Annotated in this window: 38 protein-coding genes and 3 tRNA genes (1 of these 41 running past the window's edge); 18 read left to right on the forward strand and 23 right to left on the reverse strand. The window is 57.7% G+C overall.

Translation table 11 applies throughout. The features are described from left to right. The coding region (locus HQL98_12640) for a hypothetical protein (GenBank protein MBF0272895.1) at positions 1–1,036 on the reverse strand (1,036 nt) is incomplete at its 3' end. Positions 1,037–1,221: 185 nt separating this feature from the next. Here HQL98_12640 and HQL98_12645 point away from each other — a divergent pair. The 3 genes from HQL98_12645 to HQL98_12655 are packed head-to-tail and all read left to right on the forward strand — an operon-like array spanning position 1,222 to position 6,866. Then, on the forward strand, positions 1,222–3,372 hold the full coding sequence (locus HQL98_12645; GenBank protein ID MBF0272896.1) for an ATP-binding cassette domain-containing protein: 2,151 nt from the start codon (positions 1,222–1,224) through the stop codon (positions 3,370–3,372). 23 nt (positions 3,373–3,395) lie between these two features. Further along, complete coding sequence (locus tag HQL98_12650) at positions 3,396–5,513, forward strand: peptidase domain-containing ABC transporter (protein MBF0272897.1); 2,118 nt, start codon at positions 3,396–3,398, stop codon at positions 5,511–5,513. A 12-nt stretch (positions 5,514–5,525) separates the two neighbouring features. After that, entirely contained in the window at positions 5,526–6,866 is a 1,341-nt protein-coding gene (locus HQL98_12655; protein ID MBF0272898.1) for an HlyD family type I secretion periplasmic adaptor subunit, read from the forward strand. Positions 6,867–6,923: 57 nt separating this feature from the next. Here HQL98_12655 and HQL98_12660 read toward each other — a convergent pair whose 3' ends face one another. From HQL98_12660 to zapE, 12 genes are all read right to left on the reverse strand, one after another. Beyond that, complete coding sequence (locus tag HQL98_12660) at positions 6,924–8,444, reverse strand: TolC family outer membrane protein (protein ID MBF0272899.1); 1,521 nt, start codon at positions 8,442–8,444, stop codon at positions 6,924–6,926. 96 nt (positions 8,445–8,540) lie between these two features. Beyond that, positions 8,541–11,279, reverse strand: a complete 2,739-nt coding sequence (locus HQL98_12665; protein MBF0272900.1) for a histidine kinase — start codon at positions 11,277–11,279, stop codon at positions 8,541–8,543. 7 nt (positions 11,280–11,286) lie between these two features. After that, positions 11,287–11,490, reverse strand: coding sequence for a hypothetical protein (locus HQL98_12670; GenBank protein ID MBF0272901.1), 204 nt, complete (start codon positions 11,488–11,490; stop codon positions 11,287–11,289). A gap of 7 nt (positions 11,491–11,497) precedes the next feature. Then, on the reverse strand, positions 11,498–13,624 hold the full coding sequence (locus HQL98_12675) for a histidine kinase (GenBank protein ID MBF0272902.1): 2,127 nt from the start codon (positions 13,622–13,624) through the stop codon (positions 11,498–11,500). Between the two features lie 8 nt (positions 13,625–13,632). Next, positions 13,633–14,010, reverse strand: a complete 378-nt coding sequence (locus tag HQL98_12680) for a response regulator (GenBank protein ID MBF0272903.1) — start codon at positions 14,008–14,010, stop codon at positions 13,633–13,635. Positions 14,011–14,029: 19 nt separating this feature from the next. Further along, positions 14,030–15,451 (reverse strand): CBS domain-containing protein, encoded by a 1,422-nt coding sequence (locus HQL98_12685; protein MBF0272904.1) that lies wholly within the window; start codon positions 15,449–15,451, stop codon positions 14,030–14,032. Positions 15,452–15,519: 68 nt separating this feature from the next. Then, positions 15,520–17,214, reverse strand: a complete 1,695-nt coding sequence (locus HQL98_12690) for a cation acetate symporter (GenBank protein MBF0272905.1) — start codon at positions 17,212–17,214, stop codon at positions 15,520–15,522. After that, positions 17,211–17,534, reverse strand: a complete 324-nt coding sequence (locus tag HQL98_12695; GenBank protein ID MBF0272906.1) for a DUF485 domain-containing protein — start codon at positions 17,532–17,534, stop codon at positions 17,211–17,213. Before HQL98_12695 ends, HQL98_12690 begins: the two co-directional genes overlap by 4 nt. Positions 17,535–17,733: 199 nt before the next feature. Beyond that, positions 17,734–19,674, reverse strand: a complete 1,941-nt coding sequence (acs, locus tag HQL98_12700; GenBank protein ID MBF0272907.1) for an acetate--CoA ligase — start codon at positions 19,672–19,674, stop codon at positions 17,734–17,736. A 720-nt stretch (positions 19,675–20,394) separates the two neighbouring features. Beyond that, complete coding sequence (locus HQL98_12705) at positions 20,395–21,027, reverse strand: DUF3592 domain-containing protein (GenBank protein ID MBF0272908.1); 633 nt, start codon at positions 21,025–21,027, stop codon at positions 20,395–20,397. Positions 21,028–21,092: 65 nt separating this feature from the next. Further along, on the reverse strand, positions 21,093–22,388 hold the full coding sequence (gene gltA, locus HQL98_12710; protein MBF0272909.1) for a citrate (Si)-synthase: 1,296 nt from the start codon (positions 22,386–22,388) through the stop codon (positions 21,093–21,095). A gap of 88 nt (positions 22,389–22,476) precedes the next feature. Next, entirely contained in the window at positions 22,477–23,613 is a 1,137-nt protein-coding gene (gene zapE, locus HQL98_12715) for a cell division protein ZapE (protein MBF0272910.1), read from the reverse strand. Between the two features lie 498 nt (positions 23,614–24,111). Between zapE and HQL98_12720 the strand changes: the two genes are divergently transcribed. The 15 genes from HQL98_12720 (at position 24,112) to HQL98_12790 (ending at position 51,288) form a co-directional block, all read left to right on the forward strand. Continuing rightward, a complete protein-coding gene (locus HQL98_12720; protein MBF0272911.1) occupies positions 24,112–25,923 on the forward strand; it encodes an FAD-dependent oxidoreductase in 1,812 nt (603 codons plus the stop codon). Positions 25,924–25,927: 4 nt separating this feature from the next. Beyond that, entirely contained in the window at positions 25,928–26,989 is a 1,062-nt protein-coding gene (locus HQL98_12725) for an FAD-dependent oxidoreductase (protein MBF0272912.1), read from the forward strand. A 49-nt stretch (positions 26,990–27,038) separates the two neighbouring features. Beyond that, positions 27,039–28,820 carry a 2-oxoacid:acceptor oxidoreductase subunit alpha gene (locus tag HQL98_12730; protein ID MBF0272913.1) on the forward strand — a complete coding sequence of 594 codons (1,782 nt, stop codon included), beginning with the start codon at positions 27,039–27,041 and terminating at the stop codon, positions 28,818–28,820. Between the two features lie 42 nt (positions 28,821–28,862). Beyond that, positions 28,863–29,729, forward strand: a complete 867-nt coding sequence (locus tag HQL98_12735) for a 2-oxoacid:ferredoxin oxidoreductase subunit beta (protein ID MBF0272914.1) — start codon at positions 28,863–28,865, stop codon at positions 29,727–29,729. Between the two features lie 87 nt (positions 29,730–29,816). Continuing rightward, complete coding sequence (locus HQL98_12740) at positions 29,817–31,508, forward strand: FAD-binding protein (protein MBF0272915.1); 1,692 nt, start codon at positions 29,817–29,819, stop codon at positions 31,506–31,508. A gap of 36 nt (positions 31,509–31,544) precedes the next feature. Next, complete coding sequence (locus HQL98_12745) at positions 31,545–32,528, forward strand: 4Fe-4S dicluster domain-containing protein (GenBank protein ID MBF0272916.1); 984 nt, start codon at positions 31,545–31,547, stop codon at positions 32,526–32,528. Positions 32,529–32,565: 37 nt separating this feature from the next. Next, positions 32,566–33,456, forward strand: coding sequence for a CoB--CoM heterodisulfide reductase iron-sulfur subunit B family protein (locus HQL98_12750; GenBank protein MBF0272917.1), 891 nt, complete (start codon positions 32,566–32,568; stop codon positions 33,454–33,456). Positions 33,457–33,536: 80 nt separating this feature from the next. Beyond that, on the forward strand, positions 33,537–35,660 hold the full coding sequence (locus HQL98_12755) for an acetate--CoA ligase family protein (GenBank protein ID MBF0272918.1): 2,124 nt from the start codon (positions 33,537–33,539) through the stop codon (positions 35,658–35,660). Continuing rightward, positions 35,657–37,534, forward strand: a complete 1,878-nt coding sequence (locus HQL98_12760) for a GNAT family N-acetyltransferase (protein MBF0272919.1) — start codon at positions 35,657–35,659, stop codon at positions 37,532–37,534. The genes HQL98_12755 and HQL98_12760 overlap by 4 nt, the downstream gene beginning before the upstream one ends. A 163-nt stretch (positions 37,535–37,697) precedes the next feature. Continuing rightward, positions 37,698–40,472, forward strand: coding sequence for a bacteriohemerythrin (locus tag HQL98_12765; protein ID MBF0272920.1), 2,775 nt, complete (start codon positions 37,698–37,700; stop codon positions 40,470–40,472). A 278-nt stretch (positions 40,473–40,750) separates the two neighbouring features. After that, entirely contained in the window at positions 40,751–43,285 is a 2,535-nt protein-coding gene (locus HQL98_12770) for a CHASE domain-containing protein (GenBank protein MBF0272921.1), read from the forward strand. Between the two features lie 20 nt (positions 43,286–43,305). Further along, positions 43,306–44,754 carry a sigma-54-dependent Fis family transcriptional regulator gene (locus HQL98_12775; GenBank protein MBF0272922.1) on the forward strand — a complete coding sequence of 483 codons (1,449 nt, stop codon included), beginning with the start codon at positions 43,306–43,308 and terminating at the stop codon, positions 44,752–44,754. Between the two features lie 793 nt (positions 44,755–45,547). Beyond that, complete coding sequence (locus HQL98_12780; protein ID MBF0272923.1) at positions 45,548–46,828, forward strand: DUF4010 domain-containing protein; 1,281 nt, start codon at positions 45,548–45,550, stop codon at positions 46,826–46,828. Between the two features lie 211 nt (positions 46,829–47,039). Next, positions 47,040–48,182, forward strand: coding sequence for an efflux RND transporter periplasmic adaptor subunit (locus HQL98_12785; GenBank protein MBF0272924.1), 1,143 nt, complete (start codon positions 47,040–47,042; stop codon positions 48,180–48,182). A gap of 7 nt (positions 48,183–48,189) precedes the next feature. Next, complete coding sequence (locus HQL98_12790; protein ID MBF0272925.1) at positions 48,190–51,288, forward strand: efflux RND transporter permease subunit; 3,099 nt, start codon at positions 48,190–48,192, stop codon at positions 51,286–51,288. Between the two features lie 129 nt (positions 51,289–51,417). Here the strand turns inward: HQL98_12790 and fabD are convergent, their stop codons facing one another. The 10 genes from fabD to HQL98_12840 form a co-directional block, all read right to left on the reverse strand. Further along, positions 51,418–52,353, reverse strand: coding sequence for an ACP S-malonyltransferase (fabD, locus tag HQL98_12795; GenBank protein ID MBF0272926.1), 936 nt, complete (start codon positions 52,351–52,353; stop codon positions 51,418–51,420). Positions 52,354–52,403: 50 nt separating this feature from the next. Next, positions 52,404–53,018 (reverse strand): NYN domain-containing protein, encoded by a 615-nt coding sequence (locus tag HQL98_12800; protein MBF0272927.1) that lies wholly within the window; start codon positions 53,016–53,018, stop codon positions 52,404–52,406. A gap of 91 nt (positions 53,019–53,109) precedes the next feature. Continuing rightward, positions 53,110–53,184, reverse strand: a tRNA-Gly gene (locus HQL98_12805). Between the two features lie 98 nt (positions 53,185–53,282). Continuing rightward, positions 53,283–53,359: transfer RNA gene (locus tag HQL98_12810), tRNA-Cys, on the reverse strand. Between the two features lie 23 nt (positions 53,360–53,382). Continuing rightward, a tRNA-Gly gene (locus tag HQL98_12815) sits at positions 53,383–53,457 on the reverse strand. Positions 53,458–53,522: 65 nt separating this feature from the next. Continuing rightward, a complete protein-coding gene (gene pgsA, locus HQL98_12820) occupies positions 53,523–54,071 on the reverse strand; it encodes a CDP-diacylglycerol--glycerol-3-phosphate 3-phosphatidyltransferase (GenBank protein MBF0272928.1) in 549 nt (182 codons plus the stop codon). A 10-nt stretch (positions 54,072–54,081) separates the two neighbouring features. After that, positions 54,082–55,956: an excinuclease ABC subunit UvrC gene (gene uvrC, locus HQL98_12825; protein ID MBF0272929.1), complete on the reverse strand. Its 1,875-nt coding sequence runs from the start codon at positions 55,954–55,956 to the stop codon at positions 54,082–54,084. Next, a complete protein-coding gene (locus HQL98_12830; protein MBF0272930.1) occupies positions 55,953–56,744 on the reverse strand; it encodes a prolipoprotein diacylglyceryl transferase in 792 nt (263 codons plus the stop codon). The genes uvrC and HQL98_12830 overlap by 4 nt, the downstream gene beginning before the upstream one ends. Beyond that, positions 56,741–57,586 (reverse strand): prephenate dehydratase, encoded by an 846-nt coding sequence (gene pheA / locus HQL98_12835; protein ID MBF0272931.1) that lies wholly within the window; start codon positions 57,584–57,586, stop codon positions 56,741–56,743. Before pheA ends, HQL98_12830 begins: the two co-directional genes overlap by 4 nt. Continuing rightward, positions 57,583–57,671: the 3' portion of a response regulator gene (locus HQL98_12840; GenBank protein MBF0272932.1), read on the reverse strand. Its footprint extends 1,630 nt past the window's final position; only the last 89 of its 1,719 coding nucleotides appear in the window; its start codon lies off the right edge, out of view — the gene reads right to left on this strand; it ends in the stop codon at positions 57,583–57,585. Before HQL98_12840 ends, pheA begins: the two co-directional genes overlap by 4 nt.

Consider the following 57,671-nt stretch of genomic DNA (forward strand, 5'->3'; position numbering starts at 1 on the left):
TGGCTTGATCTTCGGTGCCCGAGGCATCGCTCAACACCAAGGTCGGGGCATCCGCCACGGCTTGAACTTCCACGTTCAAGGTCTGGGTCGTGGTGGAAGTTTCCCCGGTGGACAGTTCCGTGGTGACCGTGCGCACAACCAGGGCGAAATCCACATCAGAGTCCGCCGCCGGGGTCAGAGTCAGGTCAACCAGATCCTCTCCCCGAAGTGACCACACGCCATCGCCCAGATCTTCCCCGGCCGACAGCGTGGCACCTGTTGGAACCCCCTCGATGTAAACGGTCAAAGACTCATCCGCATCGGCCTGAACCACTTCAATCTGCAATGCAATCGGAGTATCTTCCCGACCAACCGCATCGGACGACGCAATCGTGGCGCCATCGGCTTCTTCGGGCACCGTGACCTGAGGCGTTTGCACGACAGGATCCAGATCCGGTCCGGTCACCACATCATCCGGAATTGCTTCGGCGGGACTCTCCAGGGTCGGACTTTCAGGAGTGGGTTCGGCGGTCGATTCGGTGGTGACGACAACCACAGGGGCAACCACGGCTGCCGGAAGCGCCGACTCGACCACTGCGGGGGTTTCGGGTCCGGCGACTGACGCAACCAGGTCCGGAGAGTCCGTCCCATCGACGATCGCGGCACGCACATCCCCACCCGCAACCGCAACCTGCGCCGTTTCGATGGGAACCACGGCGCTGTCCGCCCCACTTGCGACCGCGGGTTCATTCCCCTGGAGGACATTTTCCGTTTTGGCGCTGGAATCGACCTTTTCGGTATCATCCGTCGTTTTTTCGGTCTCCAAATCGATGGAAGTGGCAATGGAGTGGTCCACCTCCATCCGACTGCCCATCTGGACACTGCCCATCACCACCAATTGGTCGGTGACCTGGTTGGATTCTGCATTGCGGTTTTCCTCGGCGGAAAGATCGACGCTCTTGACATCCTGAAGGACCGTCATGTCGTCCAAATTTTGACGATCTTCTTCGAATCCGCTCAAATCCGTCCCACCACCGGTTTCTTGATTCTCAGACATGGCTTCACCCGTCAGTTAACGCAACAAAGGAATTAAGAGAGTCTCCGCTCTGATGTAAATATACATTCATATTTCTTGAACTGGCTAGAAAAAAATGGTATCTAGACAGTAAGTGATACAAAAAAAGGCCCATCAGGAACATTCCAAATCGTGACATGGTTTTTTGTGCCCAATCATAAAAATCAATGAAAAGAAATCACATTTTTTCAGGTGTTGGCTGGCCTCAAGCACTGCTTCCGTCGCGTCTGATCGGTCGCAACATGGTGGATCTGGTACTGACTTCCACGGTACTCAATCTGCTCTCGTTGGCGCTTCCCCTGACCATGTTGCAAATCTATGACCGCATTATTCTTTTCCAGGCGGTCACCACACTGGGACTGCTGACCACCGGTGTCATTGTCGCCATGCTCCTCGAAGCCATCTTGAAAATGGTCCGCTCCTACATCGGCAGTTGGCTGGGAGCGCGCTTCGAGCATTTGGCCGGCTGCACCGCCATTTTCCGGCTGCTGTCTTCCAGTCTGACCAATACCGAACAACAAGGTTCCGGCATTCATCTGGAACGCATCAACGGCATCAACACCCTCAAGGACTTTTACGCCGGACAGGCGGTTCTCACCCTGTTGGATCTGCCTTTCGCCATTTTGTTTCTGGGATTGATTTATTATCTGGCCGGGTGGCTGGTACTGATTCCGTTGACTATTTTCGGATTGTTCATCGGAGGCTCGGTTCTCATCAGTCGATGGCTCTACGACGCGGTGCAAAAACGGACACTCTGGGAAGACCGACGCATCGACTTTCTCATCGAAGTACTCAACGGTGTGCATTCCATCAAGGCCATGGCCATGGAAGCGATGATGTTGCGCCGTTACGAACGACTCCAGGAGAGTTGTTCCAGCATCTCCCAACGGGTCGGACTGCTCGGGGTGACCTCGAACAATCTGGGGATGCTGTTTTCCCAACTCAACATGGTGGCGGTGGTGGGTATGGGATGCATGATGGTGATTGACCACAAGCTTACCATCGGCGGACTGGCCGCATGCAGCATGCTTTCCGGGCAGGCGATCCAACCTTTGCAACGGGCGTTTGGCATTTGGGCCCGATTCCAGTCCATTCGGGTGACCCGGGACCGGCTCTCCTTGCTGTTCTCCCTGCCCCCGGAAGCCGAAGAAAACGTTCCGGAGTTGGATGGCCTGAACGGCGCTTTGGAAATGCGGGATGTCTCCTATCGTTTCTCTCCGGACAAGCCCCCGATCCTGGAAAACATCAACCTTTCCGTGGCGCCGGGTGAAACCATCGCCATTTCCGGAGGCAACGGCAGTGGCAAAACCACGCTGCTGTGGTTGATGCAGGGATCGTTACGCGCCTCCTCGGGATTGGTATTGCTGGATGATCGGGACATTGCCACCTTCGATCCCGGCAGTGTCCGCTCGAAAATCGCCTATCTGCCCCAATCCGGCATTTTGTTCAAGGGCACCATCATGGACAATCTGACCATGTTTCGTCCCTGGAAGTCCCGGGAGGCCGAAGCCATCTCCCAACGGTTGGGATTGCGGGATTTCATCACCAAAATGCCCAACGGCTTCGAGACCCTGGTGGATGACGGTGCCGCGGAGATTCTGCCCCAGGGAATCAAACAACGCATCGCCATCGCCCGTGCCCTGCTGGACAATCCCAAGGTGGTGCTTTTCGACGAGGCCAACACCTCCATCGACAGCCGGGGCGACGAGGAACTCAAGCAGGAGTTGATGCGTTTTCACGGCAAGGTGACTCTGATTCTGGTCAGCCATCGTCCATCGCTGGTGGCTTTGGCCGACCGGGTTTACAAGTTGCAGGATCACACCTTGATTCAACAGGAAAAAAGCCCACACAAGCCCTTTCAACCCCCGGCGACGGCCCCTGTGACGACGGCACCGGTCCAGACCACTGTCTCCTCCACCCCCCCCAGGACCGTCACGCCAGCGGTCGCCATTTCCGCGCCTGCGCCAGTCCCCCCGATTCCAGCCCCGGATGCGACCCTCATGACCACCATGTCACCCAAACCGCTCCCCTTCACATTAACCAAACCAGACAGCACTGCACCCGTCAGCATCACCTCGGTCAGCATCACCGGGATCAAGCCACCGGTTGCCTCCACCACGCCAAAAGCCGAAACCAAAACCCGAACAATCCCGGCGACACCGGTGATCCCGCATATCCAGGATATCCCGACGATACCGGAGCCGATCCTGCCGCCACGACCCCTTCCGGCCACGCCACCGACCGCCACTGGCAAGCAGGTCAACCTGCACCTGGAAATCGGCAAAACACCAGCGGCTTCGGAATCCCCAACACCATGAGCAAACGGCCCCAAGAATCCCTGATGGACTATCCGAAAGCCACCGGCATCCTGGAAGACTTTGCCAGGCTTTCGGATTTCGGTGCCTGTCTGGTGCCTTTGCTGCATGCGGTGGGCTATCGGGGAGATTTGCGGCATGTGGCCGAATCCCTGCCCCACTTCGCCGAGTCCCTGGATCTGACCGGATTGCGCAACGTCATGGCCAATCTCACCTTTCAAAGCCATGAACTGCGCATCAATCAAAAACAGATCGATCCCCGTCTGATGCCCTGCCTGTTTGTTCCCGATCAGCAGGGAGCCATGGTACTCTACGAACAGACCGGCGACATGCTGCTGATTTTCGACGGATCGACCGGAAAAGTCGGAAAGATCCCTCCCATGGATCTGGTGGGATCGGTTTTTTTCTTCAAGATATTCGATCATGAAATGATGTCTCTGGAACAAAACCGCCTGGGTTGGTTGCGCATGATCACCAACCGCTTCCGGAGATATTTTTATTTCGTAGTCGCCCTCACCTGCGCCATTACCGTGCTTCAAGTGGCTCCGCCGCTTTATTCCATGGCGGTCTATGACCGGGTGATCGGTTCCCACTCCATGCAGACTCTGGCCTATCTGGTGATCGGGGTCTTGCTGGCGTTGGGCTTCGATTGGGTGTTGCGGGTCATGCGGGCCCGTATGCTGATGCATGTGGGCGCCCACATGGATAGCATCGTGAGCAGCGCCATTTTCCTGCGGATTCTCTCCCTGGTGCCCTCCTACACCGAACGGGCACCCATCGGTTCCCAGGTGGCCCGGGTGAAGGATTTCGACACGGTGCGGGAATTTTTCACCGGCCCTTTGGCCTTGGTCTTTCTGGAGATGCCTTTCACGGTCATCTTTCTGGTGGTCATGGCGAGTCTGGCCGGCACTCTGGCCTTCATTCCCGGCATCACCGCCTTGTTGTTTGTGGTACTGTGGTTCGTGATGAGTCCCCTGGTGGAAAACGAAGGGGCCAGAGCCAGACGCTCCCGGGCCAAACAACAGGAATTTACCGTCGAAATCCTCAACAAAATCCGTGCCATCAAGTATCTGGGCGCCGAGGAGATGTGGTTCGACCGTTACCGGGAACTCTCTGCTGAAACCAGCATGCAAAACTTCCACTCCTCGTTGATCACCGCCGCGGTCAACACCGTGGCACAACTGCTGGTGGTGGGATCGGGACTGATCACCGTGAGCATTGGTGTGTTGCGGGTGCTGGCCGCCGAAATGACCGTCGGGGGACTGGTGGCCTCGATGATTCTGGTGTGGCGGATTCTGGCTCCGCTGCAAAGCATCTTCTTCGCCATGACCCGCATGGAACAGATCCGCTCCAGCATCAAGCAGATCGACGGTCTCATGAACGTCAAGCCCGAATTTGAAGCCTACGCCCCCATCGAACCGATCAAAAGCTTTGAAGGGGCCATCAGCTTTGTACGGGTGAGTCTGCGCTACACCAACGAAGCGGAACCGGCGCTGATGGGGGTGAGCTTCGAGGTCAAACCCGGTGAAGTGGTGGTGATCGTCGGCAGCAACGGTTCCGGCAAATCCACGATCATCAAGCTGATCGCCGGATTGTATCTGCCCCAGGCGGGCAGCATCCGCATCGACGGTCAGGACCTGCGCCAGATGAATCCCATCGAATTGCGTCACGCCGTAGCCTATGTGCCCCAAAAATGTGACCTGTACCACGGCACCATTGCCCAGAATCTGCGTCTGGCCCACGCCACCGCCACCATGGAAGAACTGGAAAACGCCTGTCGCATGTCCGGAGTCCTGGAGGATATACGCGCCCTGCCCCGAGGTTTCGATACCCGCATCGGCGACAACGATGCCGGACAACTGGCCTCCAGCACCGTGCAGAAAATCTCCTTGGCCCGTGCCTATCTCAAGCCCTCGCAGATTCTGTTGTTCGACGAGCCCGCCAGCGCCCTGGACTGGGAAGGGGACCAGGCCTTCCAGAAAGCGGTGCAACAGTTGCGAGGCAAGTCGACGATTTTCATCGTCACCCATCGTCCCAGCCACATGCGCCTAGCCGATCAACTGTTCTTCTTCGATCAAGGCTATCTGAAGCTTTCCGGGCCACCGAACGAAGTCCTCCCCAAGATCCCGCAGAACCTGATCTAGGAACCTTAAGCCATGTCTGCCACCCCTGCAAAAACCATCCAATTGGGCAACCGCCAACAACGGTTTCTGGCCCAATCCATGATCCTGGAAGAAGGTGGACTGCCCCTGTTGATCCGCGCCACCGGCATGGCCGTATCGTTGGCTGTGGCGACCTTTCTGGTGTGGGCCTCCTTTTCGGTGCTGGAAGAGATGGCCCCGGCTTCCGGAGAGGTGGTCACGCAGCATCCGATACACAACGTACAACATCTGGAGGGGGGAATCGTTCAGCAAATTCTGGTCAAGGCGGGCAACATCGTTTCACAGGGGGAGACGCTGGTTCGCCTGGACCCGGCACCGATCCTGCCGGAATTGAAACAATATCAGGCCCGCCGTCAGGCTCTGGCCTTGATGATCGAACGGCAACGGGCTTTTCTGGAAGGGCGTGAACCCCATTTCGCGCAGGTGGCCCCGGAATCCAGCCTGCTGGTCAAGGATCAGGACAACCTGCTCCACTCCCAGCGCACCCATCAGGCGAGCAGCGAAGAGGTGATTCGGCGTCAGGTGTCCCAGAAAGAGACCCAGGTGAAAGAATTGACCGGACAACTGGAGCCTTTATCCCGTCGGCAGAAACTGCTGGACGAGGAATTGGGTATTCAGGAAAAAGGGCTGGCCAAGGGATTGGTATCCCAGCTTTCGGTTCTGGCCACCAAACGAGAAAAAATTCGCGCCATCGAGGAGATGACCCGGATCCGGAGCAGTATCGCCCAGACCCGCATCGAGGTGGAGGAGTTGCGGAGCCGACTGCTGGAAAGCGATGAGCAACGGCGTCACGATGCGCAAAAAGAGTTGAACAGCGCCCTGGCCGATCAGTCCCAGTTGGATGAGCAGATTACCCGTTTGACGGATCGGGTGGCCCGACTGGACATCACCGCTCCGGTGCGGGGAGTGATTCAGGAGATGGGACCCAGCACCCTGAAAGGGGTGATTCCGCCGGGGGGACTGGTGGCCAAGATCGTGCCTTTGGGAGAGACGCTCCACGCGGAGATTCGCATCACCACCCGTGACATCGGTCATGTGAAGGTGGGTCAACCGGTGACCATCAAGGTCATGACCTACGACTACGCCCGTTACGGCACCATTGCCGGCGAGTTGCAATCCATCTCCCCGGACGCCTTCATGGATGAAAAACAACAGCCCTATTTCAAAGGACTGGTGCAGTTGTCCGCCACCCATCTGGGGTCACAGGCCGGGGTCAACGAAATCCTCCCCGGCATGACCGTTCAGGCCGACATCCACACGGGCAGTAAAACCCTGATGGCCTATCTGCTCAAACCCATCTACGCCTCGATCAACGAAGCGTTCCGGGAACGCTGAAACCCCACGCCGAACCAGCCAACGATCACCGCCAACACCAATGGGATGTACCCATGATTACGGCAACCCGGATCCGCCCACCATGGCGGAACTCTCCTGCCAAAGCAATTCGCTGGCCTGATCCAGGGTTTCGACCGCCGGTGAAGCGTGCGACTCCGACACCTTGGGAGACTCGGAGACTTTGGGGGTGGCCCACTCCTCCACATCGGCTTTCACCTGGATGCTGACTGACGACGGCATCTCCGCTGGTTTATCGATGGAAAAGGTCTGACGCAACAGCCCCACGGCCGCCAACAACCGATAACCGGCGGTTTGTTGTTCGTAGTTTTCGTTGACGCGGGCATTTCTGGCGGTGGTCAATTCGTTTTCGGAGTTCAGCACGTCCAGCAGAGGGCGCAAGCCCATGCGGAACTGCTCGTGATAGGCGGTGGTGACTTTCTGTTTGGATTCCAGATGTTCATCCAGACGGGTCAGCCGTTCCCGGGCGATCTGCATCCGGTCCCAGGCCACCCGGACATCCTCCAGCACCGTGGCCTGAGCCTCATCCAGCAACCCCTGGCTGCGTCCGACCTGTTCGGCGCTTTCCCGCACCGTGGCCAGATCCGAGCCGCCGTGAAACAGATTGACATTCAAACGCACCATGGCCCGCACGTTTTCGCTGTATCCCCGCGTCCCGCTGACATTATCCGTGTTGGAATAGCCCACATCCAACCCCAGCTTGGGCCAATAGCGGGAATAATTGCCCGCATGGGTGGCCTTGGTCGAGGCCAGTTCCCCCTTGGAACGCATCAACGTGGCATTGAGGCGCAGAGCCTGATCCATGGCCACCTGCAAGGATCCGGGCAGAATGGCCGAAGACAGCACAGGCGGCTCCAGATGGCCTGGTTCCCGACCCACCAGTCGATGAAAACGGGTCGCGGCCTTGTGTACCGCTCCAGAGGCGGAAACCAGATCGGAAACAATCAATTTCAAACGACTGGCGGAGAGTTCCGCATCCACGGAGGTGGTGATGCCCAGACTGGCCATGTCCTGGACCCGGGCCAGAATCTGACGGTGCAATTGTTCCTGATCCTGAAGCAATTGACGCAATTCCCGCTGCCTGAGCACCTCCAGATAGGCCAGAATGGTATCCAGAGCCACCTCATCGGCAGCGGTATCCAAGGCGGCCTGTTCGGTCCGCTCCCGGGCGTCGTTTTCCGCCACCTGATGCCAAGTGGAAAAACCATCGAACAGGGGTTGATTCAGATTGACCTGCAACTCCCCCCGACGCAGACGATTCTCCCCCTCGGTAAGCCGGGTGGACGTGGTATCGTTCCACTCCTCCCCGGTTCCCAGGCTCAGGTCCAAAGATGGCAGATAACCGGAAACCGCCCGGGCCTTGCGCTCTCGGATCGCCTGCAGGGAACGACGCGCCGCCTCGATGCGGGGCGTTTCCCGCAAGGCGCTCTGCACCGCTTCCGCGAGGGTCTCGGCGCGGGCATCGGCATGGGGCAGCCCGAGCCATAGCGATAACACACCCAGGCAACAGGGAAAAAATCGACGTTTTGGTTTTCCGGTACACCACGCGGCGCGGGCCATCGTTCATCTCCCACCAAGTTAACAGGAGTTCACTCAACCCGATCCAAAGCAAATTACGCGCCAAACAAACCATAACGCCGCGCCAACAAACAACGTTCAGATATCCTCCAGATCACGGGGCAACAGGAATTGAAACGCCGCCCCTTGACCCAACTGGCTCTCCACCCAGATCCGCCCCCGGTGACGATCGATGATCCGTTGGCAAATGGTCAAGCCCAACCCGGTACCCAGGGGAACATCCTTGGTTTCATCCCGCGCCTGATCCACCTGATGAAACTTCTCGAACACCTTTTCCAGGTCGTCCTTGGGGATGCCCGGTCCGTTGTCGGTCACGGTCACCCCGACGCCTTCCGGGCCTTCGTGGGTGCGAACCTGAACCATGCCGGTTCCGGAGACGCAGAATTTGACGGCATTGGACAACAGATTGATCACCACCTGAATGATCTTGTCCCGATCCGCCCGCAACAACACCGGATGGTCCGGAGCCTGGTGGATCATGCGCACGGATTTATTCTCGAACAGTTGATGGGTGGCGTCGATGGCGTCACGGGTGATCTCCACCAGATCCACCTGGGTCAAATGCCACTCCATCTTGCCCGATTCGATCCGGGCCAGATCGAGAATCTGGTTGACCAGACGGGTCAACCGTTCCGCCTCCTTGATGATGATTTCCGTAAACTTGTGACGATCTTCCGACTCCATCTCCTCGTTGTCCCGCAGAATTTCGGAGAAGGCACGAATCGAGGTCAAAGGGGTGCGCAGTTCATGACTGACGGTTGAAATGAACTCGTCTTTCAGCCGATCCAACTCCTGCAACCGTTCGTTGGCCTCTTGCAACTGACGGGTGGCCGCTTCCAACTGACGGGATTTCAACTCCAGCCGCTGGCTGTACTCGATCACCTGACTGGTTTCGTCCAGGATGCGCATCACCCCATGGAGATCCAGCTCCTCGCCCTTCACCACAGACGACACCATCACCCGGGCCGAGGCCGAACCAATAGCCCCGGTCAGCCGTTTCTCCGCGAACGCCACCAGATGGGCCGGCGCCTGGGACTGTTCGTCGAGCTTGAGAAGGCGGTGCTGAAGATAATTGGAGAAATCCAATTCAGCCTGGACTGGTCCGATAAAACGCGACACCAATTTTTTCAAATCCGCCACCGAGACGAAACCGCTCCACAGGTATTCGTTGCCCCCCTTGGCTCCCTTCTCGAAGACATTGACAAAATTCAGAGCCTGAATCTGTTCCACGGCGGTCTGACGATCAAACAGGGAAATCACCACCAGAACCCCGACATTGGCCAGCAGGCTCCAAAAAACCGAATGGGTAATGGGATCAAAGACCGTCAGTCCAAACAAAGCCTGGGGTTTCAACCAGCCGATGCCCCAGGGACCATGGTGCAAAAAGCTCTCCGCGATCCAGCCGGATTTGGCGAACGAGGCGAACAGCAACGTATGGGACCAGACCACAAAACCAGCCACCAATCCCCCCAAAGCCCCGCGCCGACTCACTCCGGGCCAATAGATTCCGATGAGAATCGCCGGGGCGAACTGGGCCACCGCCGCGAACGAAATGATGCCGATGCTCACCAGGGTATGGGATTCACCGATCAGCCGGAAATAAAGATACCCCAGAAACATCAAACCGATGATGATCCCGCGCCGGATGGTCAGGATCATGCCCGACAGATCCTCCCGGAACGCGGCGCGAAACCGCAGCAGCAACGGCAAAACCAGATCGTTGCTGACCATGGTGGACATGGCGATGGCCTCGACGATCACCATGCTGGTGGCCGCCGACAATCCCCCCAGATAGACGAACAGGGCCAACCACACCTGCCCTCCATGAATCGGCAGGGTCAACACATAGGTATCCGGATCCATGCCCTGGCCCGCGAAGATCAACCGTCCCGCCAGGGCGATGGGCAGCACAAACAGATTGAAGGCCAACAGATACAAAGGAAACAGCCAAGCGGCCTGACGGATGTGGGCCGGATTGACGTTTTCCACCACCAGCACCTGAAACTGGCGGGGCAGGAACAAAACCGCCATCATAGCCAGCAGGGTCATGGAAAACCAGGAGACATATCCCCCGGGCATGGCCTCGAAGGTCATCAGGCGCCGCACTCCCGGATCGGCCATGGCCTTGGTGAAAAGATCCCCAAAACCATCGAACATTCCAAAAGTGACAAACAGCCCCACGAACAAAAAAGCCCCGAGTTTCACCATGGATTCAAACGCGATGGCGGTCACCATCCCTTCATGGCGTTCGCTGGCATCCAGATGACGGGTACCGAACAGAATGGAAAACAACGCCAGGATCATGGCCACATACAATGCGGTATCATCCCAGGGCGCGGATGGCCCCCGGATGGCCAGATCCGCATCCAGACGATGAACCAGCACATCCAGACTGACCGCCACCGCCTTCAACTGCAAAGCGATGTAAGGCATGATGCCGATCACCACGAACAAAGTCACCATGCCCCCGAGCAAAGGACTCTTGCCATAGCGGGAGGAGATGAAATCGGCGATGGAGGTGATGTGATTGACTTTGGAGATGGCGATGATCTTGCCCAGCAGAAAAATCCACAACGCGGCCATGATGGTGGGACCAAGAAAAATGGGCAGAAAACCGATGCCGGTTTCCGCCGCCCGTCCCACGCTGCCGTAATAGGTCCAGGAGGTGCAATAGACCGCGATGGAAAGCGTATAAATGGTGGGATTGTTGACCAGAGAGCGACCGTTGGCCGCGCGCCAGTCCGCATGATAGGCCACCGCGAACAACAGCCCCAGATACAACACCGAAACCAGAGGAACAATCCACTGCCAGGACATGTTTTTCTTAGTTCTTTTCCATGGGTCCGCGACGCATGGCCAGGGCGATCATGGCGACAAAGCCCAGCCAAAACACAAACAGGTACAGCCACAACACCGGCACGCCCCAGATCATCCGATCCAGGCTCACCAGGGACAATACCGGATAGTTGATGGCCAAAGCCCCCAACAGGGCCAACACCACCAGACGCTCCTTGCGACGTTTCATCATGGGCATGTCAGTAGTTGGCCTCGGCTTGTTGACGACGGATCCGCACCATGCTGTCGGAAGCCCGCATGGCAAGTCCCAGGGTGGAAATGCCTTTGGCTTTCAGCAGTTCCAACAACCGCTGAAACACCTCCGCCGTGACCATGGCATCCCCCATGGCGGTATGGCGCAGATGGGTCTGCACATCGACCCCGAGACGCTCGGCGATGGCATCCAGGGTATGATCCGTCACCTCGTCGTGGAGATAGACCGAAAGCAGCAGGGTATCGAGCACCGGATTGTCGAAACGTACCCGGCACGCCTCCTCCTTGAGCTGCAAAAAACGCATGTCGAAGGCGGCATTGTGAGCCACCAGCACCGAGTCGCCGACAAACGCCTTGAACTGGGGCAGCACCTCTTGAATGGTGGGTTTATCCGCCACATCGGCGTTGGTGATGCCATGAATCCGGATCGACTCCTCGGGAATGGGACGACCGGGATTGATCAAGCGCTCGAAACGTTCTCCCAGCAGCACACGACCATTCACGATGCGCACACCGGCCAAGGCGATGATCTCATCCCCCCTGGAAGGCTGCAACCCGGTGGTTTCGCTGTCGAAAACCACATAGCTCAAACCGGAAAGGGACATGGCCAGCCGGGTGCCCAGGGAGTCGAAGGCATTCATCAACGAAAAATCATAAAATTCCGGACGCTCCGGAATCTCTTCGACCGGAAATTTCCACTGCCGGGGCGACGGGGCCACCGGCAGACGCAACATGGCATATCCGGGGCGCCGATGGGGTTGACTCCAGACCTCACAGCCGTGACGTTCCAGAATCTCCTCCAGACGGATCACCGCGCCACCGTCTTCCAGCTTGATGGCATGCCAGGATTCCACCTCCGAGGCGGAAATGGGAATGCCGGGCCAGATCAGATCCAGATAGATCCGATGATTGCCCATCAAGGCCTCTACCTCGACGCCCACCGAACCCGCATGCTCCCGGATTTTTTGCATCATGCGTTCCAGCGCCAACAACAAAGCCGGCGCATCGGCCTGAATCCACAAAGCCTCTCCCACCGGATGGACCGGCACCCCGCCCCGATATTTTTCCAGCCGTCTGGCCAGGGCGTCGATCAGATCGGAGGTGAGCACGTCGTTCAAGATCCAGTGTTCGGAAGCCAACGTGTCGGCCTCGGTGGCAATGGAGTCCAGACGCACGGAGAGTTCCCCCACCTCGTCATGCATCACCGCCACGAACCGTTCCCGGGCTTCGGGTTCCATGTCCCCATGGTCCATGAGGGTTTCGGCAGCGGCGCGCAAATTGGCCACCGGTCCCCGGATGTTCTCCAGGGCGTGACGGATCAGCCGGTCGCTGCGCCGCAAACCCGAGACCCGACGGGTCGCCTCCTCGAAGGTGATGAGATAAAAATTCTGCTCCGCCTCATGACACGGAAACAGACTCATGGCGCAATCCAGCATCACGTCTTCGTGTATGGCCGCGCAGAAAAAACGCGCATCCCCCTTGTCCGCACAGCCGTTTGGGGTGGCGTGACACCGGTTGAGAAACTCCATGGTGGTTTCCAGAGGAGTACGGGCGCACAGTTCGTACAAGGATCGGCCCAGTCCCAACGAGTCCTGACGGTTGCGGAACAGATTCTGGGCCGCCACGTTGTACAACACGATGCCCGCATCCGCATTGATGACGATCAACCCGACATTCAGGTGTTTGATCACCTTTTCCAGACGTTCCATTCCCGCGATCTGATTGGCCAGCGCCTCATGGACCTCACGCCGGGCCTGCAACAGGGCGGTTCCCATCTGACGCGCCGAATCCGGCAACGCTCCCAACAGATGATCCGATTCCAAGATGATCTCATGGGTCGGGTCGGCATTGGCGATGATGGCAAGATCCCGACTGACATGGACCAGAGGTTTGAGCAAAACCTTGTCCAGCCAGGACCAGATCTGGACCAGCACACCGCCGAGCAGAAACAGTACCAGCAGCGACAAGGCCACATGGGTATGCAGCCAACCCAGGGTTGTGCCATCCAGTTCGGGCAGATTGCGGTTCGCCTCCCAGGCCACTCCCGCCAGAGCACCCAGGGCAAGCAGCAAAAAAGCCCCCAGAATCCACCAGAATTGATGACGACCGTTCATTCAGGGCATCAATCGTTTTTCAGGCCGAGCATTTCCCGCACCTTGAGAACCAGTTCACGGGTGGCGAAAGGTTTGGTCACATAATCATCCGCCCCCAAGGCCAATCCCTTTTCCTGTTCCACCTCCCGCCCCTTGGCGGTGAGCATGATGATCCGTACCCCCTGATAACGGGAATCGGCACGAATCGCCTCGCACACCTCATAGCCGTTCTTTTTGGGAATCATGACATCCAGCAACACCAGATCGGGTTTCCTCTCCTCAACCGCCTGAAGCGCAGCATCGCCATCACCGACCGATCGGACCGAAAAGCCCTCCTTTTTCATGAGAAATTCCAAGGACAAAACGATGTTGGGCGCGTCGTCCACGATCAAGATTTCAATCGGCATCCCCCATCTCCCACACACTCTATTGTAGCTGTCTCAATCTGAAATGATGGCTGATCAATTGCTTGAATCCATCCACCACCCCCAGGGAATCACGCAGATACTCCCGCTCCAACCGACCCAAATCATCGATCAATAGATAATCCCCATCTCCTCCGTGCCGCATCCGGGCATCCAGCTTCACCCGCACCCGCAGGCCAGAAAGAAAATCAAACGCATCGATCAAATCGTTGCCCAGCGATTGTTCCAGCACCCCCCGACGGACCAGAGCGCGCAACCGATGGACCGTATTGACATTTTTGAGCTTATGTTCCAAGGCCAGACTGCGCACCCCATGGACAATCGGGAAGACGCCGCCCTTCTTGATATCAATTTGCCCCTGTTTGTTCCCTTTTTCCACGATAAAACGGTTGAAGAGTCCCAATGGGGTCTCGAAGGACAAAACCGGCATGGCAAAATGCGCGTAAAAAGTCGGATCGTTGGGAAGGTGATCCAGAAAAAAATCCCGTGCCCGGCGAAACAGACCGTAATGGCCCGCCACGGGGCGAGAGTCATAAAATATGGCCAACTGCATCAAGTTGGAAGGAGAAGGATTGCGAATCCAGTTGAGAAACAGCCCCTCATACGCATCGACCCGACCGCCCCACTGGGGATTGGTCATCATGACGTTGCCGGGACACGGCGGATAACCCAACTGGATCAAGGCCGTAGTAAAGGCGTGACAAAAGGCCTGATACGCGATGACGGAACATTGATCATCGGCGATGAGGGCGTTGTCCTGATCGCTTTTGATGATCTGTTCTCCCCGACCTTCGCTGCCCATGACCACGATGCACACATGATCGAGCAGATCCGGGGGAGACAGGATGTTGGCCGTTTTTTCAAATACTTGACGATCCAGTTCCCGCACCAGACGGCTGATGTAACGGGGCTTGACCCCCTTGGTGACCAAAGAATCCACCAGATGAGGCTGATGGCTGGTGGCATAGGCCAGTTCGGACAAGGTGGAGGCGCGTAGAATACGCTGAATGGTCAACGAGGCGTGATTGGTCAAAAAGGAGAGCAACTCGGTCAAACCCAGAATGCCGGTGACCTGCCCGGCTGAACCCACCACCACCCGGCTCACCCCCCGCTTGGTCATGATGAGCAACGCCTTGAACAGCAATTCGTCCGGGGAGGCCATGATCAGTTTCCAGGTGGCGATCGGGCCTATGGGGGCATCCACCGGAAGTTCGGACAAGGCCAAGGCATCGCGGATGTCGGCACTGGTCAAGACCCCGTGTCGGGTCTCGTCCCGGACCAAAAGCGCGTCGATACGGCGCGCGCGCATTTTCGCGGCCGCATCACGAATGGAGGTACACGCATCCAGGATGACAGGCTTGGTCAAATCCAGATCCCGGATGCGTGAGGTCAACAAAGGAACGTCGGAATTCTCGGAGTCCAATGCACGGATCCCAGGCCATGAAAGCCGGACCATGCGCCATGGTCCGGCTTTCGGGCTTTAGTCAAATGTCAGTGATTGGAGGCTCCAGACGCACCGATGCCGGTTTCGCAGCGAACGGCCTGCGCATCGAAGAGATTACGCTCGGCCTGAGCCTGTTGGCTGCCATCGAGCTTGGAGAAGAGCCAGCAACCGACAAACGCCAACGTCATGGAGAAGATGGCCGGATCCTTGTAGGGGAACAAGGGGGCTTTGTTGGCCAGCACATCCACCCAGACGGTTTTCGACAACACCACCATGGTCACGGTGGAGATGAGACCCAAGGATCCACCGATCATGGCGCCACGGGTGGTAAGATTCTTCCAGTAGATGGAGAGAATCAGGATCGGGAAGTTGGCCGAGGCGGCAATGGCGAAGGCCAGACCCACCATGAAGGCCACATTCTGCTTCTCGAACTGAATCCCGAGGAAGATGGCAATGACGCCGATGACCAAAGCGGAGAATTTGGAGATGCGAATCTCCTTGCGCTCGTCCACTTTCCCACCACAAATGGCGTTGGCATAGATATCGTGGGAGACGGCGGAAGCACCCGCGAGGGTCAAGCCGGAGACCACGGCCAGGATGGTGGCGAAAGCCACGGCGGAAACGAAGCCGAGGAACAGATCACCGCCGGTGGCATGAGCCATATGGATGGCGGCCATGTTGTTGCCACCATTCAAGGTACCCTTGATCGCATCCACATACTGGGGATTCGGAGCGACCATCACCACGGCACCAAAGCCGATGATGAAGGTAAGGATGTAGAAATAACCGATGAAGCCAGTGGCATAAAAGACCGATTTGCGGGCCTCTTTGGCGTTGGCCACGGTGAAGAAGCGCATGAGGATGTGGGGCAGTCCGGCGGTTCCGAACATCAGGGCCATGCCCAGAGAGATGGCCGATACCGGATCCGAAACCAGACCACCGGGTGCGAAGATATCCTTGTTGCCGGAGACCACCGCCTTGTGATCCGCCAGACCACTGGCTTTGACCCCTTCCATGGCGCTGCGGAAGAAGGCTTCCAGGTTGAAGCCCACATGATTGAGGGCACCGAAGGCAATGAAGGTGGCGCCCGTCAGCAGCAGAACGGCCTTGATGATCTGCACCCAGGTGGTGGCGATCATGCCACCGAAGGCCACGTACAGGATCATCAACACGCCGACGATCACCACCGCGGACTCATAAGGCAGCCCGAACAGGGTGCGAATGAGCTGACCTGCGCCCACCATCTGGGCAATCAGGTAGAGGATCACGGTAAACAGGGTTCCCAAAGCCGACAGAGTCCGAATGGGCACCCGGGACAGGCGGAAAGAAACGATGTCGGCGAAGGTATAACGGCCCAGGTTGCGCAATTGTTCGGCCATCAGGAAGAGAATGACCGGCCAACCCACCAGAAAGCCGATGGAGTAGATCAGTCCATCGTATCCCTTGGCGAACACCATGGCGGAGATACCCAGGAACGAGGCCGCCGACATGTAGTCACCGGCGATGGCCAGACCATTCTGGAAGCCGGTGATCCCGCCACCCGCCGCATAGAAGTCTTTGGTCGACTTGGTACGCGAGGCGGCCCAATAGGTGATGGCCAGGGTCACCGCCACGAAGATGAAAAACATGACGATAGCGGTGATGTTCATTTTGCTCTCCGGTTTGGCCGCGTCAGCCGCCCAGAGCATCGAAGACCAGGATCCGGCGACGAGCGCGGATGCGAGAGCCGTCAACTGTTTCATTTCGTCTCCTCCTTGATCTGACGGGTCAATTCATCGAATTCGCCATTGGCCCGACGTACATAAATTCCGGTCAGGAGGAAAGCCGAGACGATAATGCCAGCCCCGATGGGAATGCCAATCGAAATGACGCTCCCTTCAGAAATTTTCGTGCCCAGAGATTTGGGCGCGAAGGCGACCACCAGAATGAAGGCATAATAGATGATCAGCATCAGCCAGCTGAGTTTCCAGGCAAAGCTGGAGCGTTTGGTCACCAGCTCCGTGTATTTGGGATTCTTTTGAATCCGCGCGATGAGTTGTCCGTCTTGTGGATCATTATTCATGGGCAATCTCCTTTGATGGTTGTCGGCTGGATCATGGTTTCCCCCCCCCTCAATCCGCTGATCAAAACGAGGGATGGCACGCCACAAACTCAAGCCCTGGTGTGAAGCCCGGGAACCGCGGCATCCGGACGCATAGGCCGGGGGGGGATCCCCCCGGCGATGGTAAAACCGGAAACAATCCGGCGTAAACAGCTTGAAATCAGGCGGTGGGCTGACGTTCGTCAATGAGCTTCTGCACCACACCCGGATCCGCCAAAGTGGTGGTATCGCCCATGTTTTCGAGTTCGTTGGCCGCGATCTTGCGCAGAATGCGACGCATGATCTTGCCGGAACGGGTCTTGGGCAGACCGGGAGCCCATTGCATCACGTCGATATGGGCGATGGGACCGATCTCCTTGCGGACCAGGGCACCCAGCTCCTTGCGCAGGGCGTCCGACGGCTCCTCGCCGACCATCAACGTCACGAAGGCATAGATGCCCTGCCCCTTGATGGCGTGGGGATAACCGACCACAGCGGCCTCGGCGACCTTTTCGTGCAGCACGAGGGCGGATTCAATCTCCGCCGTACCCAGATTGTGGCCGGAGACGATGATGATGTCATCGACGCGACCGGTGATCCAGTGATAGCCATCCTCGTCGCGACGGCAGCCGTCGCCGGGGAAGTAACGTCCCGGATAGGCGGCGAAATAGGTGTTGAAGAAACGCTGATGATCACCGTAGACCGTGCGCATCATGCCCGGCCAGGGACGGGCGATGGTGAGAATGCCGGTGGTGGCTCCTTCCTGCAACACACCTTTTTCGTCCACGATCTCCGGAATGATGCCGAAGAAGGGCAGCGTGGCCGAACCGGGTTTGGTGGGGGTGGCACCAGGCAACGGGGTGATGAGAATACCACCGGTTTCGGTTTGCCACCAGGTATCCACGATGGGGCAACGGCCCTGACCCACGGTGTGATAATACCACTCCCAGGCTTCGGGATTGATGGGTTCACCCACGGAACCCAACAGACGCAGGGAGGAACGGCTGGTGCTGTTGACAAAGGCATCGCCCTGGGCCATCAGAGAACGGATGGCGGTGGGGGCGGTATAGAAAATATTGACCTGATGCTTGTCGATCACCTGCCAGAAGCGGGAAGCGTCCGGATAGGTGGGAATGCCCTCGAACATCAAGGTGATACCGCCATTGGACAAAGGCCCATAGACGATGTAGCTGTGACCGGTGATCCAGCCCACATCGGCGGTACACCAATAAACATCCCCTTCGTGATAGTCGAAGATGTAACGATGGGTGATGGAGGCGTAGAGAATATAACCACCCGTGGTGTGCAGCACCCCTTTGGGCTTGCCGGTGGAACCGGAGGTGTAGAGGATGAACAACGGATCCTCGGCTTCCATGGGTTCAGCCGGGCAGACCGGATCGGCGGCGGCGATGGCGTCGTGATACCAGACATCCCGGGTCGGATCCATGGGAACATTGCCACCGGTCAGACGGACCGTGAAAACGGTGTGAACCGACGGGCATACCTTGACCGCCTCATCCACATTGACCCGCAACGGAATTTTCTTGGCACCGCGCACCCCTTCGTCGGCGGTGACCACCGCGCAACTGGTGGCATCCTGGATACGATCCTTGAGGGACTCCGGGGAAAAGCCGCCAAATACCACCGAATGGACCGCGCCGATGCGGGTACAAGCCAGCATGGCCACGGCGGCTTCGGGGATCATCGGCATATAAATGCAGACCCGATCACCCCTTTTGATATTGCGCGCCTTCATGGCGTTGGCGAAACGGCACACCTCTTCGTGCAACTGACGATAGGTGATTTTTTTTGAATTGTTGGGATCATCTCCTTCCCAGATGATGGCGGTCTGATCGCCCCGGGTCTCCAGGTGGCGATCCAGACAGTTGTAGGAGACATTGAGTTGGGCGCCATCGAACCAGCGGATATGGGCTTTGTTGAAATCCCAATCCATTACCGTGTCCCACTTCTTGAACCAGTGAATGAACTGATCCGCCTGCTCGGCCCAGAAACCTTCAGGATCCTGAATCGAACGGGCATACATAGCATCGTATTGTTCCCGGTTGATCAGTGCGTTGGAAGCGATCTGGGGGGGAACGGAATAGATTTTGTCACTGCTCATACCATTGTCTCCTTGTAACGTGCTTTGCTCGGATGGTGATTGTTGGAAGTTTCATTTCCTCGGTTACAACCGGCAGTGCAATTATGGAAAGATTATCATGATGCAATGCAACATAACCCTGTGGAAAAATATGATGCAATGCAACACAACCCCCTGGAATCCCCCGGGATCTCTAGGCTTTCCGTCTTGAATCCGCCAAGAAATGCACTCGTTCTGACCGCACAACGAGTATCCCGCCCTCACGGGACGAATTAATACGGGAAGATTATTGGCTTGTCAAAGTCAAATCGCGCACCCTCCTTTTCCTCCAATATAGAATATCACTTCTCAGGTTGGTAGAGACCGTCCATGGAACCACCATCAGGGAGCGCAACAGTCACTTCCCTTAATCAAGATTCCAAAAAAATTTCATGTTATTTCAAGGCAAGGTCGCAATCAGCGGCGCAGGCGACAAGGGAGTTCAGACGGAATTAATACATATTCTAAATGTAAAATACGGAAATAATGCAAAATTGGCAAACCATTCAGCATCCCCCCCTGGGATCGTCCGAACGGGTCATGAAGAAGACGGATGTGTCAACCACACCTGGAAGATGAAAAGCAGACAGGCGCTGTCGATCGACAGGCCCGGATCCCACGTACCGGCTCATTTCCACGGACTCCCCCTTTCCACGGAAAAAACATCATGAAAGCTGTAACCTACTCAAGACTCCATCAATGTCACGATCTCGACTGGATAGGCCCCTCTTCTTGCAGGCCCAGAAAATAATGCACGGCCAGACAGAGCATGCCCATTACCATAAAAATCAAACTGCCCCCAGCCGAGGGAGTCGTCTCCAGCACCGACTCATCCGGTTGGTCCGGATTGAAAGCGACCAGCACCTGTTTGCCCTCCGGATAGCGTTGCACCACCCGTTGGGCGAAATCCCGAAACAAAAACAGTTGATCACCGAGACCAAATTCGACACGATCGCTACGATAATTTTTCTTGTCAAAGGTGTAGCCGTACTCCACACGTGTCACATAAAAAAAACGCTCAAAACGCCCCGACAGCTTGCTTTTATCGACAACCAAGGCAGACTGGACGATGGTACCCTCGACGATCGGCCAGGATTTGCTCTCCAGGGAGCGATGCCAGGGATAATAACCACTGGTGATCAGAAAGCCCCCCATGACCAACAACAAAAAACGCAACAACATGATGATCCTGTTTTCCCGAACGGGTGGTGGAGCGAGGGGAGTGCGCTTTTGAAAGGAGTGTCCGGGAGGTGCTCCCGAAGGTCCATCATGGTCGTCGCCCATGAGAACCAGGGAGCGCCAGTCAACCAGATCGGTTCCACGAAATTGCTGCATGATCATGGGATGACTCCTTGGAAAAAAACGGCACGATCCACCACCCGTCCGGGATCCCGGCTAGGTCACGACGCTTTGTAGTCACTCCCGACATCGCGACGCTTGTGACCCGTATACAACTGTCTGGGACGACCGATGCCTTCGTCCGTACCGATCATTTCGTTCCACTGAGCGATCCAGCCCACGCAACGGGAGACCGCAAAAATCACGGTGAACATGTTGGTGGGAATGCCCATGGCGGAAAGAATCACACCCGAATAAAAGTCCACATTGGGATAAAGCTTCTTGCGGACAAAATACTCGTCTTCCAGGGCGATCTTTTCCAGTTCCAACGCGACATGGAACAACGGATCATCCCCATGACCCAATTCTTCGAGCACTTCCCTGGCCGTCTTGCGCAAGATGATCGCGCGGGGATCGTAATGCTTGTAAACCCGATGACCGAATCCCATCAACCGGAAGGGGTCATTGGGATCCTTGGCCCGTTTGATGAACTCGGGGATGCGCTCCACGCTGCCGATTTCGTTCAACATCTTCAGGACCGCCTCGTTGGCGCCACCGTGGGCCGGACCCCAAAGAGAACCGACACCCGCCGAAATCGCGGCAAAGGGATTGGCCTGGGAAGAACCGGCCAGTCTCACGGTGGAAGTGGAGGCGTTCTGCTCATGATCGGCGTGCAGGATCATGATCTGTTCCATGGCGCGGGCCAGGGTCGGGGAGACCTTGTATTCACCGCAGGGTGTGGCCAACATCATGTGCAGGAAGTTTTCGGCGTAACCCAGATCGTTGCGGGGATAGATGAATGGCTGCCCCATATAATACTTATAAGCCGCCGCCGCGATGGTCGGCATCTTGGCGATGATCCGGAAGGCCGAAACCAGACGATGACGGGGATTACGGATGTCCAGGGAGTCATGATAGAAGGCGGACAGGGCACCCACCACACCCACCACGATGGCCATGGGATGGGCGTCACGACGGAAACCACGATACATTTGCAGCAATTGTTCATGCATCATGGTATGGTTGAGAACAATCTTCCGGAATTCGGTACTTTCCTGGAGGGTAGGCAATTCGCCGTTGAGCAGCAGGTAACACACCTCCAGATGATCACATTTTTCCACCAACTGCTCCACCGGATAACCCCGATAAAGCAGAATGCCCTCTTCACCATCAATGAACGTAATCCGACTGCTGCATGACGCCGTGGAACGGAAACCGGGATCCAAGGTAAACAGACCCAATTCCTGGTACAAGCGGGAGATATCGAAGACATCCGGTCCCTCGGTGCCGTGCAGGATGGGAAATTCGGCTTCGCGATTGGTACGATTGTCACGAATGGTGATGGTATTTCTGGACATCAAGTCTCTCCTTCGTGGTGCCTTGGCGATCAAAATGGATGGAAGTTGGGCTTGATCCGGTTCCTTCATGAACCGGGAAAAAAAGAAATCATTCCGGACACTCTCCCAGACGGCTCAGTTCATGCACCCGGGAGACCAGACGCCTCCAGGCAAACGACGCCGGACCATCCGGACAGGCTTCATCAAGGGCCACGTGACCATGGACCCGGATCGGGATGCGGTGTTCATAGAGCAGATCCACCAGCACCACAAAACGCATGGCGGCATCGGCATCATCGGCGGTGAGTCCCGGCAGACCGGAGATGATGACCGCTTTCGCCTGGGAACAGAGATTCATGTATTCGGCCCGCCCCAGCATGGCGTTGCACAACGCCTCGAAGCCGAACCAGAACACGCCGTTTTCCAACCCCCGGACCGGCACCGTGGTGTGACGCAGCACAATGGACGACGGATGCGGCGCGGTACCGGTCATCTGGGCAAAACACGCCTCGGCGGAATGGGTCATGCCCTGACCCGCCTTTCCCGGAACCCGACGTCTCCAATCCACGCCATGAGCCAGTTCGCACACCTGGATGCGACTTTTCAGCCGTTCGATAAAGGGCAGCACGCTGGCACGATTGAAGCCATCCTGAAACAGATGATCCGGCGCCCAGTTGCTGGTGGCGCACAAGGTGACTCCACAATGGTGCAGAGCGGAAAGCAGACGCCCCAACAGCACCCCATCGGCGATGGTGGTGATATAAAACTCGTCGAAACACAACAGACGGGCCTCAGCCGAGATCAGGCTGGCCACGTACAGCACCAGATCGACGCGGCCCGGAGGCTTGGCCTGATGCAACCGATGGTGCAACTCTTCCATGAAAGGATGGAAATGGACCCGACGTTTTTCCGTGATCGGCACGCTGTCGAAGAGCCATTGCATCAACAAGGATTTGCCCCGTCCTACATCTCCGTGCAGATAGACCCCGCGTATATCCGGCAAATCCCCATCCACGCCGCGCCACACCTCCACGCCGCGCCAAACGACCCGCCGCACCGGCAACGCCACGGCCTGGGCCACCTGATCCATCAAAGGCAGGACCGCTTCTTGTACGGAATCCCTTTGAATCGATCCGCTTGCCAGCGCACGCTGCCAATGACGACTCGGCATGTCGCAGCCATTCCCGGCATCCAGATCGGTCGGTTTCTCTTCCCACGAAGACAACGCACGGGAAAATCCGGACATGTTGGCCACCCCCAGAGTTGACAATCCACACCGACAATCAAAAGATCGATCAAAAAAGGTCATTGACGGGAATCGGTACCCTTGTCGTGCAGGGTCACGGGAATTACAGCAACCCATCAAGCATCAGACACTGCTAATATCAAAAGAATCGAATATTAGAACAATCTGATAAATACTTTCTCAGAATCAGGATGCAATCGATGCTGGACTTCACCCAATCGCGGAGAGATGATACACGAAAGCCGTGGCGATCAGAAGCAGTTTATTGCGACGCAGCAATTTTTTTTCCCACTATCTCCGATACGGTTGGCATGATGATGACGCGCTCCATTATCGGAAATGAACCACCGGAACTCGCTGTGTTATAGAGTGAAAAAATTTTTGCGGTGCATCATAGTTCCTCTTGACTTTGTTCTCGCACCACTGCTAGGCTCAACACCCATCCAGACTTGATTGGATGCAAGATATCCCGTCCCTATTGTTCGTTGGATGGTGTCCATGCGCGGCGATCACGTAAGCAATGAAAAGACCGATCCTTCCCCAGATGAAAATGGGCAAGGAACCATTCACTATTCTGACGATCCACGGGATGCAGGTTGGGTCCGTCAGAACATTCCCTGTCAAACCGCGTGTCCGGCGGGCACCAATGTTCCGGCTTACATCCGGGCCATCGCGGACGGTCGGCACGGCGAGGCCTACGAGATCAACCGGGAGGCCAATGTACTACCCGGCGTCCTCGGACGGATCTGTTCGCGTCCTTGCGAGTCAGCCTGTCGCCATGGTTGGGCGGGCAACGGCGATCCGGTCGGAATCTGCAATCTCAAGCGTTCCGCCGCCGACATGAAGGATGCGCGTCATCGCATCACCGAACGGCTCTACGCCCCGACCGGCAAACGGGTCGCGGTGGTGGGTGCCGGTCCCGCCGGTGTGGCGGCGGCCTACGATCTCTCCCTGCTCGGCCACGATGTGGTGATCTTCGAGCGGGAAGAAAAACCGGGTGGCATGCTGCGCTATGGCATTCCGGAATTTCGTCTGCCCCGTCCACTGCTGGAAATCGAACTGCACAACGCCTTGCGCCTCGGGGTGCAACTGCGCACCGGGGTGACGGTGGGCGCGGGCAAAGGAGCGACACGGGTTTCGACCCTGCTGTCGGACTTCGACGCCGTGCTGCTGGCCACCGGATGCATGGCACCGGTCCATCTGCCGCTGCGGGGTCTGCCGGATGGCACCGACCTCTCCCAGCACTGCCAGGACGTGGAATACGGTCTGGGCTTTCTGGTGGATCTGCATCGGGGTCAAAACAAACGGGTGGGACGGCGGGTAGCCGTGGTCGGGGCCGGATTCACCGCCCTGGACTGCGCCCGGGTGGCCAAACGCCTCGGGGGGCAGGAGGTGACCATCCACCTGCGCACCAGTGAAGAATACATCCCGGTCACCAGCGAAGAACTGTTCGAGACCAAACGGGAAGGAATCCGCATCAAGGGTCTGCGCACGCCGGTGGCGTTGCGTACCGATGAAAACGGCCGACTGATCGGTGTGGAATTCGTTCAGAACCGTCTGGGTGGCTGGCGCGACAACGGTCGTCGTCTGGCCGCTCCCATCGAAGGATCCGAGTTCGTCGAAGACTGCGATACCCTGATCATCGCCATCGGTCAACGCACCGTGAACGATTTTCTGGACATGCGCGTGGAAGTGGGCCGCTCCGGCAATGTGCGGATCGCGGAAAACGGCATGACTTCGGTCCATGGACTGTTCGCCGCCGGGGATTATGTCCGGGGAGCGTCCACCGCCATCGAAGCCATTGGTCACGCCCGCCAGATGGCCGACAAGATCGACACTTGGCTGGTAGGACGGAAACGGCGTCGGGTGGTCAGCATGGAACCGGTCGCCGCACCCTTGAGACAGCCGGCCCATGATTTCATTCCCCGGCAGCACATGCCGACCATCCCCCTGCCCGAACGTCAACAACTGAACCGGGAAGTGGAGTGCGGCTACAACCAGAATCTGGCCTCCGAGGAGGCCAAACGGTGTTATCTGTGTGATCTGCGCTATCAGATCAATGTGGATCGCTGCATCTATTGCCGGGCCTGCATCGAAGTGGCGCCCCGCAACTGCATCAAACTGGTCCACAATGTGGAAATCCGCGAAGATGGCACCCATGGCCAACTCCAGGAAACCAAGGAGTGGCAAAAAGTGGCCGCCATCTGGATCGACAACAATGAATGCATCCGGTGCGGTGCCTGCTTCAAGGTCTGCCCCGTGGCCTGCATCTCCATAACCCGCAACCATTTCGTCACCGTGGATGGATGATGCCATGAACGCTTCCGCCTCCTTAGCAACGGCACCCCGCCGCTATGTGATCATCGGCAATGGCGTGGCCGGGAATCAGGCCGCCGAACTGCTCCGGGAACGGGACCCGGAGTGCCAGGTGACCATCATCACCAACAGTCGGTTGCTCTTTTACAACCGGTATCTGCTGCCCCAACTGTTCAAGGGCCACCAGAGTTGGCATGCCTTTCTGGCCAATCCGCCGGAATACTATGTCAAAAACCGCATCAAGGTGCTGCGGGACTGTCGTGTGGTCAGCGTGGACACCCGCAACAAACAGGTCAAACTGGCCCACAACGAGCCGGTCTCCTACGATGCCCTGCTGGTGGCCACCGGTGGACGGGGTCACCTGCCGGAAGAACTGGTGGAATGCCGCCATCTTTTCCACCACTTCGGCACCTACGAGGCGGCCCTGGCCACGCGCAAGGCCCTGCCCGAAAAGGGTACGGTGGTGATGCTCGGCGGTGACATGATCGGGCTGGATCTGGCCCGGACCCTGTTGTCCATCGAATGCCGGGTGATTCTCGTCACCCACGAATCCACCTTCTGGCCCCATCAGCTTTCCGCCAACGAGCGGAGCGATGCCCTGGCCACACTGGAAAAAATGGGCATCGAGCTGATCGATGGTGATGCCCGAGGCGGTGTCACCTCCGTCGAGGCGGGCGCGCCGGGACTGCCCAGCCGTCGGGTGATCTTCCGTCAAGGTGGCGATGTCTACGGTGATGTGGTGATGCCCTTTTATGGCCTGACTCCCTTGGTAGAGTTCATGGTGGGATCGGGTACGGATATCGAACGGGGCCTGCTGGTCAACACCGGTCTGCGCACCAGCGATCCCCATGTCTACGCCGCCGGAGACGTGTGCCAGATCTGGTCGGAACAAGACCACGCCTATCGTTTCTATTATGGTTACAAGAATGTCCGTGCCATGGGCGCGGTCGCCGCGATCAATATGACGGGGGGCCATGAACACTTTGCAACCACCCAGGAAGAGACGCTTGGCCGGGACGGCCAGGGCCACATCGACTCGCCCTTCTGGGCCTACGAGTGAGACCGCTTCCATGGACGCCCCCATCAACGCTCCCAGCGGGAGACCGGTCATGAACGCCACCGACATCCAAATCGCCATCTGCGGCTCTGCGGGCGACGGCACCATTGCCGCCGGCGACATTCTGCGCAATGCCGTAGCCGCAGCCGGCTACCGGGTGATCTGTTTTGATGTCTATCCTCCGGAGATCCGTGGTTTTGGCAAGTGTATCTCCCGGTTGCGCATCACCACGGAGCAATCCTACTCTCTCAAACGCCAATCCGATGTCCTGGTTTCCCTGGACGACAGCCATGCCATTCCCCACGCGGGAGAGGTACGGGACAATGGCGCGGTGATCTTTGAATCCCAATCCATCGCCCAGTGCGGCGAAGGGGAACACATGAGTGGTCATGTGTTGCCGGGACAGATCCCCTACGGCTTCCCCCTGCGCGAACTGGCTCAAAAGGCCACCGGCGGCGCCCGCTCCCGCAATTTGGTGGTGCTGGGTTACATCGCCGGTCTGCTGGGTCTGGCTCCGACCAGTTTTCAGCGCATCATCGAAAAGAAGTTCGCCAAGCAGGGTCCTGCCGTGGTGTCCCGCAATCAGGCGGGTTTCCAGGCGGGTTTCGACGCCGGCGCCGGCACCTTCAAGCTCGACGACGTGGCCTTCGGACCCTTTGAAAAACCGGCCTCCGCCGGCAAAGTGATCATGTTGAGCGGCAATGCCGCCGTGGTCCAAGGGTGTCTGGACGCGGAACTGGATACCTTCTTCGGTTATCCCATCACCCCGGCCACCACCATCATGGAACGGCTCGCCTCCGAACTGCCCAAGCGTGGTCGTCGTCTGTTGCAAACGGAATGCGAGATTTCAGCCATCGCCGCCACCATCGGCGCCGGATTCGCCGGATCCCGCACCGCCACCGCCACCTCGGGACCGGGTCTGGCCCTGATGGCCGAAATGCTGGGTCTGGCCACCATTACCGAAACCCCCTGCGTGGTATTCGTGTCGCAACGCGGTGGTCCGTCCACCGGCATGCCCACCAAAACCGAACAGTCGGACCTGAACGCCGCCCTTTACGGCTCCCCCGGGGATGCCCAACGCATCGTCATCGCCCCGACCAATGTCGAGGGGTGTTACCGCTGCGCCGGCAAAGCCTTTGAAATGGCGGAACGCTATCAAACCCCGGTGATCGTGCTGTTGGATCTGTATCTGTCCAACCGTTACGAAACCGTCACCTTGTCGGAATCCGGTTCTCCGTTCGTGCTGGACGCCAACAAGCCGTTGCGTCGTCTGGAACCGGGTGAGGCCTATCAACGCTACGCCCTCACCCCGGACGGGATCAGTCCCCGCGCCGTTCCCGGGGATGCCAACTGCATGCACGTGATCACCGGCCTGGAACACAACGAACTGGGCAGACCCAACGACAGCGCGGAAATGCACACGGCCATGAGCCGCAAGCGTCACGACAAGCTCCTCGGCGCCCTGGCACATCCGGATTTCACGGTGACCAAACGGTTCGGCGACACGGGCAAGGTCAAAGTCGGCATTCTGGCGTGGGGTTCCACCTTCGGCGAATGCCTGGAAGCCATGTTCATGGCTCAGGCCGAAGGAATCCGCTGCGCGGCCATGAAGGTGGTGATGCTCTCCCCCTTCCCGGAAAAGGCCATCTCTGCATTCATGGATGATTGCGACGCCGTGCTGGTTCCGGAGGTCAACTACGAAGGACAATTCGCCCAATTGGTGCAAGGTGTGCTCGCCCGACCCGTGGTTCGTTTGAGTCGGGTACCCAGCTCCCCCATGCCTGTGGAGTTGATCCTTGGAGAGATCCGGCGACTGTCTGGCGTCAACGCCTAGCCTCTCGCCCTTTAAGAACATTACGTGTCTGGAGATCTTGTCATGTCCATTCCCGCCATGCCGGTATTCGTTGATGTCAAGCTGCGCGAGGTGCAAGAGAGCGGACGGCTGGAGTATCGCTCCCGCTCTCTGCCCACCTGGTGTCCCGGATGCGGCTACTTCTCCATCGTGGAAGGGGTGACCCATGCCTGCAATGAAATGGGCATCTCTCGTGATCAATCCGTGGTGGTTTCGGGCATCGGTTGCGCCTCCCGGTTCCCGTTTTTCGTCAACCTCTATGGATTCCACACCCTGCACGGCCGGGTTCTGCCGGTGGCCACCGGCATCAAGACCGCCAACGACCGTCTGACCGTCATCGGCATCGGCGGCGACGGCGACGGCTTCGCCATCGGCGGGGGACACATCTCCCACGCGGCCAAGCGCAATGTGGATATCACCTATCTGCTGTTCGACAACGGCATCTATGGATTGACCAAGGGACAAACCTCGCCTCTTTCGGCGGTAGGTCTGCGCACCACCACCACCCCCTTTGAAAATCCCGAGCGCCCCTTGAACCCCCTGATGATGCTGCTTTCCTATGGAGCGAGCTGGGTGGGTCAGGCCTACGCGGGCCATCCGGACCACCTGCGGGAGATGATCACCCAGGCCGTCGCCCATCGAGGTTTCTCCTATCTCCACATCTTAAGCCCCTGCGTCACCTTTGACAAAACCAGCAAAACCTATGTCAATCTTGGACTCCAGGTGCGCAAACTGCCGGAAAATCACGATCCTTCCAACCTGATGGCCGCCATGCATCAGGCCCAGGATATGGATCATCCCGCATTGGGCCTGTATTATCAGCAATTCCGGCCCACCCTCGGGGATACGTTTGAACAGGTGAGCGCCAAGGCTGGCGGCCACAACACCTGATCAAAACCCGCCGCTTCGCGCCATGTCCCGTTCTGACGCGCAATGATTTAAGTATTTGATTTTCACCAACAGTGGAGAAAAATATTCATGAAAAGCCACGATCTGATTATCGTCGGTGCCGGGCTCTCCGGGATGCGTGCGGCCTTGGAAGGAGCCAAGGCGGGTCTTGATGTCGCGGTGGTGAGCAAAGTCCATCCCCTGCGCAGCCACTCCTGCGCCGCCCAGGGCGGCATCAACGCCGCCATCAATCCCAATGACAAATGGGAAGTTCACGCCTACGATACGGTCAAAGGATCGGATTTCATCGGTGACGAAGACGCCATCGATCTGATGTGCCGGGAAGCGCCGGGCATCATCCACGAAATGGACCGGATGGGCACCCCGTTTTCCCGCAACGACGACGGCGTCATCGCGCAACGTCCCTTTGGTGGTGCCAGCTTCGACCGCACCTGTTACGCCGCCGACCGCACCGGACAGGTGTTGCTGCACACCTTGTGGGAGCGTCTGGTCCATTCCGGCATTCATGTCTATGAAGAGTGCCACGTTTTCCGTCTGGTCCTGGCCTCCGACGGTCATGTGGCGGGACTGGTGGTGTACGACATCAAGACCGGTGAAATCTTCGGACTGCGGGGCAAGGGCATTCTGCTGGCCACCGGCGGTTATGGCCGGGTGTTTCTCTCTTCCACCAACGCCACCACCAATACCGGCGACGGCATGGCCTACGCCATGCGGGCCGGAGCGCCCTTGGCGGACCTGGAATTCGTCCAGTTCCACCCTACGGGCCTGAGAACTTCGGGCATTCTGATCACCGAAGGAGCCCGGGGCGAAGGCGGTTATCTGATCAATGCCGAAGGCGAACGGTTCATGGGTCGCTACGCGCCGAAAAAGTGGGAACTGGCCTCCCGAGACGTGGTTTCCCGGGCCGAACAGACCGAAATCCTCGAAGGACGCGGCACCAATGGGGCGATCTTCCTGGATCTGCGCCATCTGGGACGAGACAAGATCATCGACAAGCTGCCCCAGATCCGCCATCTGGCCCTGGACCTGGAAGGGGTGGATCCCATCGACGCCCCCATCCCGGTGCGTCCCACGGTCCACTACTCCATGGGCGGCATCCGCACCGACAAGTTCGGCGAGACTCCGGTCCCGGGTCTGTTCGCCGCGGGTGAGGCGGCCTGTGTTTCGGTTCACGGTGCCAACCGTCTGGGTGGCAACTCCCTGCTGGACACCATCGTCTTTGGCAAGATCACCGGTGAGCATGCCTGCAAATATGTGAAAAGCGCGCAATTGCGGGACTTCCCCACCAACGCCATCGCCGAAGAAAAAGATCGTATCCAGGAACTCAAAAGCCGTCCGAATCGGGGTCTGCGTCCCGCCATGCTCCATCACCAGATGGCCGAAGCCATGAACACCTATTGTGGTGTTTATCGGGAACCGGTCGGCATGACCACGCTGGCCGAGAAATTCCCCGGCTGGCGCCTGGATTACGAACGGATCCACCTGGATGACAAGTCCACCGTGTTCAACGTGGACCTGTTGCGTGCCGTGGAGTTGCGCAACCTGCTGGATCTGGGAGAAAGCATCGTCAAAGGCGCCCTGGCTCGTGAAGAGTCCCGGGGTGCCCACTTCCGCATCGACTTTCCCAACCGCGATGATGTCAATTGGCGCAAGCACACCCTCGCTTTCTGGGATGAAGGGGCCCAGGCGGTCCGGCTCGACCAGGAAGCGGTGCGCACGGTGGGCAATCCCGAATACGCCCCCATGGTGCGAACCTATTAATTTCATGCCATACGCGGGCATCCAAGGGAGACCATCATGACTTCACAGACCTATACCTTTCGCATCCAGCGCAACATGCCGGGCCAGGTGGGCACGGTGCAGTCCCACTGGCAGGAATACAAGGTGGAGGCGGAACCCAATACCACCATCCTGACCCTGTTGGAGACCATCAAGGGCGGCCAGGATGGCACCCTCACCTTTCGTCAATCCTGTCGTTCGGCCATTTGCGGCTCTTGCGCCATCAACATCGGCGGACGCACCCGTCTGGCCTGCAAAACCCATGTGGGCGCCGTGGCCAAAGACGGCGTGGTGGAAATTTCTCCCCAGAAGAATCAACCGGTTCTCCGGGATCTGGCCATCGATATCCGTCCGTTCTTCTCCCGCGTTCATGGCATCAAGCCCTATCTTCAGGATGGGCCGGAACGTGCCGGAAAAGTGACCAGCACTGCCTATGATCAGGTCAATCATGTCACCCAGTGCATCATGTGCGGTTGTTGTTATTCCGAATGCACCATGGCGGAAGTCAATCCGAAATTCATTGGTCCGGCGGCATTGGCCAAAGCATTCCGTTTTGTCTCCGATCCCCGGGAAGGACTCAAGACCGAACGGCTCCAGGATCTGGCCAGCCCCAACGGCATCTGGAGTTGCACCCGCTGCACCCTGTGCGTGGATGTCTGCCCCAAGGAGGTGGCCCCCATGGAGGCCATCGTCAAGCTGCGCACCCGGGGTCTGAACAAAGGCATCAACACGTCCGCCGGCGCCAAACATGCGCTGGCCTTCCACACGGATATCAAACAAACCGGGCAGCTCAACGAATTCACCCTGATGATGCGTACCTTGGGCATTGTCGGCTCCCTGATGGAGACCGGCATGGCGATCCATCTGGCCAAAAAAGGCAAAATCCCCTCTCCGTTCCCGCACAGCGTGACCGGAGTTGATGAACTGCGCCGCATGTACGAATCCCTGGAGCGCTCCCCCATCGACGTGGAAACCAAGGCCAAGGAAGCCGTGCCCGAATGAACACAAGCCGTCACATCCGTCCAATGAGGAGATTGTCATGACTTTGGAGTATGCCTACTATCCCGGTTGCGCGGCCAAACAGATTCAACGCGAGGCCGATTGGGCGGCCCGTGCGGTGTGTCAGGAGCTGGGCATCGGGTTGCTTGCCATGCCACGGGCTTCGTGCTGCGGTGCCGTCAGCCTGCGTGAGACCAAACCCGCGTTCGCCCTGGCGGTCGCGGCGCGCATCCTTTCCGAGGCCGAAGCCATGGGCAAGGATCTGGTCACGATTTGCAACACCTGCCTGCAAACCCTGACCCATGCCAACTATCGCCTGAGCAACGAGCCGGAACTGCTGGAAAAAATCAATGCCGTGCTCGCGGAATCCGGTGTACGTCCCTATGGTGGCACCATCAAGGTGCGTCACCTGCTGTGGGTGGTGACCGATCTGGTGGACAGCCGTACCCTGAAAGCCAAAATCACCCATCCTCTGAAAGGACTGCGTGTGGCCGCTTTTCTGGGTTGCCACTCCATCCGTCCCGAAGAGATCTTCAACCATGCATCCAACACCAACGAAGGCCCCCATCTGGAACGGCTGATCCAGCTCATGGGCGGTGTGGCGGTGGATTATGTGGGCAAGGATCGCTGCTGCGGTTTTCACGTCATGCTGTCGGACAAGCATGAAGTCCATACCATGGCGGCCAAAAACTGTCTCAGCGCCAAGGATGCCGGCGCCCAGGTGATGATCACCCCCTGCACCCTGTGCGACATGATCATGGGTTCGGTCCAACCCATCGCGGAAAAAACCGTGCAGCGCACCATCAATCTGCCGGAGATGAACTTTGCCCAGCTGCTGGGCCTGACCATGGGCATCTCCAAGGAGCGGCTCGGCATTTCCCGTCTGCATATCGATCCCGTGCCTGTGTTGTCTTCAATCGGTTTGGCATGAATCTTTCATAAGTCGTGGTCAAGGGCCAACGTTCCACCCGGTCCTTGACCACGATTGCCACCGATGGAGTATTCACCCCCGTGAGCTACAATCCAACCCACTTCACCCATCTGCTTTCCCCCCGTTCCATGGCCATCGTCGGCGCCTCGCGCCACGCGGAAAAACTGGGCCATACCATTCTGAGCAATGCCCTTTCCGGCGGATTTCCCGGTCCGATCCACATCGTCAATCCCCACGGAGGGGAACTGCTGGGTCGCCCGGTGACCACCTCTCTTTCCGCCTGCCCCCGGGGGGTGGAACTGGTAATTCTGGCGATTCCGGCGCTGGTCCTGGTGGAACAGGCCAGAATCGCCCTGGCACGGGGATGTCAGGCGCTGGTGGTGCTGTCGGACGGTTTTGGCGATCTGGACGCGGAAGGCGCCAAGCGGGAAGACACTCTGGCCAAGCTGTGCCGGGAACGGGATGTCCCGCTGTTGGGGCCCAACTCCCTGGGCTTGATCAATCGCCACCATGGTTTGAATGCCTCCTTGACCGTGGCCTATCCCCCGGTAGGCGGCATTGCCCTGCTGACCCAATCCGGCGCCATCGCCGCGGCCGCCATGGACTGGATGGCCGCCCACAATCTCGGGTTGTCCAAGATGATCAGTCCGGGCAACGAGGCCGGCGTGACCATGGCGCAATGCATGTCCCATCTGGCCCATGATCCCGACACCTCGGTGATCGCCTGCCATCTGGAACGGATCACGGACGGAGCCGGTTTCCTGCGGGCCGCCACCGAGGCTTCCCGGGGCAAACCCGTGGTGCTGCTGCTGGGAGGCAGCAGCGAATGGCGCAACCATGCCCCCCACGACCCGGAAGAAAGCCTGCCGGATGGCCCGGCGATCTTCGGCGCGGCTTGTGATCGCACCGGTATCATTCAGGCTCATGATTTCCAGGGATGGCTCGACGCCCTGATGGCCTTGAGTCTGGCCCCGGTTCCCCAGGGGGAACGGGTGGCCGTGATCACCAACGGGGTGGGACCGGGATTGCTGACCGCCGATCTGCTGGCGCGCCAAGGGTTTCACTCTGTCGGACTGGCGACGGCCCTGGCCGCTCCCCTCAAGCCCATGCTGCCCAATTGCGCCAATTTGCGCGGACCGTTGGATCTGTGTGGTGTGGCCCAGCCCCATCACTACCAAGCCACCTTGCAAGCCATCGAACAAGACGACCAGATTCACGCCACCATCGCGGCCATCACCCCCCAACCGCTGACCCGACCGGTGGCCATCGCCCAGGCCTTGCTGGCGGATGGTCCCCCGAAAAAAACCCTGCTCACGGTCATCATGGGGGGTGCCCGCGCCCGTCCCGGCCGGGAAGAGCTGGAAAACATGAATGCCCCCTGCTATCCCACCCCGGAACGGGCCGCGGCGGCCCTGGGAGCTTTGTATCAGTACGGCCAGTGGCGACGACGGGGACCACGCATTCTCGGACAGTTCACGGTCAACCGCAGCCGGGTACGCCGTTTGATCCAGCGTCATCACGTTCTGGGCACGGCGCGACTTTCGGATCTGGCGGCCAAGGAGATTCTGTTTCCCTACGGCATCGTCATCCCCGAAGGCGAAATCGCCACCACCCTCAACGAAACGCTGGAAATTGCCGAACGGCTGGGCTATCCAGTGGCGCTGCATTTGATTTCTCCGGAAATTCATCTGGCGGGCGGCATGGAGACCCGACATGTGGATCTGCCCGATCCCCGTGCCTTGCGGGATGGCTTTGACCTGCTCACCCTGCGTTTTGCCAGACAGGTGCCGGAAGGCCGCATGGAAGGGGTGTTCGTGGAAAAAACCATGGCCCATGGGCGTCCGGTCCGCATGGGCATGATACGCGATCCCCAATTCGGTCCTTTGCTCCACGTCGGCGGCACGGAACCCACCTCCCAGGAAGAGACGGTCTGTCAACTGGCCCCCGTCACCGCCGACGAGGCCATGGCCATGCTGCGGGCCGGATGCCGTCAACAAAAGATTCACAATCTCTGCGCCGAAATGAACGAAAATGAACTGCTCGGCGTGGGAGAGGTGCTGCAACGTATCAGTCAACTGGCCACCGACTTCCCGGAGATCCGCCGCATCGACATCAATCCCTTGATCATCCGCCGGGCCGGATTGCCTCCGGTGGCCACCGAATGCGCCTTGCATCTGAAACCCGAGGATTCATCCACGCCATGAACCATCCCGTGTCCACCCAGGATTCCCAATGGACCACGCACTACGCCAAGATGGTCACCAGCGCCACCGAGGCGGTACGCCGGATCAAACCAGGCCAACGGGTCTTTCTGGCCACCGGCGCCGGAATACCCCGGGCCTTGGTGCGCGCCATGATCCTGGAACAGTCCAGACTCGCCGACATCGAGATTGTCCTGGTGTTCGTGGCCGGTGAAGCCCCCTTCGCGGTCAAGGAGCTGGCCGACACCTTCACCCTGAACACCTTCTTTGTCGCCGACAATGTGCGGGGCATGGTGCAATCCGGACTGGCGGACTACACCCCGATTCTCATGTCGGACATTCCCCGGCTTTTTTCCAGCGGACAGATGCCCCTGGACGTAGCCATGATCCAGGTCACCCCCCCGGATATGGAAGGGGAGGTCAATCTGGGAATCGCCGTGGATGTGATCCGTTGTGCCACGGAAAACGCCGGACTGGTCATGGCCCAGGTCAATCCATCCATGCCCAGAACCTTGGGGGATTCCAACCTGTCGATTTGGGATCTGGATCTGCTGATCCCGGAAGAAGAACCCCTGCACGAACTCATTCTCCCTGCCCCGGACGAAACCATCGAACGTATTGGCCGTCACATCGCCGCATTGGTCCCGGATGGGGCCACCATCCAGATGGGACTTGGCCGGGTGGCCCAGTTGACGATCAAATATCTGACCGGGAAAAAGAATCTTTATATTCACACCGAAATGATCTCCGATACGGTCCTGGATCTGATCGCCGCCGGCGCCATCACTCCCCAGGACAAAACCACCGACGCCGGCCCGGTGGTCACCAGTTTCGCCATGGGCAGTCGCAAACTCTACGACGCGGTGCATGACTCACCCCTCTTTTCATTTCGCCGCACCGAATATGTCAACGATGTGCGCACCATCGCCCGGCAACAACGGATGGTGGCCATCAATGGCGCGCTTCAGGTGGATCTCACCGGTCAGGTGTGCGTGGACTCCCTGGGATCGCAATTTTATTCCGGCATGGGGGGAATTCTCGATTTCAACAGCGGCGCCTCCACGGCGGCGGAAGGACGTTCCATCATCGCGCTGCCCTCCACGGCCCGCAAAGGCAAACAGACCCGCATCGTCTCCCGTTTGACTCCAGGCGCCGGGGTGGCCTTGAACCGGGGTGTGGTTCACTACGTAGTGAGCGAATATGGCGTGGCCTATCTGTTCGGCAAGACCATTCAGGAGCGGGCCCTGGCCCTGATCGGCATCGCCCATCCGGACTACCGGTTGCGACTGCTCAAACGGGCGGTCAAACTGGGTTACGTGCGCCCGGAAATCGGCGACGTGGATGGCCAAACCCTGGTGGGTGGACGGGAACTGCGTACCTCGATGCTGTTGGACAATGGCCAGTTGATCACCTTCCGCTCCTCCCGTCCCACGGACTGGAAAGCGGTGAAGAAAATGCTCTATTCCCTGTCCGAAGGCACGGTCTATCGCCGCTTCATGAGCCATGTCAAACGGTTTCCCTTCAACCGTCTGAAAAATTTCACCTTCATCGACCAGCGCCGGGACGTGGTGGTGGTGGGAGTGATCGCCGACGGCCAGGATGAATGGGTGGTGGCCATTGGCGGCTACAATGTCGAGAACGGCGCCGCCAACCGGGCCGAAGCGGCCTTTTTGGTACGGGACGAATGGCAAGGACAGGGCATTGGCACCTTCATGATGCGCCATCTGGCCAACATGGCCCGCAATGTCGGTCTGGCCGGACTCACCGCCGAAACCCTCATGGACAACCGCCCCATGCAGGCCGTCCTGGAAAAGTGCGGATTCGCAATCCACACCCGCATCGATGGTCAAACGGTCCATTTCGACATCGACTTCTGATTTGCAAACGCTCACTCCCGTGAAAATGGATGGCGAATCCATTTTTTTGTTGCGCAACCGTTCCCTTGTTGTGGAATTCGGCTATGCTGTTAAAGGGATTCAGTGCGAAAAACGGGCACCCGTGTCGCGCAACAAAAAAATACCAGATCAGTCATAGCGAACCATGAACATCACCCAAAGAATCTTCCTCGGTTTTCTCGTTCCCCTGCTCATGCTGCTGATTCTGGGCGTGTGGGGAATCGTGGTCAGTGGACAGGTGATCCACCAAACCAGACAGGCCCATGAAATCGGTTTCAATCTGGCGATGCAAGCCAAAGAAATGGAACTGCATGTGGTCCAGGTGCAACAATGGCTCACCGACATTTCGGCGACCCGGGGCAAGCCCGGCTTTGACGACGGCTTCACCAAGGCCGAAGAGCATGCCCGCGGTTTCATGGAAAGTCGGGATATTTTCATGCGCCATGCCCGCCAGTCGGAAAACACCGCGCAGATCCAGGAACTGGAAACCCTCGCCCAACGGTTCCAGAATTTTTACGCCATGGGCCGCAAAATGGCCCAGGCCTATATCGATGGCGGTCCGGACAAGGGCAACGCCATGATGAAGGATTTCGACGAACAGGCCGAAGCCTTCACGACCGTACTGGAACCCTTCCTGGCCAAACAGATCGGCGTCGCGGAAGAAAATCTCTCTTCGGTGCGGGAAAGGCTCGCCTTTCTGCGTGGCGGGATCCTGATCCTGCTGCTGATTGCCATGGCCACGGTGGGGGTGCTTGGTTGGAAAATTGGCCGCTTCCTGACCCAACCGATCCACGAAATGGTCAACGTCATGGAGCAGGTGGGCAACGGGGATCTGACCATCCAGGCCTGCCAGGATAAGCGCAAAGACGAACTGGGTCTGATCAATGGCCACATCAACCGACTGGTGCGCATTTTCAGCGACAACATCCGTCAGATCAACCTGCAAGCCGCCAACATCACCGCATTCGTGTCGGAAATTCTGACCCTGCGCCGCAGCATCAGCAGCAGCAGCCAGGATCTGGATACCATCGCCCGGGCGGTGGTCTCTCAAAACCACGAACTGCGGGGTGAAATCGTCCAGATCAAAGAGAACGTGGACCAATCGGTGGTCAATCTGGGAGCCTTGCACGACGCCGCCTGCCATGTCACGGAAGGGATCAACACCATTGCCAGCGCCACGGAACAGGCCAATGCCAGTGTCTCCTCCATGGCCAACTCGGCGCAACGGATGCTAGGCAACATCGAAACCGTACACGATCAACTCACCGAGGTCCACGACGCCATCGCCAGTGTGGCCAATTCCGCCGAACAGATGAAACTCTCCCTGGATGAAGTGAGAAGCCGGTGTCTGGCGGCGGTCCAGGAGTCGGAAACCGCCCGGGACCGGGCCAGCGAAGCCGAAGAGGTGATGGAAAAACTCTCCCACTCGGCCCACGAGATCGGCGCGGTGGTGGAGATCATCAACCACATCACCGAACAGACCTTCATGCTGGCCCTCAACGCGGCCATCGAGGCGGCGGGGGCCGGGGATGCGGGCAAGGGATTTGCCGTGGTGGCCAATGAAGTCAAGGAACTGGCCCGTCAAACCGCCGAAGCCACCTTGCTGATCCAGGGACAAATCGAGGCCATCCGGGACCAAACCCAGGAAGCCAAAGAAAAAACCGACATCATCCACGACGCCGTGGAGCGCATCAGCAACGCCAACGCGGCCATCAACCATTCGGTCACCGCCCAGAGTCAGGCCACGGATCAAATCGTGCTGGCCACCGGCAAAGTGGCTCAGGCCACCGCCGAGGTGAACAACGGCGCCGAAGAGTTGCAAATGTCGGCCACCGACGTGGTGCGGGCCGCCGAACAGGCGGCTCTGGGCAGTCAGGAGATCGCCTCCTCCGCCGAACGGATCGCGCTTTCCGCCCAGGAGATGGAAGATCGCACCCGTTCCACGGTGGAATCAGCCCAGGCGATCCAGCAGGCCGCCGAACGCACCGATCGACTCGCCGACCAAGTGCGGGAAAAGGCCGATAACTCCTTGCGGGTGGTGGAGACCATGCACGGCATCGTCACCCATTTCCAGGCCATGGGAGATGTGGTCGGCGGCATCAGCGAAGAGCTTTATTCGGCCCAGGCGCGCATGGATGTGGGACCGGAACCCTTCAACATCCGCCGCATCAAGGAAGCGGTCCTGCAACTCATGTATCGCCTCAACCTAGCCATCTCCACCCATGACGCCACCCAGGCCGAAGAGATCGCCGATCCGGCTCAATGCCCGGTGGATCAATGGTTGCATGACCAGGTCAAGGGCCTCTACGGGGATTTGCCTTTGTACGCCAAGATGGAGGCGTCCCACAAACAATTACATGACACTTCCCTCGAAATTCTGCGTCTGATCCGCGAAAATCAAACCGTGGCCATCCACGATGCCATGGTATTCTTCCATGAATTGCGTCAGGTGTTCTTCGAGCAGTTGAACCAGCTCTATCTGGGCGGAACCGATGACCAGAACTCGAAAATCCCCCTGATTCAATGGAGAAAGAGTCTTTCCGTGGGGGTATCCGCCTTTGATATGGATCACCGCAAGTTGATCGAGTTAATCAACCAACTCCACTCCGCCATGGAACAGAAACAAGGCAGTCAGGCGCTGAACCACATTCTGGACGAGTTGATCAACTACGCCACCACCCACTTCACCCGCGAAGAACGACTGCTGGCCGAACACGGTTACGGCGGCCTGGAGGCCCAACGCCAACAGCATACCAAATTCCTCCAATATATCCGGGAACAACACAGCGCCCTCACTGGCGGCGACTCCTTCGCCCTGGCGGCGGAACTGCTGAAATTCCTCAAGGATTGGCTGTTGCAACACATCCTCAAACACGACATGGGCTACAAAGCCTTCCTGCAAGACAAGGGCGTGCAATGAATCCGGATTCGCAACAGGGGGGAACGGAACAGGCCGGACGCCGCATGACGTTTCGCTTCCCCCTGGATGTGGCGTGCGACCCGACCCTATGACCCAAGCCTTGCTTTGGACCAGGACGACAGATTTTCCATCCGGGTCGGCATTCGCGGTGCAATCGATCCATGAAGAAGAACTTCCATTATTCACACCTTTCCAGTCGAGTGCCAATCCATCCCAAAGGTCAATGGTTGGACAGCATCCATGACTATCTGGCCGTTTGGATCTACGGAACCATCGGGATGATTCTGATACTGGCATTGTTTGTCATCATCAGGCAACAACTGATCAGCAACAAGGAAATCGAGATCCATTGGATCTCACAAAACCGCCAACGCACGTTGAACATGGTGATTGAAAACCACCTGCAAACCATTACCGACATCGGCGGATTGCTGAATCTGGTCGAGGATGTCAACGCAGAAACCCTGTCACGCCTCGCACGTCCCCTGCTGCAAAAGCATCCTGGTATTCGTGCGCTCCATTGGGTTCCCCTGGTATTGGACGCAGAGCGAAACCAGTGGGAAGAGACGTGGCGCCACACCAATCCGGCCATGGAAATCAAGGAACGCACACCGGATGGCAATTTCATCCGGGCCAAACAACGCGACCGCTACTATCCCATCGCCCAGACTTTCCCGAGCGACGCGGAAGTCAACAATCCGGGAATGGATCTCTTCACCGACAGGAAACTCTCCGAAACCTTTCAACGGGCCGAAAGCAACAATCGAATCGCCATCAGCGACCGTCTGCCATTCTTGCACACACAGACCGACCAGCAATCGGAAATTGCGGTCATTCTGCCACTGGACCCGCACAAAGAGAGTGTACGCACCAGAAAAACCGCCAAGAAACAACAACCGACCAGCTTTCTTGTGGCCATCTTGCGCATCGACATCCTGACAAATACCGCCACCGACCTGCTGGAACCCCGAGGCATCGAGTTCCTGATTCAAGACGAATCCGCCAGGACAGAAGACAAATTTCTAGCCTTTTATACCAGTCGTTTGAACCAGCATCTTCCGTTTTCCCCGGAAACGAGAACTCAATGGAACAATCCCGCACTGTCACGAATCGTGTTCACGTTCCCTGTAGCGGACCGCCTATGGTCCATGACCTGCGCTGCCACAAACCAGTTCCGCAGCACGGAAGCCTTTCAGAACGCCCACTGGTTCACCTTGATGGGAGGATTGGTCTTCATCCTGCTGACCACTTACCATCTCAGTCAAACCAAACGACAAATCCTGCAACGGATCCAGATCGAACAGACCCTGCGTGAACGCGAGGAACTCTTCCGACAGATGACCGAAACCGTGGACGAGGTGTTCTGGGCCATGGATCCCAAAGGGATCAGATTCACCTACATCAGCCCGACTCTCACCCGCATCAGTTCACCCTACGAAAAAAAAAGCCATCAATTTCTTTCCGAATTCATCCAGCTTATTCATCCGGAAGATCAACATCTGTTTCTGGATGCATTTCATTCCTCGCGCATGACCAAGAACAATTTTTCCGTGATTATGCGTATAAAGCTCGACACTCGCCATTATGGTTGGATACGCAGTTGCGGTTTTCCGGTCCTGGATAACGTCGGTCAGATCATCCGCATTGTCGGCTATTATGAGGACATCACCGACCGGAAACTGGCCGAGGATGCCCTGCGCGCCTCGGAAGAGAAACTGCGCACCCTATTCAAACACTCACCGGATATCATTCTCATTGTGGACCGCACCGGACAGATCTTGTTGGGAAACCGTTCCATGCCCAGCATCACGAGCGGATACATCTGCGATGTGCTTTCCGAAATGCAAGTACCCGCATCCATCCAGGAAAAATACCGTCAAGCCATGGGGGATGTGTTTGGCACCGGAAACATCCAAAGTTTCCAGTTGGTCACCCATCTCGCCCAATGGTGGGAAATCCGCATGGCACCAATCCTTTCTAATGGACAAACGGTGGCGGTGATGACTATCATCACCGACATCACGGAAAATCGTAAACTGCAACACAGCGCCATAGAAAACGCCCGACTGGCCTCCATTGGTGTCTTGGCCGCCGGAGTCGCTCATGAGATCAACAATCCCAATCAGGCCATTCTGAGCAACGCCTCCCTGTTCAAGCGCATCTGGCAGGATGCGGATCTGATTCTCCAGGATTATTGCGAAGAAAACGGTGACTTTTCTCTTGGCGGCCTCTCGTTTGCAAATTCGCGGCAATCGATTGCCCAGGGATTGTCGGATACGATCCAAAATGCCAGAAGAATCAAAAATATGGTTGACAATCTGAAATTTTTCAGCAAAAGAGATTCCGGACAACTTGACGACATCATCGACATCCACAAACTCTTTCAAGCGATTCGCTCCATTCTGGATGTCAAGATCCGGCACTACACCCATCATTTCAACTGCGACATTCCCGAGAATCTTCCCAGAATCAAAGGAAATTTTCAACAACTGGAACAGGTATTCGTCAATATCATCATGAATGCTCTCGAATCCCTGCCCACCCAGGATCAAAAGGTTCACATCTCTGCCACTCAGAATCTCCAGAAGAATTGTCTGGAAATCAGAATTATGGATCAAGGAAAAGGGATATCAGCCGAGGATTCAGAGCACATACTGGAACCGTTCTTCACGACAAAGGAGAAATCCGGTGGTACCGGACTTGGTCTTTCGATTTCTCATTCCATCATAGAACACCACCATGGAGAATTGACCATTGTTTCGCATCCAGAAGAAGGAACAACCGTGACGGTCTCCATTCCAGTTTTATCCTGACCCTGCACAAAGGCATACGCATGAAAAAAGCACCCACATTCTCTCAACTTCCTGTCGTCGTTGTCGATGATGAAATCTCCGTGCTGCACAGCACCCAGATCATCTTATCCAGCGCGGGAATCAAGCACATCGAAATACTGGATAACAGCCAGGAAGTCATGCCTTTTCTGGCGGCGAACCCGGCAAGCGTCATCATTCTCGACTTGTTCATGCCCTATATTTCCGGCTCACAACTTCTCACGGAAATCACCCATACCTATCCCGGGCTGCCAGTCCTGGTCATGACATGTGCCCAGGATGTGGATACCGCTGTCAACAGCATGAGGGAAGGCGCCTTCGATTATCTCGTCAAGCCTGTGGAAGAGAGCCGTTTGATTTCCAGTGTCAAACGGGCACGCGAACTCTGTTCTTTGCGTTGGCAACTGGGAACGCTCAAGCACTGCCTGCTCCACGACGACCTCCCCCATGGAGAGGTTTTTTCTTCCATCATTACCCGGAGTCGCCGATTCCGCTCCATATTCCAATACGTCGAGGCCATAGCCCCCTCTCCGGAACCGGTGCTGATCTACGGGGAAACAGGTGCAGGAAAAGAAAAGTTTGCCCAAATCATCCATGCGTTAAGCGGATTGTCCGGAGAATTTGTTCAAGTCAACGTGGCCGGACTCGACGACACGCTGTTCTCGGATACCCTATTTGGCCACAAAAAGGGCGCTTTTACTGGCGCGGACAGAAACCGGGAGGGTCTGGTCACCAAAGCGGTCGGCGGAACCTTATTCCTGGATGAAATCGGCGATATGAGCATGGCCTCTCAGATCAAATTGCTCCGACTGCTCCAGGAACGCAAATATTATCCCCTGGGGTCTGATATCGCCAAAAACAGCGATGTTCGTATCCTGTGCGCCACCAATCGTCCCCTCGAACAGATCATGAACAAGCAACTCTTCCGCAGTGATCTGTATTTCCGACTCTCGGTGCATCGCATCGAGATTCCGCCATTGCGCCATCACAAAGAAGATATTCCGGATCTGGTCAACCATTTCATTGAAGAGGCCTCCCGCTCCATGGACCGATCCACGACGCCCACGCCACCCCAGGAACTCTTTACCCTGCTTGCCAATTACTCTTTTCCCGGAAACGTTCGCGAACTGCGCGCCATGGTCTATGATGCAGTCACTCTGCATCGCGGAGGCGCCGTGCTTTCCATGGACAGTTTCAAACAGACCATCTCCAAACGCATGGCCGGACCCAATCTGAACGACGACAGCCCGCCGGACGGCAACATCCCGGAACCGCTGATCCAGATTCCAGGACGCTTTCCTTCCCTGAAGGAAGCAGAACGTGTCCTGGTGGACGAAGCGCTGCACCGTTCCCAGGGCAATCAGGGCATTGCCGCCACCCTGTTGGGCATTTCCCGCCCGGCCTTGAATCGACGGATCAATCATCCGGGCGAAACGGAGGCCGCCGGGTGAGATCGATTCCCTGGAAAATCGGGGCACCATCAATGGAAACCCACAGACCGGATCCGTGTCCGATAACAAACAGTGACCGAATTCGGACACTATAGACAACATCATGTTATATATAGAATTTTTCAGTTAAATGCGGGCAAATCCCGTCATATGCGTTCGTTTTGTTACACCCTTATATCCACCATGAGCCATCCGTATCCACCTTGTAACATTCTGTCACAAAAGACATTTCCTCTAAAGAATCCATTGGTATGTCAATTGCGCTTTTCAGGACTAAGGCGCCCAGATGGCGCGACGCTTGGAACTGGCTAGTGAAATACTAACGTATTCAAGAGGATCAAAAGAATGAATCCATCGATTTTCCTGTTCCACCACAACCAGTCGAACGTTTCCCACGGCCCCGCATCTTTTAATCCGAGAAATCAACGCCACGATTTCACCAACCGGATTGCTGACTTCACACACAAGCCCCGTCAGATCCCAGCCCGGTTGACCGCCACTTTTCTTCAACATTCCTATTAGAAAAACCTGCCCCAGGAACTCTGAGCGATCACGCTGCCATTCGCCACAAAAAATCGCTCTAGCCTGTTTTATCCTTCAGGTCAACAAACACGAAACCCGAACGGCTGGGACCATCTATAGGAAAACCAGTCAATCAATCTTTGTTGCGTCCTAAAACCACGCAATCCACCAACTATTGAAACCGTGAGCAACCAATACTATGGCCAATATTTCATCACTGACCCTCGCCATAAACTTCGCCCTAGCCGTCGCTTCCGGATTGGCTATCGGCGTGGAAAGACAAATCAGCAACCTGAACAAAGATAAACGCTTTGGTCTGCGTGACTATGTTCTGGTTGCGGTGCTGGCATTCATTTCGAGCCTTTTCTATGAAGCCACCCCGCTGGCCTGGATTGTCGCCTTCTTCGCCGTCGTTCTCTACTCCTTGATTCCTTTCATCTTCGAGAATATCGGAGCCACGGCGGGAACCCATGGCATGACCAGCATGTTGGCCATGCCCGTCACCTTTGCCATCGCCAGTCTTCCCAACCTCAACGCCCAGTTCTGGATCATCGCGACGATCATCTTCGTGGTGCTGCTCATTCTAAACCTCAAGGAAAAATTCCACACCTTCGGCTACTCGATCACCCATCGGGAAATCAGTGACTTTGCCATTCTCATCGGTCTGGCCATCACCATCACGCCCTTCATTCCCACGGATGCCCGCATCCCGATCCCCATCGTCAGCCTGATCAACGACAGCTACAAAGTTCACTACAACTACATCAATGTGAACATGCTGTGGAAAGTGGTCATCATGGTCAGCCTGATGAGCTTCGTGGCCCACTTCATCACCAAATACATCAAGGGACGTAACGCCCTGGTGCTGGCCACCTTCTTCGGCGGTCTGGTCTCCTCTCTCGCCACCATTGTCCTGCTGTTGAGAGACCGGCAAGAAGGCGCGGAAGGTAGTGAAGCGCCTCCCCTCACCAGCCAGGAAATCTTTCTGGGCTTTGTGGCGGCCAACACTGGATCCATCGTCAAGGATGTGGTCGTGTTGAGAATGGTCGTGGGAGAGGTGCTTTTCTCTCAATTCGTGTTGCCGGTGGTTTCAGCACTGGTGATGTTCTTCTCCATCAGCGCCTACTCCTTTTCTTCCCAAAGCATGTCCAGCGGTGAAAGTCAGGAGATCAAAATTACAGACCGTCCCCTGCCGCTGAACTTTGTGTTCAAGTTTTCGAGCATCTTTGCCATCCTCATCATTATCATGAACATGGTGACCTATTATCTTGGCAATGGCGCCACGGTCGTTGCCTCGTTCATGTCCGGCATCATCAGCTCGGCAGCGGCCATCGGTTCTGTGGGAACCTCCATGTTGCAAGAAGGTGGCATCTCCGGATGGGTGGCGGGTCTGAGCATCCTGGCGGCACTGCTTGGCAGCATCTGCGCCAAATATGTGGTCATCGCCAAAAAACTGGGCCTCAAGAACAGCCTCCACTTTATGCTCCCCATCCTGGCCTTGACCGTGGTCGGCTTGAGCACCACCTGGATTGCCTTTCACAGCTCTCCGTAACCTGTCACCCTGACCGCACGCACAAAAACCACACGGGCAAATGGCGCTTCAGCCATCATCGCAGATTTCAAGCGCCATTTGCCCCGGTTCACCCCCTTCCGCATTCGGGATGATCCTGGAGCAATCACCACCACAAGACTGGTCAAGCCTCCCGGTGTGGACTATACTGGAACGATCGGTCCAAAATCTCTTCGCTCAAGGTTATCCCGCCATGCAACCGGCCCCATTCCGATCCGTGCCGTTGTGGATCCCGCTCGTCGCGCTGACCGTTTTTTCCGCCTGCTCCCCGGAAAAAACCGAAACCAAAGGAACCCAGGCCCCCCCGCCGGTTCCGGTCGTGGTGGCACCGGTAACGCAAAAAAATGTACCTCTGACCCTTCAGGCCATGGGCAGCGCGGAAACCTGTCACGCGGTGGCGATCAAGGCCAGAGTGGATGGAGAACTGCTCAAATCCCATATCACCGATGGTCAGGAGGTACAACAGGGTCAACTCCTCTTCGACCTTGACGATCGCCCCTACCAGTACCGCCTGAAACAACTCAAAGCCAACCTGGATCGGGATCTCGCCCTGCTGGAAAACGCCCGTACCAAAGAACAGCGTCAGGTGGTACTCAACAAGCAAAACATCGCTTCGGAAGAGACTCTCTCCGCGCTGGTTTCCAGCCGTCAGGCCGCCGAGGCCACGGTGGCCTCCGATCGCGCCGCCCTGGCCGAAGGGGAGATGCAATTGGGTTTTACCCACATTTTCTCCCCGATCACCGGCATGGCGGGACGAATCCTGATCCAGACCGGCAACCTGATCAAAGCCAACGACGCCAATCCTCTGGTGACCCTGCATCAGATGGATCCCATATGCATCACCTTCACCGTGGCCGAACCCCATCTGAGCGCCATTCGCGCCAACCACGCCAAGAAACCCCTCACCCTGGACATTTTCCCCAACCGGGAAAACGACTCCCCCATTCCGGGAACCCTGCTCTCCCTGGACAACGCGGTGGATCGGCAAACCGGCACCATCCGTCTCAAGGCCCAGGCCCAAAATGGAGACCGTCGCCTGTGGCCGGGTCTGTTCGTCACCCTGTCTCTCAAACTCATCGACCGTCCCGACGCCCTGGTGATCCCCACCCGTGCGGTACTCACCGGCTCGGCGGGTCCATTTGTTTATGTGGTCAAAGAGGACAAAAGCGTGGAAACCCGCCCCCTGACCATTGCCAAGGAAGACAAGGAAGAGACCGTCATCACCTCGGGACTCGCTGCGGGGGATACGGTGGTCACCATAGGTCAATGGCGTCTGAAACCGGGAGCCAAGGTGGAACTGCCCAAAGCGGACAACGAAAACACCAACAAAAAGTGATCCTTCCATGAACATCACCGGTTTTTTCGTCCATCGCCCGGTCACCACGGTTTTGACCATGCTTGGGCTGTTTTTGTTCGGCATTCTGTCTTATCAACAACTGCCGGTATCCGCCCTGCCCACGGTGGACTATCCCACGCTTCAGGTTTCCGCGACCCTGACCGGGGCCTCCCCGGATACCATGGCCAACTCCGTGGCGCTCCCGCTGGAAAAAGAGTTCTCCACCATCGCCGGTCTGGACTCCATGACCTCCAGCAGCGGTCTGGGCACCACCCAGATATCCCTGCAGTTCGCCCTGGATCGGGATATCGACGCCGTGGCCCAGGACGTGCAGGCCGCCATCTCCTCGGCCCAGCGGCGCCTGCCCAACAACATGACCATCCCCCCCTACTACCGAAAGGTCAATCCGGCGGATTTACCGATTTTCTATCTGGCCCTCACCTCCGAGACCCTGCCCCTGACGGAAATCTCCGAATTTGCCGATACCACCTTATCGCAACGCATCTCCACCCTGCCGGGTGTGGCCCAGGTGAGCATTTATGGTCGTCAGAGTCCCTCGGTGCGGGTCAAGGTCAATCCCCATGCCCTGGCCGTCAACGGCCTCTCCCTGGAAGATGTGGAACTGGCCATTCAACAAAACAATCCCAATCTACCCACCGGATACCTGCTGAGTCCCAACCGTCTGCTCTCCCTGGAGACCCCGGAACGTCTGCCTTCGGCCAAAAGCTACCGTTCCATCGTCATCGCCCAGAAAAATGGCGCGCCGTTGCGCCTGGATGACATCGCCAACGTGGTGGATGGCCCGGAAAACAATCTGGTGGCCGCTTGGTTCAACGCTACCCGCGGCGTGGTCATGGCCATTCAGCGGCAACCCGGCTCCAATACCATCGCCGTCGCCGACGCCATTCGCAACGTGGTGCCCAATCTGCGCCAACAACTCCCGGCGGCCACCACTCTGGACGTACTCTACGACCGCTCGTTGAGCATCCGGGAATCGGTCCACGATGTGCAGCTTACCCTGCTGTTCTCCCTGCTGCTGGTCATTCTGGTGATCTATCTCTTTTTGGGCAACGCCTCGGCCACCCTGATCCCGAGTCTCGCCCTGCCCATCTCCTTGGTGGGGGTGTTCCCCATCATGCTGGAGATGAACATGAGCATCAACATCATCTCCTTGATGGCCCTCACCCTGTCCGTGGGCTTTGTGGTGGATGATGCCATCGTCATGCTGGAAAACATCTCCCGACACATGGAGGAAAAAGGTCTTTCCCCCTGGCAGGCCACCCTGATCGGCGGTCGCCAGATCGCCTTCACCATTCTTTCCATGACCCTCTCCTTGGCGGCGGTCTTCATTCCGGTGCTGTTCATGGGGGGCATCCTGGGACGACTGCTGCACGAATTCGCCGTGGCCATCATGGCGGCGGTGATCCTTTCCGGGGTGGTCTCCCTCTCCCTCACCCCCATGCTCTGCTCCCGCCTGCTCAAACCCCATACCCCAGGCAAGGCCAACTGGCTGATCCGGGGCAGCGAGGCGCTGTTCATGGCCTTACGTCGTGGGTACGCCACCACCCTGGACTGGACCCTCGCCCATCGCCGTCTGGTGCTGGTGCTGTTCCTGCTGATGGGGGGATGGTCGGTCCAGGTGGGACGGGAGATGCCCAAAGGATTCATGCCCAGCGAAGATACCGGGCAATTGCTCTGCTTCACCGAAACCGAACAGGATATCGGCTTCGACGCCATGTCCGAACGTCAACGCCAGGTGGCGGAGATCATCGGCGCCGACCCGGGGGTAAGCGCCACCATGTCGTTCATCGGGGGCGGTTCGGGTCAATCGGCCCTGAACAATGGTCGGGTCTTCGTGCGTCTGAAACCCATGGACGAACGCCCCCACGCGGATGAAATCGTCAAACGTCTGCGTCCCAAACTCGCCCAGATTCCCGGCATCAAGGCCTTCATCCAGAATCTGCCCGTGATCCGCATCGGCACCCAACTGACCAAAAGTCAATATCAGTTCACCCTTCAGGGCACCGACACCAGCGAACTCTTCCCCTGGGCCGAAAAGGTGGAAAAGACCCTGCGGGAACTGCCAGGATTCCTGAACGTCACCTCCGACATGCAGTTGGCCAAACCCCAGGCTTTGGTCGAAATCGATCGGGACAAGGCCGCCACGTTGGGCATCTCCCCGGAACGGCTGGAAAAAACCCTCTACGCCGCCTTCGGCCCCAAACAGATCTCCACCATCTACGCCCCCTCCAACCAATACGCCTTGCTGCTGGAAGTGGATGACCCCTTCAAGACCGATCCCTCGATGCTCTCCCTGTTGCATGTGCGGGGAGCCAACAACACCTTGATCCCCCTGGACTCCGTGGCCCGCATTTCCCGTTCCGTGGGACCCGCCACCATTTCCCATCAGGGACAATTGCCCGCGGTCACCCTCTCCTTCGACCTGGCCCCCGGACTCTCCTTGAGCCAAGCCATCGAGGCCATCGATCAGGCGCGGAGCCAGATGGGCATGCCCGCCACCATCGCCGCCAGTTTCCAGGGGTCGGCCCAGGTGTTTCAATCATCTCTGGCGGGCATGGGGTGGTTGCTGGGACTGGCGGTGCTGGTGATCTATCTGGTGCTGGGCATGCTTTACGAAAGCTATATCCATCCCCTGACCATCCTCTCCGGTCTGCCGGCGGCAGGGCTGGGGGCGCTGTTGACCCTGAAGCTGTTCGGACTGGAGTTGAATCTTTACGGCTTTGTGGGCTTGATCATGCTGATCGGCATCGTCAAGAAAAACGCCATCATGATGATCGACTTCGCCATCGAAGCCAGACGCGATGGCCAATACACGGCCCTGGAAGCGATCCGGGAAGCCGGTCTGGTCCGTTTCCGGCCCATCATGATGACCACCATGGCCGCCCTGGTGGGCACCCTGCCCATCGCCCTGGGCATGGGAGCCGGTGGCGAGGCGCGCCAGCCTTTGGGTCTGGCGGTGGTGGGAGGATTGATCCTTTCCCAATGGCTAACCCTGTACATCACGCCGGTGATCTATCTGTATCTGGAAAAAATTCGAGGCTATATCGATCCGGAGCTTCACCCGGAGGAGTCCCACGAGGGATAATCACCAGTCCGGAAAAAATCCACCCGGATGGGGACCACGGGGCGTAATCCAACTCGACAAACAAAAAAGCGATCCGAAAAAGGGCCAATCTCCTTTCCGGATCGCTCCACGCCTTCCACGCATCGGGGATCACGCCAGGGCGGACAACTTCTCCAGATCGGCGGGACCATTGATCGTGACGATTCTGACGCTCTTGTCGATCCGTTTCATCATGCCCGCCAGCACCTGACCGCTACCCAGTTCCACGAAGGTATCCACCCCCAACGCCAGCAGACGCCGCATGGAGTCCTCCCAACGGACCGGGGCGATGATCTGTTCCACCAGACTTTGACGAATGGCGTCACCGGAACGCAGCTCATCGGCGGTGACATTGGCGATCAAAGGACAATCGAGATCCCGGATCGGCTGTTGCGCGAGTACCGCGGCCATGGTTTCGGCGGCCTTGGACATGAGGGCGCAATGGAAAGGGGCGGAGACCGGCAAGGCGATGCACTTGGCCTTGACCGTCTTGGCCAGGGCTATGGCCCGCTCCACGGCAGTCAGATGGCCGGAGATGACCAGTTGGGACGCGGTGTTGTAATTGGCCGGAGCGCAGATGCCACCGGTCTCTTCCGCCGCCTCCCGGCACACCCGCTCCACCTCCGCAGGTTCCAGATTGAGGACCGCCGCCATACCCCCCACTCCCGGAGGCACGGCGCTACGCATGGCCTCGCCCCGTTGTCGCACCAGACGGATCGCGTCCATGGCGGAAAAACCACCCGCCGCCGCGATGGCAGCATACTCCCCCAGGGAGTGACCCGCCACATAATCGGGTTTCAAGCCCGTGCGTTGACTCACCAGATGAAACGCCGCCAGACCGGTCAGCACCAAGGCGGGCTGGGCATTTTCCGTGAGACGCAATTGCTCCTCCGGCCCCTCGAACATCAAAGCCCGCAACGGAAAGCCCACTACCCCGTCCGCCTCGTCGAACAAGGCGGCCAGGGCGACATCGGCGTCATGCAGTTCCCGTCCCATACCCACGGACTGGGAACCTTGTCCCGGAAACAAAAAGGCAATTTTTCCCATGCCGGAATTCTCCAGATCGCAAGAAAGGCGCTTGGGGTCAGCTTGTTGAATCAAAATGAGTTGGACGATTCGGCAGCATGGGCCTGGGCAGGGGGGATCACCGAAGGGCAGGTGTTCTGCGAGGCATGGGGATTGCGCATCAGTTCGGATTTCAGGGTGTTCAATTCGATGAACTCGTCAGCCTGACGGCGCAATTCATCGGCGATCATCGGGGGCTGGGTGAGCAAGGAGCTGACCACGGAGACAAATTTGCCCTGATCCTGAATCGCCTGCACCACACTGCGGAAATCCCCGTCTCCTGAAAACAGCACCGCATGATCATAATGCGGCGCCATTTGCAGCATGCCGACAGCGATTTCGATATCCATGTTGCCCTTGATCCGTTTGTGACCGGTGACCGGATCGATGTATTCCTTAATGGGCTTGGTGATCACCGCATAGCCGTTATAGGCCAACCAGTCCACCAGGGGACGAATCGGGGAGTAGTCCTGATCGTCGCCCAGGGCGGTGTAGTAATAGGCCCGCAGCAAACGGCTGTGATTCTGGAAGTGGAGCAGGAGTTTTTTGTAGTCGAAATCAAAACCCAAAGAGCGAATGGCGGCGTAGAGATTGGAGCCGTCGATAAAAATAACTGTTCGTTCATTGGGATGGAAAGTGATGGGCATGTCGGATCCTAATAAAAAATTCAAGGGAGAAAATGAAGGATTCGTAGGGATCCAGAGGCGGGGGGGAAGCGAGCATTGTAAAATGAAATCTTGGAGCGGGAGAAGGGATTCGAACCCTCGACGTCAACCTTGGCAAGGTTGCACTCTACCCCTGAGTTACTCCCGCATTGAAAGGCCTTTTTTACGCTCGTTTATCCTCAAAAAACCACGAATCTGAAAGAAATAAAATAAAATACAAATCAGGCGTTGACTTCAAACAGTCACTGGAGGCCGGGGTGGGATTTGAACCCACGAATGAAGGTTTTGCAGACCTCTGCGTTAGGCCACTTCGCCACCCGGCCGGAGACATCCGGCGAAAAAATGTTGGAGCGGGAGAAGGGATTCGAACCCTCGACGTCAACCTTGGCAAGGTTGCACTCTACCCCTGAGTTACTCCCGCGTTCCTTGTCCCCTTTTATAGCGAATATGGCCGGGACAAGTCAAGCCCAAGCGTTAGGGGAAGGATCAAATTTTTGGATGAATCCACGGCCAAGCCGAAAGCAGGTAGACATACCCAGACCAGAGGGAAAAAACCATCGCCACGCCCAGGAAGAAAACCCCCGGCCAGTGAAACGAAATCCCGAAGAGGCTGTCTTGCACCAGCAGCATGATGATGGCGGTCATCTGGAAGCCGGTTTTCCACTTGGCCAACGCCGACACGGGCACCGACCTCCCCAAACCGGCCATGCGTTCCCGCAAGGCCATGATGGTGATCTCCCTGGCCAGGATGATCAACACCAGAGTCAAAGGGGCGCGCCCCAGGGAAAGCAACAGCACAATGGCCGAAATCACCAACAACTTGTCGGCCACCGGATCGAAAAAACGACCAAAATCCGTCAGCATGCCGGATCGTCGGGCAATATAGCCATCGGCCCAATCGGTGAGGGCCGCCAGACTGAAACACATGGCCGACAGGATCAAGCCCAGTGGATCGGGAAGAAAGGCAAACCCGATAAAAAAGGGGATCAGGGCAATACGGGTCGCCGTCAATATATTGGGTAAATTCCAAGCCATCAATCGAATCTCAAAGGACTTCCCGGCAATCTTGAAGGTGCTGGACTATGGCTTCGGCCAAGGACATGGAAATGCCCGGCAGTGCCGCCAACTCCTCGACACGCGCCTCACGAATCGCGCGAACCGATCCAAAGTGACGCAGCAGCTCTTTTTTTCTTCCCGGTCCCACACCGGGAATCTGGTCCAGCACGGAACGCACCTGACTCCGCTCCCGACTGCTGCGGTGATAGGTCACGGCGAAGCGATGAGCCTCATCCCGTATATTCTGAAGCAAAAACAGAACCGGGGATCGTTCGGGCAGTATAACCGGTTCCCGCCGTCCCGGCAAGAAAAGGCTTTCTTTTCCCGCATCGCGCTCCGGCCCCTTGGCCATGGCGAAAAACGAGACTCCGGTGATCCCCTGATCTTCGACCACCTCCATGGCGGCGTTCAACTGTCCCTTGCCCCCGTCGAGCAGCACCAGATCCGGCCAATCGCTGCCTCCGGCGGCATCGGAGGAACGAAAACGGCGCGCGATCACCTCGGCCATGCGTGACGTATCGTCCACGGAACCGGGATCCTTGATGGAAAAACGCCGATAGGCCCGCTTCATCATCCCCTCGGGGCCGAAAACCGCCATCGACGCCACCACATGCCGATCCTGCAAATGGGAAATGTCGAAGGCTTCGATCCGTTCCGGAACACGGGGCAGTTCCAGAATGGCAGCCAGTTCCGCCAACAGTTGGCGATTGGCCTGCTTGCCGCTCATGCGTCTGACCTTGGCGGTTTCGGCGTTGGACAGGGCCAACTCCACCAGTCGCCGCTTCTCGCCACGCTCCGGCACCCGAATCCGTACCGCTCCCCCCCGCAACCGACTCAAGGCGGAAGACAACCATTCATGCTCGGGCAAGGGAAGATTGACCAGAATTTCCGCAGGCGGCAAGGGGGTTTCTGTGGAAACGCCTTCGCCCATGCCCTCGGCAGGCGCGTAGAACTGAGCCATGAAGGCTTCCAGAGCCTCGGCGGGTTCCAGATCTTCGGTATTTTCCGGAAAGTGGGCCTGATTGCCCAGATTGATCCCGTCCCGCACAAAAAAAAGCTGAATCGAGGCCGGTCCACTGCTGGTGGTGATACAGATGATATCCAGGTCGGTCCCTTCCTTGAGATTGCCCCGACGTTGATTCTGCACCTGGGTGATCGCCTTGACCCGATCCCGCAAACGCGCCGCCTCCTCGAAACGCCGTTGTTCCGATGCCTCCCACATGGCCCGGGTCAAGCCTTCGGTCAACTGCCGGTCCCGCCCCTCCAGGAACAGCACCGCCTCCCGCACCCAATGGGCGTAACTCTCCTGATCGATCAATCCCATGCACGGCGCGTGACACCGCTTGATCTGGTATTGCAGACAGGGACGCTTGCGACTGTTGAACTGCCGATCCTCGCACTGACGCAAGGGAAACACCCCTTGCAGCCATTTCAGGGTCTCCCGCAGGGCGTGAACACTGGGATAGGGACCAAAATAACGCTCTTTGGGCCGACGCGGCCCCCGATGCAACGTCAAGCGGGGGAAAGGCTGATCGATGGTCAGACGCAACCAGGGGTGGGACTTGTCATCTTTGAGCAAGACATTGTAAGGCGGCTGCAACCGACGGATGAGATTGGCTTCCAGGATCAAGGCATCCTGCTCCGTGGCGGTCACCACGATGGCCAGATCCCGCGCCTTGTTCAGCATGGCCAGAATGCGGGCCGAAACCGAACCATGAAAATAAGAACCGACCCTTTTTTTCAGTGACTTGGCTTTGCCCACATACAGCACCTTGCCTTCGGCGTCCAGAAAACGATACACGCCTGGACTTTCCGGCAAGGATTCCACCACCTCCCGGGGCACCCATGGAACGGGTTCACTCACCGTGGCCTGGCATCCGTTCGATGGCGGGAATGGATGACAAGTCCCAGTCCAATGAAAAGCATGGGAAAGGTAAGCCATTGCCCCATGGTGAGTCCGCCGGCCAGCAGACCCAGATGGGCATCGGGTTCCCGCACCATCTCCACCAACAGACGGGAGACCGCATAACCGGTGAGAAACACCCCACCCAGAAATCCGGGAGAACGTCGTTTTCTGCCCAGCCACAGCATCAGCAGCAGCAGCATCACCCCTTCCAGTCCCGCCTCATACAGTTGACTGGGATGACGGGGTTCCGGACCGGCGCCGGGAAACAGCACGCCCCAGGGCAGATCCGTGGGACGGCCCCACAACTCCCCATTGATGAAATTGCCGATCCGCCCCAGCAACAGACCCAGAGGCGTGACCACGGCCATCAGGTCACCCAGCACCAGAAAGGACAACCCATGCTTGCGGGCAAACAGAAAACCGGCCAGCAACACCCCCAACAAGCCACCGTGAAACGACATGCCCCCTTCCCACACCCGGAAAACGGCGAGGGGATTGGCTAGGTAATAGCTGAAATGGTAAAAAAGAATATAACCAAACCGTCCGCCCAGGATCACCCCGAGCAGTATGCCCATCACCAGATCCGCCAGCACCTCGGGAGACAACCCCAAAGACTGCCGTCGCGCCTGCCATTTCAACAGGGGCCAGCCCAGCAGAAAGGTCAAGGTGTACATTAGGCCATACCAGCGTATGGCCAAAGGACCGATGTGGATCAATACCGGATCGATTTGAGGAAAAGGGATCATCGGTTCGCTTGCCAGTTGGAGGCTTCGGGATAACTGCCCAGGATTTTCAGGCTGCTGGTGAAAAAGTCCAACTCCTCCAGGGCCAGCTTGCAGGGCCGCTCTTCGGGTCTGCCTTGAAAATCCAGATAAAAATGATACGACCACGGGGTACCCGGCACCGGTCGGGACTCCAGACGGGTGAGATTGACCCCGTTGGTGGCGAACCCGCCCAGACATTTGTACAAAGCCGCCGGAATGTTGCGCACCTCAAAGACCAGACTGGTTTTGCAATCCACATCCTTGGGCGGAACCGCCCGATCCTTGACGATCTTCAGGAAGCGCGTGGTATTCAAGTGGCTGTCTTGAATATCCCGTGCCAAAATCGACAGGCCATACAATTCCGCGCACAATTCGGCGGCGATGGCCGCCTCGAACGGATTGGCCCGCACCGCCAGATCGGCGGCGGCCCCGGCGGTGTCATAGACCGCATTGCAGGCCCAGCCCTGTCTGCGGATGAACGAACGGCATTGGGCCAAAGCCTGGGGATGGGAATAGACAGTACGCAGATCCTCCATGCGGGCGTCGTGGGTACCCAGCAGGCAATGGCGCACCCGCAGATAATACTCCCCCTGGATGTGCAACTGGAACACGGCCAACAGGTCATAGCTGTCGCTGACCACTCCGGCGATGCTGTTTTCCACCGGAATCATCCCCACGCCGGCCTCCCGCTCATCCACGGCCTGAAACACCTCCTCGAAGGTGCGACAGGGAATGGTGCGATAATCCGGCAGACACTCCCGGCAGGCCTGCTCGCTGTAGGCGCCCCGCTCCCCCTGAAAGGCCACGGTCTTGGGTGTATTCATGACGGATCTCCAGGGCTGCGATGGTTTCCGGAAGGGACGACCCCACGACGTTGTTCCAGACGCTGTATTTTCGCCTCACCGGCGC

The organism is Magnetococcales bacterium (assembly GCA_015231755.1).
In the GTDB taxonomy this organism is placed as follows: domain Bacteria; phylum Pseudomonadota; class Magnetococcia; order Magnetococcales; family Magnetaquicoccaceae; genus Magnetaquiglobus.

What these genes read in the sequence shown, in the direction of transcription:
- HQL98_12645 (MBF0272896.1), top strand. Translation starts at nt 1,222, where the DNA reads ATGAAAAGAAATCACATTTTTTCAGGTGTTGGCTGGCCTCAAGCACTG.
- HQL98_12650 (MBF0272897.1), top strand. Translation starts at nt 3,396, where the DNA reads ATGGACTATCCGAAAGCCACCGGCATCCTGGAAGACTTTGCCAGGCTT.
- HQL98_12655 (MBF0272898.1), top strand. Translation starts at nt 5,526, where the DNA reads ATGTCTGCCACCCCTGCAAAAACCATCCAATTGGGCAACCGCCAACAA.
- HQL98_12660 (MBF0272899.1), bottom strand. Translation starts at nt 8,444, where the DNA reads ATGGCCCGCGCCGCGTGGTGTACCGGAAAACCAAAACGTCGATTTTTT.
- HQL98_12665 (MBF0272900.1), bottom strand. Translation starts at nt 11,279, where the DNA reads ATGTCCTGGCAGTGGATTGTTCCTCTGGTTTCGGTGTTGTATCTGGGG.
- HQL98_12670 (MBF0272901.1), bottom strand. Translation starts at nt 11,490, where the DNA reads ATGATGAAACGTCGCAAGGAGCGTCTGGTGGTGTTGGCCCTGTTGGGG.
- HQL98_12675 (MBF0272902.1), bottom strand. Translation starts at nt 13,624, where the DNA reads ATGAACGGTCGTCATCAATTCTGGTGGATTCTGGGGGCTTTTTTGCTG.
- HQL98_12680 (MBF0272903.1), bottom strand. Translation starts at nt 14,010, where the DNA reads ATGCCGATTGAAATCTTGATCGTGGACGACGCGCCCAACATCGTTTTG.
- HQL98_12690 (MBF0272905.1), bottom strand. Translation starts at nt 17,214, where the DNA reads ATGAAACAGTTGACGGCTCTCGCATCCGCGCTCGTCGCCGGATCCTGG.
- HQL98_12695 (MBF0272906.1), bottom strand. Translation starts at nt 17,534, where the DNA reads ATGAATAATGATCCACAAGACGGACAACTCATCGCGCGGATTCAAAAG.
- acs (MBF0272907.1), bottom strand. Translation starts at nt 19,674, where the DNA reads ATGAGCAGTGACAAAATCTATTCCGTTCCCCCCCAGATCGCTTCCAAC.
- HQL98_12705 (MBF0272908.1), bottom strand. Translation starts at nt 21,027, where the DNA reads ATGCAGCAATTTCGTGGAACCGATCTGGTTGACTGGCGCTCCCTGGTT.
- gltA (MBF0272909.1), bottom strand. Translation starts at nt 22,388, where the DNA reads ATGTCCAGAAATACCATCACCATTCGTGACAATCGTACCAATCGCGAA.
- zapE (MBF0272910.1), bottom strand. Translation starts at nt 23,613, where the DNA reads ATGTCCGGATTTTCCCGTGCGTTGTCTTCGTGGGAAGAGAAACCGACC.
- HQL98_12720 (MBF0272911.1), top strand. Translation starts at nt 24,112, where the DNA reads ATGCGCGGCGATCACGTAAGCAATGAAAAGACCGATCCTTCCCCAGAT.
- HQL98_12725 (MBF0272912.1), top strand. Translation starts at nt 25,928, where the DNA reads ATGAACGCTTCCGCCTCCTTAGCAACGGCACCCCGCCGCTATGTGATC.
- HQL98_12730 (MBF0272913.1), top strand. Translation starts at nt 27,039, where the DNA reads ATGAACGCCACCGACATCCAAATCGCCATCTGCGGCTCTGCGGGCGAC.
- HQL98_12735 (MBF0272914.1), top strand. Translation starts at nt 28,863, where the DNA reads ATGTCCATTCCCGCCATGCCGGTATTCGTTGATGTCAAGCTGCGCGAG.
- HQL98_12740 (MBF0272915.1), top strand. Translation starts at nt 29,817, where the DNA reads ATGAAAAGCCACGATCTGATTATCGTCGGTGCCGGGCTCTCCGGGATG.
- HQL98_12745 (MBF0272916.1), top strand. Translation starts at nt 31,545, where the DNA reads ATGACTTCACAGACCTATACCTTTCGCATCCAGCGCAACATGCCGGGC.
- HQL98_12750 (MBF0272917.1), top strand. Translation starts at nt 32,566, where the DNA reads ATGACTTTGGAGTATGCCTACTATCCCGGTTGCGCGGCCAAACAGATT.
- HQL98_12760 (MBF0272919.1), top strand. Translation starts at nt 35,657, where the DNA reads ATGAACCATCCCGTGTCCACCCAGGATTCCCAATGGACCACGCACTAC.
- HQL98_12765 (MBF0272920.1), top strand. Translation starts at nt 37,698, where the DNA reads ATGAACATCACCCAAAGAATCTTCCTCGGTTTTCTCGTTCCCCTGCTC.
- HQL98_12770 (MBF0272921.1), top strand. Translation starts at nt 40,751, where the DNA reads ATGATTCTGATACTGGCATTGTTTGTCATCATCAGGCAACAACTGATC.
- HQL98_12775 (MBF0272922.1), top strand. Translation starts at nt 43,306, where the DNA reads ATGAAAAAAGCACCCACATTCTCTCAACTTCCTGTCGTCGTTGTCGAT.
- HQL98_12785 (MBF0272924.1), top strand. Translation starts at nt 47,040, where the DNA reads ATGCAACCGGCCCCATTCCGATCCGTGCCGTTGTGGATCCCGCTCGTC.
- HQL98_12790 (MBF0272925.1), top strand. Translation starts at nt 48,190, where the DNA reads ATGAACATCACCGGTTTTTTCGTCCATCGCCCGGTCACCACGGTTTTG.
- fabD (MBF0272926.1), bottom strand. Translation starts at nt 52,353, where the DNA reads ATGGGAAAAATTGCCTTTTTGTTTCCGGGACAAGGTTCCCAGTCCGTG.
- HQL98_12800 (MBF0272927.1), bottom strand. Translation starts at nt 53,018, where the DNA reads ATGCCCATCACTTTCCATCCCAATGAACGAACAGTTATTTTTATCGAC.
- pgsA (MBF0272928.1), bottom strand. Translation starts at nt 54,071, where the DNA reads ATGGCTTGGAATTTACCCAATATATTGACGGCGACCCGTATTGCCCTG.
- HQL98_12830 (MBF0272930.1), bottom strand. Translation starts at nt 56,744, where the DNA reads ATGATCCCTTTTCCTCAAATCGATCCGGTATTGATCCACATCGGTCCT.
- pheA (MBF0272931.1), bottom strand. Translation starts at nt 57,586, where the DNA reads ATGAATACACCCAAGACCGTGGCCTTTCAGGGGGAGCGGGGCGCCTAC.